Annotated in this window: 54 protein-coding genes, 2 tRNA genes and 2 pseudogenes; 22 read left to right on the top strand and 36 right to left on the bottom strand. The window is 68.9% G+C overall.

Annotated elements, in window-relative coordinates; translation table 11 throughout:
• Window positions 1–171: 171 nt before the first annotated feature.
• From QM638_RS15315 to QM638_RS15200, 24 genes are all read right to left on the bottom strand, one after another.
• Window positions 172–1,743 (bottom strand): bifunctional DNA primase/polymerase, encoded by a 1,572-nt coding sequence (locus QM638_RS15315; RefSeq protein ID WP_415143169.1) that lies wholly within the window; start codon window positions 1,741–1,743, stop codon window positions 172–174.
• Between the two features lie 129 nt (window positions 1,744–1,872).
• Window positions 1,873–4,950 carry a LysM peptidoglycan-binding domain-containing protein gene (locus QM638_RS15310; RefSeq protein WP_415143167.1) on the bottom strand — a complete coding sequence of 1,026 codons (3,078 nt, stop codon included), beginning with the start codon at window positions 4,948–4,950 and terminating at the stop codon, window positions 1,873–1,875.
• Window positions 4,951–5,012: 62 nt separating this feature from the next.
• The gene (locus QM638_RS15305) at window positions 5,013–5,450 is read right to left on the bottom strand and encodes a pilus assembly protein TadG-related protein (RefSeq protein ID WP_415143165.1); all 438 of its coding nucleotides are present in this window, start codon (window positions 5,448–5,450) and stop codon (window positions 5,013–5,015) included.
• Window positions 5,447–5,875: a TadE/TadG family type IV pilus assembly protein gene (locus QM638_RS15300; protein ID WP_415143164.1), complete on the bottom strand. Its 429-nt coding sequence runs from the start codon at window positions 5,873–5,875 to the stop codon at window positions 5,447–5,449. Before QM638_RS15300 ends, QM638_RS15305 begins: the two co-directional genes overlap by 4 nt.
• Window positions 5,872–6,309 carry a TadE family protein gene (locus QM638_RS15295; protein ID WP_415143162.1) on the bottom strand — a complete coding sequence of 146 codons (438 nt, stop codon included), beginning with the start codon at window positions 6,307–6,309 and terminating at the stop codon, window positions 5,872–5,874. The genes QM638_RS15300 and QM638_RS15295 overlap by 4 nt, the downstream gene beginning before the upstream one ends.
• Window positions 6,278–6,469 (bottom strand): hypothetical protein, encoded by a 192-nt coding sequence (locus QM638_RS15290; RefSeq protein ID WP_415143160.1) that lies wholly within the window; start codon window positions 6,467–6,469, stop codon window positions 6,278–6,280. Before QM638_RS15290 ends, QM638_RS15295 begins: the two co-directional genes overlap by 32 nt.
• Before the next feature lie 62 nt (window positions 6,470–6,531).
• A complete protein-coding gene (locus QM638_RS15285) occupies window positions 6,532–7,437 on the bottom strand; it encodes a type II secretion system F family protein (protein ID WP_415143158.1) in 906 nt (301 codons plus the stop codon).
• On the bottom strand, window positions 7,434–8,297 hold the full coding sequence (locus tag QM638_RS15280; RefSeq protein WP_415143156.1) for a type II secretion system F family protein: 864 nt from the start codon (window positions 8,295–8,297) through the stop codon (window positions 7,434–7,436). The genes QM638_RS15285 and QM638_RS15280 overlap by 4 nt, the downstream gene beginning before the upstream one ends.
• Complete coding sequence (locus tag QM638_RS15275) at window positions 8,294–9,778, bottom strand: CpaF family protein (protein WP_415143155.1); 1,485 nt, start codon at window positions 9,776–9,778, stop codon at window positions 8,294–8,296. Before QM638_RS15275 ends, QM638_RS15280 begins: the two co-directional genes overlap by 4 nt.
• Window positions 9,775–10,539 (bottom strand): hypothetical protein, encoded by a 765-nt coding sequence (locus tag QM638_RS15270; protein WP_415143153.1) that lies wholly within the window; start codon window positions 10,537–10,539, stop codon window positions 9,775–9,777. Before QM638_RS15270 ends, QM638_RS15275 begins: the two co-directional genes overlap by 4 nt.
• A 1-nt stretch (window position 10,540) precedes the next feature.
• Window positions 10,541–11,146, bottom strand: a complete 606-nt coding sequence (locus tag QM638_RS15265) for an SAF domain-containing protein (protein ID WP_415143152.1) — start codon at window positions 11,144–11,146, stop codon at window positions 10,541–10,543.
• Window positions 11,147–11,242: 96 nt separating this feature from the next.
• A complete protein-coding gene (locus QM638_RS15260) occupies window positions 11,243–12,202 on the bottom strand; it encodes a hypothetical protein (protein WP_415143150.1) in 960 nt (319 codons plus the stop codon).
• Entirely contained in the window at window positions 12,187–12,810 is a 624-nt protein-coding gene (locus tag QM638_RS15255) for a hypothetical protein (RefSeq protein WP_415143148.1), read from the bottom strand. Before QM638_RS15255 ends, QM638_RS15260 begins: the two co-directional genes overlap by 16 nt.
• Before the next feature lie 413 nt (window positions 12,811–13,223).
• Window positions 13,224–14,321: a pyridoxal phosphate-dependent aminotransferase gene (locus tag QM638_RS15250; RefSeq protein WP_415143146.1), complete on the bottom strand. Its 1,098-nt coding sequence runs from the start codon at window positions 14,319–14,321 to the stop codon at window positions 13,224–13,226.
• A complete protein-coding gene (locus QM638_RS15245; RefSeq protein ID WP_415143144.1) occupies window positions 14,288–15,112 on the bottom strand; it encodes a TauD/TfdA family dioxygenase in 825 nt (274 codons plus the stop codon). The genes QM638_RS15250 and QM638_RS15245 overlap by 34 nt, the downstream gene beginning before the upstream one ends.
• 24 nt (window positions 15,113–15,136) lie before the next feature.
• Window positions 15,137–16,504, bottom strand: a complete 1,368-nt coding sequence (locus tag QM638_RS15240; RefSeq protein WP_415143142.1) for an MFS transporter — start codon at window positions 16,502–16,504, stop codon at window positions 15,137–15,139.
• Window positions 16,501–17,703 carry a GNAT family N-acetyltransferase gene (locus QM638_RS15235; RefSeq protein ID WP_415143140.1) on the bottom strand — a complete coding sequence of 401 codons (1,203 nt, stop codon included), beginning with the start codon at window positions 17,701–17,703 and terminating at the stop codon, window positions 16,501–16,503. Before QM638_RS15235 ends, QM638_RS15240 begins: the two co-directional genes overlap by 4 nt.
• Window positions 17,703–18,803, bottom strand: a complete 1,101-nt coding sequence (locus QM638_RS15230; RefSeq protein WP_415143138.1) for a GNAT family N-acetyltransferase — start codon at window positions 18,801–18,803, stop codon at window positions 17,703–17,705. Before QM638_RS15230 ends, QM638_RS15235 begins: the two co-directional genes overlap by 1 nt.
• Entirely contained in the window at window positions 18,800–20,602 is a 1,803-nt protein-coding gene (locus QM638_RS15225) for a GNAT family N-acetyltransferase (protein WP_415143137.1), read from the bottom strand. The genes QM638_RS15230 and QM638_RS15225 overlap by 4 nt, the downstream gene beginning before the upstream one ends.
• Window positions 20,602–21,477: a hypothetical protein gene (locus QM638_RS15220; RefSeq protein ID WP_415143135.1), complete on the bottom strand. Its 876-nt coding sequence runs from the start codon at window positions 21,475–21,477 to the stop codon at window positions 20,602–20,604. The genes QM638_RS15225 and QM638_RS15220 overlap by 1 nt, the downstream gene beginning before the upstream one ends.
• On the bottom strand, window positions 21,474–22,397 hold the full coding sequence (locus QM638_RS15215; protein WP_415143133.1) for a nucleoside-diphosphate kinase: 924 nt from the start codon (window positions 22,395–22,397) through the stop codon (window positions 21,474–21,476). The genes QM638_RS15220 and QM638_RS15215 overlap by 4 nt, the downstream gene beginning before the upstream one ends.
• Window positions 22,394–23,149 (bottom strand): class I SAM-dependent methyltransferase, encoded by a 756-nt coding sequence (locus QM638_RS15210; RefSeq protein ID WP_415143130.1) that lies wholly within the window; start codon window positions 23,147–23,149, stop codon window positions 22,394–22,396. Before QM638_RS15210 ends, QM638_RS15215 begins: the two co-directional genes overlap by 4 nt.
• A complete protein-coding gene (locus QM638_RS15205; RefSeq protein WP_415143128.1) occupies window positions 23,146–23,871 on the bottom strand; it encodes a class I SAM-dependent methyltransferase in 726 nt (241 codons plus the stop codon). Before QM638_RS15205 ends, QM638_RS15210 begins: the two co-directional genes overlap by 4 nt.
• The gene (locus tag QM638_RS15200) at window positions 23,868–24,650 is read right to left on the bottom strand and encodes an isocitrate lyase/phosphoenolpyruvate mutase family protein (protein ID WP_415143126.1); all 783 of its coding nucleotides are present in this window, start codon (window positions 24,648–24,650) and stop codon (window positions 23,868–23,870) included. Before QM638_RS15200 ends, QM638_RS15205 begins: the two co-directional genes overlap by 4 nt.
• A gap of 169 nt (window positions 24,651–24,819) precedes the next feature.
• Here QM638_RS15200 and QM638_RS15195 point away from each other — a divergent pair, with 169 nt between their 5' ends.
• From QM638_RS15195 to QM638_RS15175, 5 genes and pseudogenes are all read left to right on the top strand, one after another.
• Window positions 24,820–25,359, top strand: a complete 540-nt coding sequence (locus QM638_RS15195; RefSeq protein WP_415143124.1) for a thiamine pyrophosphate-binding protein — start codon at window positions 24,820–24,822, stop codon at window positions 25,357–25,359.
• Window positions 25,360–25,361: 2 nt separating this feature from the next.
• Window positions 25,362–25,967 carry a thiamine pyrophosphate-dependent enzyme gene (locus QM638_RS15190; protein ID WP_415143122.1) on the top strand — a complete coding sequence of 202 codons (606 nt, stop codon included), beginning with the start codon at window positions 25,362–25,364 and terminating at the stop codon, window positions 25,965–25,967.
• A gap of 867 nt (window positions 25,968–26,834) precedes the next feature.
• Window positions 26,835–27,026, top strand: coding sequence for a hypothetical protein (locus tag QM638_RS15185; RefSeq protein WP_415143120.1), 192 nt, complete (start codon window positions 26,835–26,837; stop codon window positions 27,024–27,026).
• A 115-nt stretch (window positions 27,027–27,141) separates the two neighbouring features.
• Window positions 27,142–28,373 (top strand): annotated as a pseudogene (locus QM638_RS15180) (IS256 family transposase).
• Window positions 28,307–29,227, top strand: a complete 921-nt coding sequence (locus QM638_RS15175) for an IS5 family transposase (RefSeq protein WP_415143357.1) — start codon at window positions 28,307–28,309, stop codon at window positions 29,225–29,227. The pseudogene QM638_RS15180 and the gene QM638_RS15175 overlap by 67 nt, the downstream one beginning before the upstream one ends.
• 129 nt (window positions 29,228–29,356) lie before the next feature.
• Here the strand turns inward: QM638_RS15175 and QM638_RS15170 are convergent, their stop codons facing one another.
• Window positions 29,357–29,518, bottom strand: coding sequence for a hypothetical protein (locus QM638_RS15170; RefSeq protein ID WP_415143117.1), 162 nt, complete (start codon window positions 29,516–29,518; stop codon window positions 29,357–29,359).
• Between the two features lie 336 nt (window positions 29,519–29,854).
• Between QM638_RS15170 and mobF the strand changes: the two genes are divergently transcribed.
• The 5 genes from mobF to QM638_RS15145 all read left to right on the top strand — a co-directional run bounded on the left by mobF (window position 29,855) and on the right by QM638_RS15145 (window position 36,841).
• Entirely contained in the window at window positions 29,855–33,559 is a 3,705-nt protein-coding gene (gene mobF / locus QM638_RS15165; RefSeq protein ID WP_415143115.1) for a MobF family relaxase, read from the top strand.
• A 168-nt stretch (window positions 33,560–33,727) separates the two neighbouring features.
• Window positions 33,728–34,123 (top strand): recombinase family protein, encoded by a 396-nt coding sequence (locus QM638_RS15160; protein ID WP_415143113.1) that lies wholly within the window; start codon window positions 33,728–33,730, stop codon window positions 34,121–34,123.
• 5 nt (window positions 34,124–34,128) lie between these two features.
• On the top strand, window positions 34,129–34,512 hold the full coding sequence (locus QM638_RS15155; RefSeq protein ID WP_415143111.1) for a sulfate permease: 384 nt from the start codon (window positions 34,129–34,131) through the stop codon (window positions 34,510–34,512).
• 107 nt (window positions 34,513–34,619) lie between these two features.
• A complete protein-coding gene (locus QM638_RS15150) occupies window positions 34,620–35,159 on the top strand; it encodes a hypothetical protein (RefSeq protein WP_415143109.1) in 540 nt (179 codons plus the stop codon).
• A gap of 14 nt (window positions 35,160–35,173) precedes the next feature.
• Window positions 35,174–36,841: a hypothetical protein gene (locus QM638_RS15145; protein WP_415143107.1), complete on the top strand. Its 1,668-nt coding sequence runs from the start codon at window positions 35,174–35,176 to the stop codon at window positions 36,839–36,841.
• Window positions 36,842–37,192: 351 nt separating this feature from the next.
• Here QM638_RS15145 and QM638_RS15140 read toward each other — a convergent pair whose 3' ends face one another.
• Both QM638_RS15140 and QM638_RS15135 read right to left on the bottom strand, forming a co-directional pair.
• Window positions 37,193–38,251, bottom strand: coding sequence for a hypothetical protein (locus QM638_RS15140; protein ID WP_415143105.1), 1,059 nt, complete (start codon window positions 38,249–38,251; stop codon window positions 37,193–37,195).
• Between the two features lie 471 nt (window positions 38,252–38,722).
• Window positions 38,723–39,055, bottom strand: coding sequence for a hypothetical protein (locus QM638_RS15135; protein ID WP_415143103.1), 333 nt, complete (start codon window positions 39,053–39,055; stop codon window positions 38,723–38,725).
• Between the two features lie 247 nt (window positions 39,056–39,302).
• On the opposite strand from QM638_RS15135, the gene QM638_RS15130 reads away from it, so the two are divergent.
• The 3 genes from QM638_RS15130 to QM638_RS15120 all read left to right on the top strand — a co-directional run bounded on the left by QM638_RS15130 (window position 39,303) and on the right by QM638_RS15120 (window position 41,736).
• Window positions 39,303–40,916 carry an alpha/beta hydrolase gene (locus QM638_RS15130; protein WP_415143101.1) on the top strand — a complete coding sequence of 538 codons (1,614 nt, stop codon included), beginning with the start codon at window positions 39,303–39,305 and terminating at the stop codon, window positions 40,914–40,916.
• Between the two features lie 120 nt (window positions 40,917–41,036).
• Window positions 41,037–41,113, top strand: a tRNA-Asp gene (locus QM638_RS15125).
• Between the two features lie 266 nt (window positions 41,114–41,379).
• Window positions 41,380–41,736, top strand: coding sequence for a metallopeptidase family protein (locus QM638_RS15120; protein ID WP_415143099.1), 357 nt, complete (start codon window positions 41,380–41,382; stop codon window positions 41,734–41,736).
• Window positions 41,737–41,764: 28 nt separating this feature from the next.
• Here the strand turns inward: QM638_RS15120 and crcB (QM638_RS15115) are convergent, their stop codons facing one another.
• From crcB (QM638_RS15115) to QM638_RS15100, 4 genes are all read right to left on the bottom strand, one after another.
• Entirely contained in the window at window positions 41,765–42,133 is a 369-nt protein-coding gene (gene crcB / locus QM638_RS15115) for a fluoride efflux transporter CrcB (RefSeq protein ID WP_415143097.1), read from the bottom strand.
• Window positions 42,130–42,477 carry a DUF190 domain-containing protein gene (locus QM638_RS15110; protein WP_415143095.1) on the bottom strand — a complete coding sequence of 116 codons (348 nt, stop codon included), beginning with the start codon at window positions 42,475–42,477 and terminating at the stop codon, window positions 42,130–42,132. The genes crcB (QM638_RS15115) and QM638_RS15110 overlap by 4 nt, the downstream gene beginning before the upstream one ends.
• Complete coding sequence (gene crcB, locus QM638_RS15105; protein WP_415143094.1) at window positions 42,474–42,977, bottom strand: fluoride efflux transporter CrcB; 504 nt, start codon at window positions 42,975–42,977, stop codon at window positions 42,474–42,476. Before crcB (QM638_RS15105) ends, QM638_RS15110 begins: the two co-directional genes overlap by 4 nt.
• A 202-nt stretch (window positions 42,978–43,179) precedes the next feature.
• A complete protein-coding gene (locus QM638_RS15100) occupies window positions 43,180–44,103 on the bottom strand; it encodes an ATP-binding protein (protein ID WP_415143092.1) in 924 nt (307 codons plus the stop codon).
• A 360-nt stretch (window positions 44,104–44,463) separates the two neighbouring features.
• Between QM638_RS15100 and QM638_RS15095 the strand changes: the two genes are divergently transcribed.
• Together QM638_RS15095 and QM638_RS15090 are read left to right on the top strand one after the other, a co-directional pair.
• Complete coding sequence (locus QM638_RS15095; RefSeq protein ID WP_415143090.1) at window positions 44,464–45,921, top strand: NAD(P)/FAD-dependent oxidoreductase; 1,458 nt, start codon at window positions 44,464–44,466, stop codon at window positions 45,919–45,921.
• Between the two features lie 64 nt (window positions 45,922–45,985).
• Window positions 45,986–46,528: a GNAT family N-acetyltransferase gene (locus QM638_RS15090; protein ID WP_415143088.1), complete on the top strand. Its 543-nt coding sequence runs from the start codon at window positions 45,986–45,988 to the stop codon at window positions 46,526–46,528.
• On the opposite strand, the gene QM638_RS15085 is transcribed toward QM638_RS15090, so the two are convergent.
• A complete protein-coding gene (locus QM638_RS15085) occupies window positions 46,518–47,684 on the bottom strand; it encodes an acyl-CoA dehydrogenase family protein (protein WP_415143086.1) in 1,167 nt (388 codons plus the stop codon). The two genes, QM638_RS15090 and QM638_RS15085, sit on opposite strands and share 11 nt — an antisense overlap.
• A 165-nt stretch (window positions 47,685–47,849) precedes the next feature.
• On the opposite strand from QM638_RS15085, the gene QM638_RS15080 reads away from it, so the two are divergent.
• Both QM638_RS15080 and QM638_RS15075 read left to right on the top strand, forming a co-directional pair.
• On the top strand, window positions 47,850–48,371 hold the full coding sequence (locus QM638_RS15080; protein WP_415143085.1) for a LacI family DNA-binding transcriptional regulator: 522 nt from the start codon (window positions 47,850–47,852) through the stop codon (window positions 48,369–48,371).
• Window positions 48,372–48,461: 90 nt separating this feature from the next.
• Window positions 48,462–49,895, top strand: a complete 1,434-nt coding sequence (locus QM638_RS15075) for a GntP family permease (RefSeq protein ID WP_415143083.1) — start codon at window positions 48,462–48,464, stop codon at window positions 49,893–49,895.
• A gap of 102 nt (window positions 49,896–49,997) precedes the next feature.
• Here QM638_RS15075 and QM638_RS15070 read toward each other — a convergent pair.
• Window positions 49,998–50,071 (bottom strand) — tRNA-Lys (locus QM638_RS15070).
• Between the two features lie 91 nt (window positions 50,072–50,162).
• Window positions 50,163–51,653, bottom strand: coding sequence for an MFS transporter (locus tag QM638_RS15065; protein ID WP_415143081.1), 1,491 nt, complete (start codon window positions 51,651–51,653; stop codon window positions 50,163–50,165).
• Window positions 51,654–51,744: 91 nt separating this feature from the next.
• Between QM638_RS15065 and QM638_RS15060 the strand changes: the two genes are divergently transcribed.
• The 4 genes from QM638_RS15060 (at window position 51,745) to QM638_RS15045 (ending at window position 54,885) form a co-directional block, all read left to right on the top strand.
• Window positions 51,745–52,338 (top strand): TetR family transcriptional regulator, encoded by a 594-nt coding sequence (locus tag QM638_RS15060; RefSeq protein WP_415143079.1) that lies wholly within the window; start codon window positions 51,745–51,747, stop codon window positions 52,336–52,338.
• Window positions 52,339–52,565: 227 nt separating this feature from the next.
• Window positions 52,566–53,765 (top strand): sensor histidine kinase, encoded by a 1,200-nt coding sequence (locus QM638_RS15055; RefSeq protein WP_415143077.1) that lies wholly within the window; start codon window positions 52,566–52,568, stop codon window positions 53,763–53,765.
• On the top strand, window positions 53,762–54,445 hold the full coding sequence (locus tag QM638_RS15050) for a response regulator (RefSeq protein WP_415143075.1): 684 nt from the start codon (window positions 53,762–53,764) through the stop codon (window positions 54,443–54,445). The genes QM638_RS15055 and QM638_RS15050 overlap by 4 nt, the downstream gene beginning before the upstream one ends.
• A 104-nt stretch (window positions 54,446–54,549) precedes the next feature.
• Window positions 54,550–54,885 (top strand): hypothetical protein, encoded by a 336-nt coding sequence (locus QM638_RS15045; protein ID WP_415143073.1) that lies wholly within the window; start codon window positions 54,550–54,552, stop codon window positions 54,883–54,885.
• An 18-nt stretch (window positions 54,886–54,903) separates the two neighbouring features.
• Here QM638_RS15045 and QM638_RS15040 read toward each other — a convergent pair whose 3' ends face one another.
• Window positions 54,904–55,455, bottom strand: coding sequence for an Lrp/AsnC family transcriptional regulator (locus QM638_RS15040; RefSeq protein ID WP_415143071.1), 552 nt, complete (start codon window positions 55,453–55,455; stop codon window positions 54,904–54,906).
• Between the two features lie 128 nt (window positions 55,456–55,583).
• Between QM638_RS15040 and ald the strand changes: the two genes are divergently transcribed.
• Window positions 55,584–56,699 (top strand): alanine dehydrogenase, encoded by a 1,116-nt coding sequence (ald, locus tag QM638_RS15035; RefSeq protein WP_415143069.1) that lies wholly within the window; start codon window positions 55,584–55,586, stop codon window positions 56,697–56,699.
• A 37-nt stretch (window positions 56,700–56,736) separates the two neighbouring features.
• Here ald and QM638_RS15030 read toward each other — a convergent pair.
• A pseudogene (locus QM638_RS15030) lies at window positions 56,737–56,969 on the bottom strand (cation:proton antiporter); the annotation flags it as partial.

The following is a 56,969-nucleotide window of genomic DNA, read 5'->3' as shown; positions in this document are numbered from 1 at the left end:
TGCTCCGTTGTCCCTTCTGGGCGGTCTCACCTCGGCTCACCTCGGCTCGCGCGGCTGCTCGTGAGGGGTCGCGGTGAGTGGCGAGCGCTGAGTGCTCGGGTGACGTTGTCTCCGGCGGGTTCTGCTCGTCGAGCGTTCGATCGGCCCGACGTTCGTAGGCGTGGTGCTGGTTCATCTCTGCTCCTTGCTCGGGATGGCTGCGGTTGCCGCGGTGCTCGCGTCGATGGGTGCCAGCCAGCGGCCGACGGTCGAGGGATGTACGCCCAGGTGGCGGGCAATGGCGCGGTTGCTCATCCCGTCCAGTCGCAGTTGCTCCGCCTCGGCGCGTTGGTCGACTGGACTTGTCTCGGCTGGGGTGGCATCTGACGGGGGATGTGAATCGCTCACGCCGGGTTCATGTCCAACCTCGGCGTTGCGCGTCAGATGCACCGTTAGATGGGTGATGGCCAGCAGCACCACGGGTGGGACGGATGCAACAGCGGCTGCAACAAGTCCGGGCACGTCTGCGTCGGCGGCGATCACCGCGTGCAGCGCATTGGCTGCGACCGAGACGGCCGCGCCAGACGCGAGCAGCAGCCACGGATACCACGTCGCGCGCGGGTCAGCTGCCGAGGACAGCGCCACGACCGCGACAGTGGCGACCACGATGATGCCGTCCACGATGAGGGGCCATACCCATGCCCGACTTGGTGCGATGCCGGATCGTCGGGCCAGATCGGTCAGCGAGGTGAACGACAACCAGAACGCACCTGTTGCGATCACGACCGTCCCGGCGACAGCGGTGGCAACGACCGGACTCATCGACATCGTTCTCACGGTCCTGTCACCTCCATCGGCGTAGTCCCAGAAGTTCGGGACTCGCTGGAGGTGCGGAGTGGTGGTTCGGTAGGCCGACCGGATCGTGGTCTCTGCTTCACGCTCGGAGAGTCCGGCGGCACGAGCGGCGTCCCCGAGCACGTCCAGTGAGGCGCCGAGATCGTGGCCGGCCTCGACCATGCGGCACGCGGCCCAGAAGAGGCCCTGGTTGCGGGCTCCCTCGGGGCGAGTGGACACCCAGGCAGCCAGCCGGTCCGGTGTGGAGTTCGCCGTAGTCGGGGGCAGTTGCCGGGGCGACGAGGCGGGGCGCGGAGGGTCGAGGAACCGGCGCAGTGCCGTGGTGTCGATGGGAGCGGGCTGACGCTCGGTAATGGAGACGACTCGGTACTCGCCAACGGCCCCACCCGACAGCGAGACCCGCGATGGCGGCAGTACGACGTAGCCGCCGTCGCCCCGGCAGTCGACGTGCCGGCGAGGAATCTGCCAGCAGCGTTGCGAGACACCGGGCCTCGAGGGATAGCAGGCATGGAGGCCGCCTGACGGCGTGCGAACCATCCAAGCCCAGCCGTCTACGAGTCCGGCCGATTGGGCGCGCTCGAAGGCGTTGAACCCGTTGCCTGTGGCGTGAACATCCACGTCCACCACGACGATGCCCGACGGTGCGCCAGTGGGCATCGCCAGGTTGGCCTGTGGCCAGCGTCGCCACCAGTGCGTCACCCGGCTGGGGTCAGCCGAGGCGTCGAGGAAGCCACGCCGAGTCAGGGGCTCCTTGCCCAGCGGAACGCACGGAAAGACCGGCACCCCAGCCTGCGCAAGCCTCAGCGCGGCGGCGCCCGGATCGGGTGCCGTGGTGAGGTCTGCGAGTAGGCCCGGTGACCACGCCGGAAGTTCTCGCGTCGAGCTGTTCATGTGCTCGACGTTCGCCACAGGGGGTTACCGGATGGGCTCCCCCCGAGGGGGTTCCCCCAGCGTTCCCCTGAAGGGGAACCCCTACCGGGATTGTGCGTTTCCGCAGGTCAGCCGGGGGTTCCCCAAGAAGTTGAAGAAAGTTTCGAGCTACCCCTTGCGAGAGGTCGAAGCGGGGCGGTTTCCGCTCGGTTGGGAGCCGTTCTGGGCGCGTTTGTTGGTCATGTCTTGGGTTCGTGGGGGCAGTTCGACGGGTCCAAGGTCGTCGTCGCTGCGGTTGTAGATTCGGTCGTTTAGGAGTTGCTCGGCCAGTTCCTCATGGCCTTCGGCGGAGGCGACGGCCACGAGGTCGAGGCTGGTGATCTCGTCGTACGGTGCGGCATGGTGGGCGATCTCGACGGCTTCGTGGGCCATCGCTAGGTCTCCCTCGGCGAGGGCGTGGGTCGTCACAATGTGGGCGACGTCCACGATGGCGCAGGTGAGGATGTGGTCAAGCCGGTCGCCCTCCAGGACCCAGGACCAGCCGTTGTTGCGGAGTTGCCCGAATGGCTGGCCGGTGACCAGTCTCAGGGCTGTCGCGAGGTCACTGATGCCTGCCGCGCCACGCGCCTGACCCCGAGCCCGGAGACGCCGGAACAGGTCGGCGTCCAGCAGTACGTCGTCGACTTGATAGAAGTACCCGCCCCGCTGCCTCGCGGCCCGGGACTCGTCCGCCTTCGGGAGATGCGGTCCGCTGGTGTGAGGGTTCGTGCCGAGCCAGGAGCGGAGCGCGTTCATGTCGACTCGGGCTCGCTTGGGCGTGATGGCGAAGGCGTCGGCGACCTGCCCGGAGGTCACCCCGCCGGGGTGGAGGGCGAGGAAGGCCAGCATCTCGGTGTAGAAAGGCTTGCGGCCGGCTATGTCCGTCGCGTCCCCGTAAGCACGCCCATGCACCGGTCCCAAGACGCTGATGCGTGGGAGGCGACAGGTGGGGTCGAACCACCACGCGACTTCCTGGTCCAAGGTCGGGTCGGCGTCCTCGACAGCGGTGCGAGTCGTCTCGGGTACGATCGGTGCCAGTGTCTCGAGGTCTTCGGGCGTGGTCGCCGCGATGTCGGCGTACTCACTGGTCGGCCGAGGGAGAAGCGCTGTGCCGCCTGCCGGTCCCATTGGCCGGGACTCCACGAGTTGGTCACGCAGCGCGCCGGCCTTGTCGACCAGCTTGTCGCGGCCGGTCGCCGCCTCGTCCACAGGAACCGCGGCGAGAGTGGCGTCTCGGGTGACTGCGAGGATCGCCGCGCACGCCGATGCCTCCTCGTCGCTCAGGCCCGCTGCCGCGATGGTGATGCCGAGAAGGGGAATGGTGAGTCGGGCGGACTCGTCGATGTCCAGTGCCAGCGACTCGTCGGTGCGGTGCTCGCCGACGGTGACCACGGTGATGCCGCGAGCCGCATGAGTGGTGTTGGCCGAAGTGATTGCGTGCGCCGCATCGGTGTCCGCGTACGTGTGCTCCAGAAGCAGGGTGCGGCGTCGTTCTGGGGCAAGGCCGGGGATGCCGGGTTGGGTAAGGTCTGCCGTGAGCTTGTCGAGCAGGCGAGTGTCGGCGTGGTGGTGAAGCCGGTGCGGGTCAATGCCCACAAGCGTGGGTGCGAGGCCGAAGGTGTCGATGTCGACCTCGGCGGACCACGAGTTGAGTGCCAGCTCGGCAGCGAGGTGGCGAAGGAAGTCCTCGCCTACGTTGGCCTCGCCCGTGACGGCGACGTGCGCCGCGTGGCCGAGGTTGAGGAACCAGATCGCGCCGGCGTCGTCTTGTCCGACGGCGACCAGGAGTGGGTACGGCGGTGGGCTCTGCTCAAGTGGCTTGGCACTGCCGCTTTGGAGTGGGGCTATGCGGGTTCGGCCAGCTCCGCTCCACGGCTCCGGGAGCATCGCATCGGCATTGGCCTCGGCCAGATGGAGCGTTGCTTCGTCAGCGGAGAGTGCGACCGCGATCACCTCGGGCAGACCGCGAGGGCTGCCGCTGATCTGCCGGAGAACGTGGTCCAGCGCCTCGACCTGCGTGGTCCTAGAAGAGCCTTCGATGTGAAGGGTCTTCTCCAGGCCGTTCAGTGGCGTAGGCGGTGGCACGACGATGTGCCCGGGTCGCCTGTAGCGCAGTTGGGTGCGCTGGCGCCGGCGCAGCGCGGCGAGGAGTCCGGCGGCAAGGACCGCGCCCGCGCCGGTGAGTCCGGGCACCAGCCAGCTGGGAGTCGACGACTCGGCTTCGTTATCGGTCGCGGCGTGGGTGCTAGTGGGCTCTCGATCGGCGGTCGAGGTCGAGCTCGACGTTGCCTCGCTTGTAGGGGTCGGTGTCTCGGTGGGTGTCTGTGTCGGCGGATCGACGGAGGCTGGTGGCGTCACCTCGTGCGTCGGCTTTTCGGGAGTCTCCGCCTTGTGTTTGGCCTGGCCGGGGATGGTGATGTCCCAGCCGGGGCGGATCAGGTTTGGGTTGGTCAGGTGCTCGCCGTCGGGCTGGACGGTGCGGCGCGACGCGGCGAAGAGTTCTGGGTAGAGCTTTGGGTCGCCGAGCTTGGCTTCGGCGATCTCGGAGAGCGTGTCGCCGGGCTGGACGACGTACTCCTCGGTCGGCCGGTCGGAGGTGGGCTCGGCCGCCTCGTATGGCACCTTGAGCACTGTGCCGGGGGTGATGAAGTCGGGCCGGTCGAGCACGCTGCGGTTGACGTCGACGATCTCGCGGAATCGTGAGCCGTCTCCGAGCAGGTGGTCGGCGATCTTCCACAGGCTGTCGCCGCGTCTGACGGTGTAGTCGATGGTCGTCTTGTGCTTCGTCTCCGATTCGACGTGGGCCTGGACGGGCGCAGCTTCCGGGAGGACGGGCGCAGCCTGAACCTGGGGAGTGTCGAGGACGGACGCGGCCGCTGCGGCGTGGGCGGGCGGGGTCGGGAACGCAACCATCACGGTGGGGGCTGCGACGAAGAGCAGGGCTGCGACGGTCACGAGCTGACCTACGGCGCGTTGAGGCACGCCGAATCCCGGAAGAGTCGGCGCCGGTAGCCCGCGGACACGCGAGACCGCTTCGACGAGGAACGAGACGGCGATGAGGAGCCAGGCGATCCACGCTGCGGCGGCGATGACGACCATCGCCAGGGTGCCGTCGTCGGGGCTGGTGAGCAGGGTGCGGGTCTGGTCGAGCTGGGCGTTCCACGGGGCGGCGCCAATGGCGACGAGCACGACCGGGATGCCGACCACCAAGAGCAGGAGCGCGAGTGCTGCTCCGAGTCCTTGGAGTCGTTGCGCGAAGCTGGGCTGGGTCATCGTTCGCTCCCTCCGAGGCTGCGGATCAGTCGTGCCGCGGCGCTGCTGGTGACGGTCAGGTTGCCGACGCCGATGATGCTGAGGAACTTCGGGTCGTAGACGTCGGTGACGTCGGCCATGATCGTGTTCCCGCCGGTAATGGTCACGGTGCCGGTGACGCCCGAGGCGGCAAGGTAGTCCTCGGCAGCCTTCTTGGCGGCGGTGGTGTCGACAGCGAGGTACTGGCCTTCGATGGCGGGTGCGGCCTGCACTTGCTCCCCGCCGGTACGGGCGGCTTCGGCGGCGATGTCGTGGGCGCGCTCCTTGGCCTGGACCTGTCCGCCGAGGTCGACGGCCAGTCCGACGAGGACGATCATCACGAAGCTCGCGGTGACCATCCAGATGCTGATGGAGCCGCGCTCGTCCCGTGTACGGCGCGTGCGGCGCGTGCTCACCGTTCCCTCCAGGTGTCCAGCGGCGAGCTGACGGTGGCCTTGATGAGGCGGCTGCCTGGCACGCCCGGCACAGACAGGTCCGAGAGGTCGAGGAGGCACTCCACGGTGGCGGTGACCGAGCCTGGCGTGCCGACGGGCAGGGAGAAGGCGGAGTCGTCGATGTTCACGGTGACGCTCAGGCAGTGGATGTGCTGGTTGGCGAGGCTGGCCTCGGCCGCGGTCTTCGCGTCGCTCGATGCCTCGGCGGGGTCGCGGGCGATCGAGGCGGAGCGGGCAGCGTCGGCGGCGGCTGATTCGACGGCTCCGTGGGTCATCGCCGTTCGTCCGCCGAAGATGATGAGCCCGACGAATAGGATGAAGGCGGGTACGCCGACGACGGCTTCGACAGCCGCCGAGCCCCGCTCGTCCCTCCGCTGGCCGGTCATGGTGCGGTGAGTCTCTCGACGGGCAACGTTGCCGACTGGACGATCGCCGGACTCCAGCCGGGGATCACACTGAGGCTGTGGCCGGTCACCGTGACGGTGACTGTGGTCGCGGTGCGGTTCGCGGTCGCGCTGGCGTCGGTCAGCACGTCGTCGCCGCCGGCATCGGCGACGAACGAGGACGCGGCTGTGACGCCGTCGGAGTCTTTGCCGTTCTCGGCTGCGGCGGCCTTCGCGCCTTCCTGTGCGGCGGCGATCGCCACTGTGCGGGCGTGGTAGAACAGCGCCGCCTGCCTGCCGAGGAACATCACGGCGAACAAGGCGGGCAGCAGAATGACCATCTCGATCGAGACCGAGCCGCGCTCGCCACGTCGGCGGCGGTGCAGCTGTCTTGGTCGACGATGGCTACTTGATGTTACCGGCCTGCGAGGTGACATACGCCTTGATCGCCGCGACGACGATTCCCACGAAGACAATGACGGCCACAGCCCACAAGACGTTCTCGATCGTGACGGAGCCGCGTTCTGAGCGCGCGCGGCGGAGCCTGGTATCGAGGCCCAGATGGACGGTGAGTAGGAGTGCGAGCAGTCGATTCATTCTGGTGTTTCCTTTCCTGAACGGGTGTCCCTTCCTCGGGGCTGAGTGGGGTTCTCTGGTGGTCAGGTGTTGCTGAACATCCGCAGCAACGACGGGGCGACGAGCAGCGCCAAGAAGATGACGCCGAGCAAGGAGCCGGGGATGGTCATGCGCTCACCGACCGCGTTGGCTTCGGCGATCTCGTCGTTGAGCATCGCCGTACGCATCGCGGCCGAGCGGGCACGCAGGTTCACGTACACGGAGGCGCCCTCCTCGCCCGAGAGGCGCATGATGTCGGCAAAGTCGTCCAGCTCGGACAGGCCGAGTTCCTCGGCGAGCGCGTGCAGCGCGTCCCACGGTGGCTGGCCCGACCAGCGTGACCGGGTCAGCTCCTCGGAGAGCCGGGTGAACACCCACGAGTCGCCGACCTCGGCCGCGGATTCCATCGCCTGACGGACGCCGGAGCCGTTGTTGCGCTCCAGGGCGACGAGGTCGATGTAGGCACCCAGCGCGCGGGCGAACTCCAGCCGGGCCTTCTTCGCGTCGTCGACGGCGTTGTAGTTGGGCAGGAAGAACATCACCACGGCCAGTCCTATGGAGGCGACGGCCGGAATGGCGAGGGGAAACCCGAGGCCGATCTGGTCGAAGAAGAACCCCAGCAGCGGCGGGATCACCAGGCCGAGGCCGGCCATGACAATCTTGTCGCCGTAGAACCTCGCCAACGGGATGCGCAGCAACGCCAGCTCGCGGGCCGGGGTCCTGATCCAGATGGCCGGCGGCAGGGCCTTGATCGCCCAGACCCCGATCCGCTCCTTGCCCTTCGCCGTCGTGACCGGACCAACAGCGTTGGCTCGTCCCCGGGTTGGGGTGAGCCGTGAGAGTGCTTCGGCCAGGTCCGGTTCGGCGGGCATGAGGCGGGCGATGAGCAGCACGATCCCCAGGCCGAGAAATCCGCCGCCGAGCAGCGCGATTTGGAGTCCGGTCGTCATGCCGCGCCGCCTTCCTTGGGTGAACCTGGGACGGGCGCGAGGAACCGCGGCATCGCCCGCCCAATCGCCATGCGCTTCATCCAGACCAGCGTGGCGACGTACGCCGCCAGCAGGCCGACGAGGACGACCTGGCCGAGCGGGCTCTGATAGGGCTTCACGTACGTCCCCGAGACGGCGAGGATCACGAGCACACCGACGCTGATGAGCGTCACCCACCGGGCAGTGGACCGGGGCTTGGCGCGGTCGGCTTCGACCTGACGCCGGGAGCGCACGTCGGCGGCAACGGACTCGGCCAGTCCCTCGAGGACGCTGGAGAGTCCTGCGCCCCTCCGGCGGGCACCAAGGATCAAGTTCGCGGCCACGAGGTCGCCGGTGGCGTCGTTCAGCTCGTCGGCGAACGCCCGCAACGCGTCCTCGGTGACCCACCGTGCCCGCAGCCGCGCGACCAGTCGGGTCACCTCGGGAGCAATGGCGGCAGGGGTGGAACGGAGCGTGGCGACCAGTGCCTGCTCCAGGCCGACGCCGACGGTCAGCACGCCGGAGAGCGAGCGGGTCCATTCCTCCATCGCTTCAAGACGCGCGATGCGCTGGGCGGCTGAGGAGGAGGAGAGTAGGAGGGGCAGTCCGACGAACGCGATGGGGACGACGAGAAGGGCGAGCACCCATCCGGTGATCAGGAACGCAACCATGCCGACGGCGACCCCGGCGAGCAGCAGTCGCCGAGCCTGCGCCGAGAGCTTCGGCAACCGTCGGGGTCGGGCGGGGCGCTGGATGACCGGGGAAGGGCGGAGCCCGAGCCCGAGCGCGATCAGGCCGCCGACAACGAGAGCGCCCGCAATAGCGGGGACCAGGAGGATCACGACCGCACCTCCTGCTGCGCCAGGTAGCCGTTGAGGTCGAACCCATAACGTGCCAGCGCTCGATACGAGTCGGGCAGCACGGCGGGCACGGCGGTGCCGTCGAGGTCTGGCGCGAAGACGTGGGTGGTGGCGTAGCCGGTCTCGCGCTCACCGGGGTCGAGGGCGATGATCTCGGCCACCCGGCGGTGTCGGACGCTGCGCCCGTCCTGGCTCGACGTCTGGAGGTCGAGGTGGACGATGACGTCGATTGTCGCGGCGAGTTTCGAGGTCGCCAGTGCGTGGGTGACGTGCGGTCCGGCCTCCATCGCGCAGGTCACGAGCTTGCGGATCGCCGCGACCGCGTCGGAGGCGTGAGTGGTGGAGATCGAGCCTGTCCCACTCTCCATCGCTTTGATCATCGCCCAGATCTCACGGCCCCTGACCTCGCCGACGATCTGACGGGAGAGGTTGAACCGGAAGGAGTCGACCAGCGCCTCATCGAGCGTGAACTCGCCCGCGGCCTTGCCGTCGAGTCCGCGTTCGCCGGACCCAGGTCGGGCTTCCCACGGGTGGACGATCCGGTGCCGGTCGCGCAGCTCGTGCAGGTGCAGCTCGTACTCGGTCTCGAAGGTCCCGATCGCCTCCAGCGGGTCGATCTCCGCACACAGTGCCCGCACCAGGGTCGTTTTGCCAGCGCCCTGTGACCCGGAGACGACGATGGACTTGCGCGCCCGCACCGCCGCACGCAGGAACGACGCGACAACGGGAGTGAGCATCTGGCGTTCGACGAGGTCATCGAGGGTGACCTCCATTAACCGGTGACGCCGGATCACGACCGACGGTCGCGGGGTCACCCACGCGGCAGCAGCCAGGCGCGAGCCGCCGTCTAGGCGCAGATGCAGGCGCGGTTGGGCTTCGGAGAAACCGCGGGCGTTGACCTCGGACCTGGAGGCGAGGAAGACCAGGAAGTCGATCAGCTCCTCATCGGAGTCAGCCACCGGCGGCCCGTCGGCTAGGGAGCCGTCGGTGAGTTCGAGCAGCACGTTGTCGTGTCCGGTGATGATGATGTTCTCTAGACGGTCGTCATCCACGAAAGGCTGAAGCCGCCCGAGCCGGAACAGCGAGTCGAAGACCGCCCGGGCGAGCGCGTCCTGGTTGGCTGGCGACATCGCGGTCGAGCCCGCGTTCACGCGGTCGGCGACTGTGGCCTCGATCAGGTCGAGCACGATCGTCCTGCCGAGCTCCTCTTGGGAGATCTTGTCGAGCCGGCCTCGCTCGGCGGCGACAGCTTGGCTGAGTTGCTCGGACGCTTGCGCCCGCAGGGCAGAGACAAGCGACCAGTCCACGTTGCTGCCGATAGGTCCACTGCTTACGGTCGTCAGTTCCGGCGCGGCCATAAGATGGGGACTGTTCCGCTGCTCGGTGGGCATTGGAGGCAGCTTGCTGAACAGCGGCAACCCCGCGAGCGGCGCCTTGCGCCCTTCGGAGCGCTCGGTTGTCATGACCGGGCTCCTTCGAGCAGCTCGGTACGGCGCCGGCTGATGGTCGAGTGGATCGACGCAACCGCTGCGTTCAGGCTGCGCACCAGCGGGCCGGACTCGAACCGCTTCGGCTGGTCGGCGCCCCGGTAGAAGACCTCGGCCGACGCTGGATCGGCGGCTAGCGTGGCGACCACTGGCAGTCCGGCGACGTCGGCGACGTCGCTCGCCTCATAGGGCTGCCCGGGGCCGACAACCAGGAGGCCCGACTGGTGCCAGTCGAGAGCCGGGCGTTGGAAGGCGTCGGCCCACGACCGCATCGCGGAGATCGCCGGAAGCGACGTACGGCTGACGAGAAGCGCCAGGTCGGCCGCATCGAGCAGAGGGGTCGGCGATCCGTTCAGTCCGAGCCGACCGGCGTCGACAATGACGTCCTGGCCGGTCGCCTCCAGCTCACCGAGGGTCTCGGCCAGCGGCGCCCATAGGTCCCGCAACGCGCTGGCCTGGGTGTGCGAGCGGGTACCAGGGACGAAGGAGACCGTCGTGCCGTCGACCTTCTGAACCACATCGGCGAGAGCATCGCTGAGGTTGCTCGCAGTCAGCGCCAGCTCGATCAGGCCAGGGTCGTCGCGCGTCCCGCGGAAGTAGCCCGCGAGCAGCCCGGAGCCGCCCGTCGGGTCGGCCTCGACCAGCAGCACCGGTCTCGGCCACAACAGCGCCAGTCCGAGGGCGGTCGTGGTGACGCCGGGCGAGCCGGAGGCGGAGGCGAGGACGATGATCGCCATGTCAGTTCTCCCGCGAGTCCAGGACGATGGCGATGTTCCCGGTCGCCACCCGCTCGGCGAGCACAGCCGCATCGGCATGATCGACGAGCAGATCCACCACGGTGTTGCCCGAGGTCTCGTCAGTGTGGACTCCGACCACGGTCGCCTCGTTGAACAGCGGCGCGCCAGCAGGGATGTCCGCGCCCTGCCCGGGCGTGACGACGACGCGGACGTGGTCACCGCTGTTCAGCGCCAGCCCCGGCGACTGTGCTGGTGTGAGTGAGACACCGACGACCGACTGGCCGTCGCCAGGAACGATGGTCGAGGTGAACGACTCTGGGGTCAGCATTCCGCCCGCCGCGATGTCCAGGGAGGCGCGCTTGCCAACGACCTCGTCGAACTCCGATCCCGGCACCGGGTGGAGAGCGGGATCGGCGCTGAGGCGTACCCGCTCCAGGTCGGAAGCCTTGATCACCGAGCCACGAGAGATGGTGTCGCGCGCGACCAGCACCTCCTGGGTGTCGGTCGTGGCCTTCCACGCCCATCCGGCGAGCAGCGCGCCAAGGCAGATCGCCGCGACCGCTGCCGCGATGAGCGCAGGCCGTCGGCGCAGCTTCGGTGGAGGCACGAGGGCGGTCGGCGCTGGACCCTCCTGATGAAGAGCCCTCTCGTCTCGGGTGGCTGTACTCATACCTGTGCCTCTCGCCCTCGTCCTAGGTGCCCGCTACTGCACGAGCACCTGCGCTTCCCCGACCGCGATCTGCACTGATCGCGACAGTCCGTTGAGCCGGATGACCCCGTTCTGCCCGGCCCCTTCCCAGGTGATCACCCAGTCCGATGTGGCGGTAACGGTGTACTTCCCGCCCGGCTCGTGCGAGCTGGACTTCGTGTAGACGTAGCCGCAGTCCGGGGACTTCTTGTTTCCGTACGACGCCTTGTACGGCGTGCCTGCGGTCGTGCAGGTCACGGTCGAGCCGTCGCCCATGTCCCAGGTGATCTTGTTGACCTTCGCGGTGGCGGTGATGGTGATGCCGCCCGCTGTCGCGGAAGCCGTTGCTGGTCCGAAGGTGTGCGCGTCGGGACCGGCGTCCCACAACCAGATCGGCATGCCGACCAGTCCGATGCTGTTGGTGCCCGGGTCCGGTGTGATGCCGATGTTGACGGCCTCGAGGTCCATTTGCTTGATGGCCAACTGGGCCACGTCGCGGGGTGTCGGGCCGGCGCCAGAGTTCGGTGGCGGGTCCTGAGCCCATATCTCGACGAGGAGGTCGGTCTGTGGTTGGTAGCAGTTGTAGACCGTGCCGTCGCCTGGAAGGTGCCCCTGCCAACTCGGGTCACCGGCCGGCGGCTGCGGATCGACGGCCGAGATGTAGCAGTTATGGTCATTGGACCAATAGCCCTCATCGCTCGAGCAGGGCACAGGCCCGGGAGGCGGCTTCGTGATGCCCTGCTTGGTGCCGTCCCAGTAGCAGGCAGTGCCGGACCCGGTATCGCTAGGACCGTCGCTGCTGCCACCGCCAGGAGTGGGGTTGCTGCCAGGGACTTCGACCCAGATGAGGCACTCGCCTGTTGCTGGGTTGGTCTGCTGGCAGACGGTGTCGGCGTACGCGACCGCATGGCCGAACACGACCAGGCCACCGGCCGCGACCAACATTGGAAGCAGCCGGATCACGAGGCTGCGCATGGCGCCTTCTCGAGATCTTGACCGGTCGCTACACGCCAACCGCGCGTCGGGTCAGTGGCGTAGTGGTAGTTCGCGACGATGAGACGGGTCCATCCGGTATCGGCACGGCTCTTGCTGACGATCGACTTGCCCGAGGCGTTCACGACGTCAACCTTGCTGACGTCCCAGCAGACGTCGAGTTCGACGGTCGGGACCTTGCCCGCCGAGGGGTCGGAGTTGTCGAGGTTAACCGACTGAACCTCCAGTCGCGCGACCCTCGTGTCGCCGATCTGCCTCTCCTTGGATCGTCGCTGCTCCTTCAGAAGCGTCCTCTCGGCGTTCAGCTGAACTCCCGCGGCAACCGCAGAGAGATCATCGAGCGGCGCGCTCAACTGTTGTCCGAGCTGGTCGACTGTCGCGTAGTACCTCGTTACGAGGTTGGAGGCGGCCCGCGATGCGGCCTCGCTCGCCGATGGCGGCGTCGCCACGCTGGTCGCTGTCGTCGGCGACGGGAGACTTCGAGTGCTGCTCGGGCTGGTGGTCGGTCTGAGGCTGGAGGCACAGGCAGTTACGGCGACCGCCAACAGTGCAGCGGACGCGAGCGCCGAGAGTCGCTGTGCGTTCGTCATGGCCGAGGACCTGTCGTGCCCACGAGATGGTCTCGCGAACAGCGCGCGCGACGCCTTGTCAGTTGAGGCCGACAAAGGCGCCGCTTTGGTATCCTACATCACAAGCCGATGGTCGGCCGATGCGAGTCTTAACGTCCCCCTACTCCCGACCCCGGCGTCAGAAATGCATGTGCGGACGCGACAACGTCATCCGGGCACGCAGCGCTGAACGCAGAGGCCGCCCCGGCCCGGTCGGGCGGCGTCGAACCAGCGCTGAGACGTGCACTCGCTTTCGACACGGCATCCTTCGACCGTCTACTCCAAGGCATCACACCTAGGCCAGCATGGTGACGGCCGCGGTGAATACAACCCGGTACAGGCTGCCGCCTCGCTCCCGCCGTCGTGCACGGCCGAGTGGAGGTACTGGGCGGGGATTACAGCTCCTCGATTTCGCGGGTCAGTACTCGCACTGCCGCCGCCATCTGCTCGGCGGTGCCGACCGTGATCCGCAACCAGCCGGGCACCTCGGACACTTTGACCAGGACGCCCGCCGCGCGCAGGGCGTCGACCGCGTCCCCTGTCGATCCGCCCGGCCGTACGTGCACGAAGTTGGCGTCCGATGGCATCCAGGCGAGGCCCGCGGCGTCAAGCAGCTCGTACACGCCCGCCCGGACTTCACGGACGGAGCGCAGTCTCCGGTCGACAGCCGCGTGGTCGGACAGCACGGCGCAGGCAGCGGCCTGATTGAGCGACGAGACCCGGTATGGCAACGCTGTTGCTTCCACCTGCTCCGTCGTCGCCGGGTCGGCCATCGCGTACCCCACCCGCAGGCCCGCCGCGGCGAAGGCCTTGCTGAGGGTTCGGGTCACGACGAGTCCAGGGCAGTCCCCCACGAGCGAGGGCGCGGCGAACGCATCGGGGCAGCGGAACTCGGCGTACGCCTCGTCGACCACAGTCACCGGGGCGAGTTCGGCCAGCGAGCGCAGCTGCGCCCCATCCGTGGCCGTGCCGGTGGGGTTGTTGGGCGTGGCGACAACGATCAGGTCCGGGGACCATCGGGACGCGGCGGCCCGGGCTGCACGCACATCCACCCGCATCGCCTCGTCCCGCGGCTCCTCGACAAGACGCGTGCCGGTGAGCCTGGCCAGCCGTCGGTACAGCGGATAGGTGGGTCCGAAGGTCATGGCAGTACGGCCCGGCCCGCCGAAGAACTGAAACAGGGTCTGCAGCACCTCACTGGACCCGTTGCCGACGAACACGTGCTCCGGGCCGAGCCGGGCTCCGGTGTCGTGGTGGACCCATCTGGCCAGCTCGCCGCGCAGCAACCGCGCCTCGGGATCGGGGTAGCGGTGGAGGGTCTCCACGGCGTCGGCGAGGTGCTCGACGATGTCACGCCGCCGAGGCGGGTCTGGCGGCGCCGGACTCTCGTTGCTGTCGAGCGCGATTGTGTCGCGCCCCACCGGGCGGCTGAACGATGCCTGCGACGAATCTGGCAAGGTCACGGCCGCTGCAGCCACAGCCGCATCAAGCATCGCGGCGGATCACCGGCCGCGTTCTCGAATGCGGTCCGCGAGTGCAGCACCTGCTCGTTGTCGATGACGGCCACGTCCCCCCGCCGCAACCGGGCACGTCGATGCAGATCGCCCCGGGAGAGGATGTCGTCGAGCTCGTCCAGAACGGACACGGCCGTTGCGGCAAGATCCGGCGCATCCGACAGCGCGTGGCCCATGTCAATGTATTCGCGCGCGTAGCGCACGTGGTGGCCGCCGTCGCGGCGGTCGTCGAGTACCGGATGGACGACCCATTCCCGGCCGTGCGGGTCGACGCCCTTTGTGTGGAAGTAGAAAGGCTCGCGCAGCGTGCGCACCGCGTGGTCCGGTTCGGTGAAGCCGTCGAGTACGTCGTCGATGTGCACGAAGGACAGGGCACCGCCGCGGCGAGCGCTGTTGAGGCACGTGAGCGAGAAGTAGCCAGGGGTGGGCTGGTCGGGCATGTGCATGCCGTCGGTGTGCATGGGCGCGGCCGCCGCCGTCTCGCTGAAGCGGGCAGGGCCAGACACCGCCCGCTCGATTACGTCGCGATCGAGGCTGCCTGCGCTGTCCTGGACCAGGAACGACCCGACGCCGCTTGACACGGCGCGGCCGAGGTCGCGGATGGCGTCGTCGGAGACGTCGTCGACCGAATGGACGATGAGCACCTCGGGGCGGTCAGGCGCGGCCGCCCGCATCGCCGCGAGTTCGGCGATGACGTTCTCAGCGGGTTCACCGGCGAGCAGAGCGGCTCGTTCGGCGGTACTGAGCTCTGTTTCGATGACACGCATCATTCGACTACCTCTCCGATCATCCGACTACCTCTCCCGCTTCTCGGGTACGGCACCGCCGTCCGCGGCATCGTCTGCGACATCGCCGGCGGCCGGGGGCGAGGCGGCGGCGAGCGAACGAACATCGTTCGACAGCAGCGGCAGCACCCCGAAGACTGCCATCACGACGCCGAACACGAGCATGGTGGTGCCCGGCCCCCAGGACGGCACGACTACGCCGCCGAGCAGCACCGCGAGCGGCATCAGCGAGTACGAGATCAAGTAGTCCGCGGCGCCGACCCGACCCAGGATGTGTTGCGGAACGTGCAGCTGGAACAGCGTCGTCCAGTGCACTCCGCTCGCTTCGACGGCGAACCCGTATAGCAGTGACGAGATCGCGAAGATGGCCACGACGGCTGCGGTCGAGTATCCCGTCACGGACAGTCCGATTAGTCCTAGTGTCACGCCGATGGCGACACCCGGGCGCGAGGCGCCCATCCGCCCAACGACGATCGCGCCGGCCACGGCGCCGCCGGCCTGGATCGCGTAGCTGATTCCGAGCATCACCGAGTTGACTCCGAAGTTCTCACGGACGAGGTAGGGAAGTGCGACGTCCATCGCCCCGGCCGCACCGGCGTTGACCACGGCCGCCGCGACGGTCAGCAGGCCGAGCCACCGCAGACGCCACAGGAAGCGGACCCCCTCGGTCGCCTCCCGCAAGAAACCCTGTGCGTCGTCGTCGGCGGCCGCGTCCGTCGTCCCGGGTTCGGCCGCGGCGTCGACCGGCACCCCGCGGCGGCCCCGCAGAACGGCCTCGAGCAGCAGCAGGGACACCACCGACACGGCGAACGACGATGTGTTGATCCAGAACGCGACAGCCGGGCCACCGGTCGCGATCACGAACGCGCTCAACACGGGGCCGAGGATTAGGCCGCTCCGGCGTCCGATCATGTCGATCGCGTTGGCGGGATAGAGCTGCTCAGGTGGGATCAGCTCGGGGATCGTTGCGCGGTACGCGGGCAGGAAGAACGCGTCGGCGACGCCGAAGAGCGCGTACAGAACGGCCACTAGCCCGACGGGCGGACTGTTCCCCACGCTGGCCAGGACCGCGAAGGCGCCCGCAGCGAGCATTCGGACGACGTCACTGGAGATCATCACCAATCGTTTGCGGAAACGGTCCACGATCAGTCCCGAGACCGAGAACAACAGCAGGTTCGGGATCATGAACGAGGCGGTGACGATGCCAAGGGCTCCCGGCGAGTCTGCGTAGTCCACTATGTACAGGATCAGGGCGACGCGGAAGGCCGCGTCGCCGATCTGGGACACGACCTGCCCGGACACCAGCAAATCGAACGCTGGGTCGCGCATCGGTTCGCGGAAGCTGTGCCGCATCGGCGTCGTGGTTGGTGAGGTCATGCCTGAGTTCCTCCGCTGTGCTCCGGACTGTGCGGCGTGTTGGCGGTTGCCCGCGGCACCCCCTCTGTCGTCGGGTCCGCCGTTCCTGTGCAGCGCGCGTCGAGGATCCGGCCCAGCAACTCCGGGCAACGGGGCCGGACGGGACGGACCCACCCGTCGAGCTCGCGCAGCACCGCCCCGCGGGCGACCTTTCCCTCGAGGTGACCGATTCCGAGGTCGATGCTCGACGACAGCGTCGCCCGTTCGCGGATGATCGCGTAGTAGGTAACCTCGAAGAACGTGAGCGGCGGTGCCACCCCGTGGTCCACCGCGCTGAGCACGACGTGTGTCGTCCGGCCGTACGTCAGCGTGACCGACGCCCCGACCGGGTTCCCGTCGTACTCGGTCAGCCTGATCTCGGAATCCGGGAAGCGCGCCTGCAGCCGCTCCAGTCGTTCCCGTTCGCGGGCACGGTCCGCGACCTGGCCCAGCTGCTCGAGATGCGCGACGCGAAGGTCGACCACGACGGCGCGGGCGCGGTCGCCGTCGGAGCGGTACGTGCGCAGGCCCAGCTCGCGGATCCGTCGCTGCTGTCGCGACATCTCGCGCCGACGTTTGCTCGACCCGAGGGATTCCAGCCAGGCCGCCATCCCCGGCTCCGGCGGCAGCGGCAGCTCCGCGCGCCGGGTGAGGGAGAACCGACGAAAACCGTGCGCCTCGAGCAGGGTGGTGACCTCGGCACGCTGTGGGACGTAGAGCAGTGCAAGCATCGCCACCTCGCGCTCCGTGGCGAAGTCGACCGTGGCGCTCAGCAGTCGCTCGCCATAGACCGGCTCGGTCGCGGCCTGCCCGAGCGGATCCCCGTAACCCGGAAGCGCGATGACTAGGCAAGATCCGAGCGCGGCCTCCGTCGCCGCTGTCGCCCCCGGTCCCACCACATCGCGCACCGCGCCGTCGATCGCCCCCTCGACCGGGAACACCGGTGGAGTACGAGCCAACAGAGCAGCCAGGTTGAAGGCTTCGTAGCGATCTGGGTCCGGTTCGTGGAGGTAGCCGAGCAGACTGGCCCCGCCCTCGCCGTCGGACACCGTGACGCTGTACGGCAGGTCGCCGACCCGGCTCCCCATGCTCTCGATCCAGGGGACGGACCGGTAGAGCGACCCGTCGTCGTTCCAGTGGGTCGAGTCGAATCCGGGCGCCACAGATACGTGGGTAGTCATCACCCGCGCTCCTTCCAGGCCCGGGCCACCTGTGCTCGTCGTTCCGCGTCGCCGCTGCCGGACAGCCATGCGGTGACCCCCACCATGTCGCAACCTCGGCGACGCTTGGCCTCGACGGTGCCGTGGCCATAGCAGATGCGTCGCGCGCCGGCCGCCGCGGCGTGGTCGGTCGCGGCGTAGAAGAGCACCTCGAAGTACGCGCGGTTGGCCCGTTCGTCGGTGTAGTCCGTACCGGTCGCCATCGCGTGCCAGTCCGCGCCCAGAACGCTGAACAGGACGAAGGAGAGCGGGGAGCCGTCCTGCCCGGCACGCGCGACGACGACGACATGGTCTGCCAGGCGACGCAGTCGATCGAGCTGTGCCCGCTCCTGGTCGAGGGTCGTCAGGCGGCCGTACTTCGTTCGCTGCTGAACCAACAGGCGTGCGCAGGCATCGAGTTCGTCGGGGCGGGCCAGACCCGTGACCACGCCCGCCTCGGCAAGGTGACGACGCTCGCGTCGGAGCTGCTTGCGCCGGTGCTGGGGAAGGGTGGCCAGGTGCTCGGCCCACCCGCCGGCTGGCACCACCAGCCACGCCTCCTCGGTCAACGGCACGTCGATCCACCCGGCACCGGCGAGGGCAGAACTCAGCGCTGTGTCCTGGGCCGACGTGTAGGGCGCAATCACCGTCGCGAAGCCCTGGCTCGCAGCCCAGCGCTCGATGGCGTCCACCAGTCGGGCACCGGTCGCCGGATCGGCCGCACCCGGTCCGATCGTGAACGTGGTGAGCCCGGGCATGACGAGCCACAGGCAGGGCAGCTCCAGCCCGGGTGAAGTCACGGGGTCCGCCGGACCGGCCTGGTCGAGGAAGGGAGAGGTGACCGGGTTCAGCAAGTCGACGTCGAGAAGCGGGTAGCCGCTCGGTTCTCGCTGGACGTGGCCGGGCATGCCAGCCACCAGGACCCCGTTGCGACGCAGCGCGAACCAAACCCGCTCCGCCGAGGTGCGCCCGTCGAACAGAGTCAACCAGGCCGCCTTGGCGAAGGCCTGCTCCGGCTCGATAGTGTCGTCCCAGTCTGGCGGCGGCTCCGCGGCGACCGTGACCGTCAGGTCGGTGATCACTGCGCCACATCCGCCAGGCAGGTGACGAGTTGCACCGGCGACATGCCGTGTCGCGCCTTGTAGTCGTCGTTGCTCCGACCACATTCGACCCGACCGGCCCCCAGCTGCAACCCGAGTTCGATCTCCGCGGCCAGCAGGACCGCGTTCGGGCTCCAGTTCAGCTCCCGCGGGTACTGCGCGCCGCCGGCCCAGGTGTGCAGGACCCCGCTGACAAGGAAGCAGATCGACGCCGCCAACACCTCGTCGCCCAGCATGATCCGGACGACGTGCACGTCACCACGCAGTCGGAGGAATTCGGCGAGTGCGGTCGACGGGTAGTACCGGGACCGGTGTCGGTCCGCCGAACTGCGGCACTGTTCGACCGCGTCGTCGAGCGCACGACGGTGCTCGTCGCCGTCCGCGGACGTGGTGACCGTCGTCCGCACCTGCAGATCGCGCGCGCGGCGGCGAGCAGCGCGCAGAGTCCGTCGCGTGGCGCGGCCCAGCCGGGCCGTGTACTCGTCGATGTCGGAGAGGCCGGTCAGGTCGAGATACCAGCGCCGGCTGGACGTTCTGGTGACGATAGAGGGCAACGCGGCGAGCGCCTGGTGGGTCGGTGAACCGGACACGACGTTCATGAAGCCGCACACCGACGCGCCCTCCCGCGCGGCCACCTCGACGACGCCGTCCATCAACCGGCCCACGACCTCTGCCGGCACCGTGTCGATCCCGGGAATGATCGAGTCGTAACAGTGCGGGAAGTGCCCCAGCAAGGCTGTCTGGCCCACGTGGGCGAGCTCAGGCAGCCCGAGGACCGACCCCACCTCCTGCGCCTGGAGCAGGTACAGGGCCGTTCCGGCCACGAGACGGCCGTCGCGCTCCACGAGCAGGTACCGGTGTGCCCGCTGATTACCGAGCCGGCTCCGCTCGTACGCCGTGAGGGTGTCGTGGGTGTAGAACGGGTTGGCCCGCACGCCGCTGAGGCTGTGCCACGCGTCGCGGTCGATGTCGACGGAGGACCGAACCTCGTGCACCACGTAGGTGGGCGGCGACCAGGCGCGACCGATCGGGTTCGAGCCGACCTCCGGCAGACCGTCGACGGCTGGGAAGTACTGCTTCCACTTGTGTTCGGTGGGTCCCGTCGCAGTGCCCGCGTCCGCGAGCAGCGGAACGCGGTCGTAGTCGAGCAGGCGTTGCCGGATCCGGAGCTTGGCTGCGCGCCCCAGCGGCGTCCCGCCCGTCATGTCGGCAAAGATCGTCATGGGCTGAAAGGCCAAGACGAGGCAGGGCCCCAGGTCGCGGCTGCGGCGTTGTCCGAAACCCGGGCTCGCCCCGAAGCTGAACAGGCGTTCGCCGGCGAACTCGAAATTCCACGACGCCGCGTCGGGATCGGTCTCCGTAGGCGTCGAAGTATCGGTCGCGCTGAGGCGGCGCAGGATGTCCCAGTAGGTCGCCCGATCGGCGGCATGCCGACCTCCGGTGTCGCTCCTCGAGGACGAGGGCGCAGGTCCGACCACGCACAACAGCGACAGCCGCTGGAGCGGTGGCGTTCGGTCCAGCGCCAGGAAGGCCCGGAGCGTGGCGGCCAGCTCGGCGATCTCCGCCTGCGGCACACGACCCCCGACGTCGAGGGTGCAGTACGTGTAATAGGTGCTACCTAGCGTCTCGCCCTGCCGGGCGAAGTGGCACGGGTAGCCGACCTCGTCGTCGGTGAACAGCGAGTGCAAGGCCCGGCGCCGCTCGTCGAACCACTCCGGGCCTTCGGTAGCGCCGGCGCCGGGGCAGGTGCCGGGGCCCGGCCCCACGAGCCGGGGCGTCATCACGGCGCCACCGGGGCTTGCAGGGCAGCGTGCACCTCGGCCCACACGCCGGGTCCGAGCGCTGCACGGGACGCGATGCGATCCCGGACGGCGGCCAACGCCTGACGGGCCCGGGACACGTGGGCTGCTGGATTCGCACTGGTCAGCATCGCGGTCACCTCGGTGAGGTCGAGCGTAGGGTCCAGACGGTCGTCGGCAGCCCGCCGCAGCACCGCGGAGATCTTCTTCAGGTCGTACAGGACGCGCCCGTCCAGGGCGAGCGAACTCAGCAGAATGCCCTCGACGACGCTCGACAGCGCGATGTGGCACCCCAGAGGATCGTCGATCCGCCCCTCGGCCAGGCGCAGGTAGCTCTCGCCGCCGACGACGTTGACGAGGGCCACGAAGGCGCCGAGGCGGTCCAGGTGCAGCGCGTCCCGCAGTCGATCCAGTTCGGTGTGCGCGTCGTCCGGCGCGAGCGGCAGGGCTGTCCGGAGCCGCGACAGGGTGCGCACCTCGAGGGCCTGCAGTAACGGAGCACGATGCGGACCGAACTCGGGGGCAAGCTGTTCGCCCATTCGGTGCAGCGCTTCGACCGACAGGCATTCGACGTTGACCTCGCGCCGTCCCGCGGTCGTGTCGAACCACCCGATCCAGTTCGGGCCCAGCAGCGTACGCATGTCGACGACACCCGCAGCCGGGACGGACTGTGGTGGGGGTCCGCCGAACACGGCGAGGACGTCGATGTCCGAGGACGGATCGGCAGTTTGTTCCAGCTGCGAGCCGACTGCGAGGATCATCCGTGCTGCACCCAGGTCGTAGTCCTGCACGAAGCGCGGAGACAGCTGGGTGCCCGGCCCGCTCAGCAACGGGTGCACGAACGTCTCGGCGGTCATCGGGCGGCCTCGGGCTCCGGTTCGGGACGCCGGCTCTGCGAACGGGGTGCGAAGGCCGCCGACGTCGTGAGGACGAGCTGCTCCCACGGATCGACGGTCAGTTCGACGCCGATGAGCGCGGCCCGCAGCGCTCGCGCGTCGAGACCCGGCAGGCCCGGACGCCACTCCGCCCGAAGCAGAGCGGCAGTAGGGCCGGCGGGGAGATCCCGCGCGATCCGCGCTCCGGTACCGATGTCGGCGAGCGTACCTGCGACGAGGGCATCCCGCGCTACGAGTCGCGCGTCGTCCGGCAGCAGGTGCCAGGACGTGACCAGAACCCGGCTGCGGAGACCGAGCAGTACGGCGTCGAAATCCCTGATTTCCTGGTGGCCGGTGTCGCACAGTGCCGCCTGCGTGCGCCAGTCGCCCTCCGGCACCGGCGTTACCTCGGCGGAAAGGCCGAGTTCCGGCGCCAGGGTCGTCGCCTCCCACGCCGAGCGGGCCGGCGTGTCGGCGGTGTGGAGCAGACCCAGCAGAACGTTGACTCCACCGAAGTCCCAGCGGACCGTGCCGACGCGCGACGCGGCCGGGTCGGTCGCCCCCTTGAGCCGACGCAACCGCTCGTGGGTGCCTAGTTCCGAGTGTCCCAACTGGTCGTCGCGCACGACGAGGGCGACACTCGGCCCGAGGTCGAACAGGGAGTCGAGCAGACGGAAACGATACGGATCGCCGCGCTCCATGACGTCGATACCGAACGCCTCGTCGCTGCGGCCCGGAGTGACGTGGACGGCGTTACAGCGTACAATCGTGAAACCGGCATCGACGAAACGGGTGATGATGGCGGTGACCGCACGCTTGACCACCGCGTCCGGGCAGATGAGCGCGAAGGCGTACCCGTCCCAGGGGTGCCCCTGCGGATCCAAGGACATCGGCTCACTCACCGCGCCTTCGTGAAGACGAAAACGGCGGTCGCAGAACCCGCGTGCAGCGGCGTCCCGTCGAAGTCGGCCGCCGACGACTGCACGTTCCAGCCCGCCTCCTCGGCCCAGCCCCGCACCTCGTCGACCGACAGGAAGACGAAAGAGACGGCCGGGAAGTAGCGCCGATTCGTGACGGTGCCTGCTTCGTCGACCGTGTCGAGGATGCCGAGGATCTCTGCGCAGCGATACTGCGCGTCACGGGCCCGGGTCACGTCCCACACAACGCTCGTCCCACTGAAGGCCCGCAGCACGGGGAGTCGGTCGCGACTCCGCAGCCGCGGCTCGACGCGAATCGCGGTCTCCACCACCAGTAGGCCGCCGGGACGTGAGTTGGCGGCGGCATTCCGGAACACCGCCGCCTGATCACCGTCGGCCACGTGGTTCAGCGTGTTCTGGGCGCAGAACTGGACTGCCACCGGTTCGGGCAACTGGACGGCCGTGATGTCGCCGTGGATCAGCTCGGTGCGCCGCGCGACCCGCCCCGCTGCAGCGAGCATCTCCGCGGAGATGTCCACTCCGAACTCCGGTTCGAGCACGGCAGCGAGCCGACCGGTGCCCACGCCGAGCTCGGCTACCGGGCCTCCACCCGCGTCGGCGACCACCCGCCGGATGAACGCCACGTCGGACCCGTCGACCGTCGGTTGCTCTGCGGCGAGGAGGTCCAGCCATCGGCCATAGAATGGCGCCCAAACATCGAAGTCCGCCTTCGTCATGCGTTGTCGCTCCCAGCTGTCGTCGTTAACCGGCGCTCGAACACGCAGTACCAATGGTTGGTTCCCTCGCCGCTCTGCGCCAGGTCCTGCAGCGAGGTCGCCGCGAGGCCCGCATGCAGCGCGACGAGGTCGGCCGCGTCGCAGTACAGATGAGGATGGGCCTTGTCGTCGGGCATGCCCGGTACATGCCGACCGGAGGTGTCCACAAAGGTGTCCGGCGAGACCTCGACGCCGCGCCCGAAGTTGCGGTGCCGCTTCGACAGCATCGTCGAGAGGTAGACCCCGCCCGGACGCAGGACGCGCGCGACCTCGGCGATGGCGCGCCGCGCGTCTCCGCGGTCGCCGTGGTACACCACGTTGAAGGCAACCACGACGTCGATCGATGCGTCCGGCACGGGCAGCTCGGTCATGGTCGCCTCGATGGTCTCTACGGTCAGGTCCTCGGACGCGACGCGCTCGCCCAGCAACATCAACGCCGTCGGGCTCGCATCGACGGCCAGCGCATGCAGCCCGGCCGCAGCCATGGCCACGGCGTGCCGGCCGGGTCCGCACCCGAGGTCGAGCCCCCGGACCGCACCGCGGGCGACGAGATCCGGGAGCCGCTCGGCGACGAACGGATCGGGATCGGACCACCGTTGCCGTCCGTCGGCAGTGCTCCACGCGCGGTCCCAGTAGACGTGAGCGGTCGCGTTCCCGGCCGGCACTGGCGCGCTGCCGGTCACAGCGCCAGCCACTCGTCGGTCGCGGTGATATCGAACAGGCGCTCCACGCTCTGCAACTCCTCGTTCACCGCCGCGAGGCACGGCTCCGCCTGCAGTCGAGCCAATACGCGCTGCAGGCTTTTCGTGATCGTCCGGACGACGACGTTCGCAAACAGCATCGTTACATCGCCGAAGCGCGCCAGATCTTCCGGTCGCAGATTCACGAGGGCGGTGGGGGCCAGGACGAAGGGAAGTCGACCCGCGACCTGCTCCAGTACCGGGAACAGCAGGTGTGCGTTGGCCTTGTTCACCTGCACGAAGAGCGACGACGCGCCGGCGTCGGCGTACATCGACAGCCGGCGCACCGCCTCGTCGACACCCAGACCGGCGACGACGGCCTCCGTGCGGGCGATGATCGGCAACTCGTCGGCGACCGCCAACTTCTCCACCCGCCGAGCGAAGGTGACCGCATCCTCGAGGTCACGATGCCCGTCAGGGTCGTGCAGCGAGTTCCGTTTCGGGAAGAGGTTGTCCTCGACGCACATGGACGTTGCGCCGGCGGCAGCGAACGAGTGCAGAGCGTAGAGCGCGGAGCGATCGCTGCCGTACCCGTTGTCGGCATCGATCAGCAGCGGGAGGTCGCTGACGGACCGGACCCGCGTCACGATGTCGGCGACCTCAGCGCTCGTGATTAGGTTGAGGTCGGGTATGCCCAGGCTGCTGGTCATCTCGAGACTGCCGAGCCACAACGCCTCGAAACCCGCAGATTCGGCCAGACGCGCGGTGAGCGCGCTGTGCACGCCTACTCCGATGGTGACGGTTGGCGATGTCAAAGGTACCCCCCGGTGGGCCTGCTTGTGCCTGCGAAACGTCGTACCCCAATCCGACGCCTGTTCGGCTACGGTTGTTGGAAAGCGAACATAGCGCGGTACGCAAACTTTGCGGCGTGGGCGCACGACAGGGGGCGTGATGAGTGCTACGACGACCTGTACCGGGCGGGACGCCGAAGACCCCCTCGTGGCGATCGCGGCGCGAGTCGGGTTCACCCTGGTCACCGGGGTCCCGGACAGTCCGCTGTCCGAATTCGCCAGTGCGCTGTCCGCGCTCGCCCCGGCGCGGCCGGGAGGTCTCGACTACGTTCCCGGCACCCGAGAGGACAGTTGCCTGGCGGTGGCCGCGGGCGAGGCGCTGGCTGGGGGCCGTCCCCTCGTGTTCATGAAGAGCGCGGGCTTCGGCAACTGCCTCGACGTGCTGACCAGTCTGGTCCAAGTGTACTCGATCCCGGTCGTGCTGCTCGTGTCCTGGGCCGGTCACGCCGGACGCGACGTTCCGCACCACAACGTGATTGGCGAGCCGCTGCAGGCGCTCTGCGATGCTGTGGGGCTGCCCACCCGTGTGGCGGCTCTGGACGACGCGGCCGACCTGGAGCTACAGCTCATGGCAGCCGCGGAGGCGGCAGCGCGGACGTCGGGTCCGGTCGCCGTGCTCGGCATCCCGGCGGGGTTGTGACCGTGCGCGCGCCGGCTCTCGACCGCGACGACGTCATCGCAGCAGTGCTGGCTTCCGCACGACGCGCGGGCGCCGCGGTGTTCACGAGCAACGGGAACAATTCCCGGGCCGCGTACCACCTCGGCGACCACCCGTCGGTGTTCTACGCGATGGGCAGCATGGGCCAAGTGTCGCTTCTCGCCGCCGGCTTCGCGCGCAGAACCGGCGTGCCGGTGGTGGCCATAGACGGTGACGGCGCCGTGGCCATGGGTGCGGCCGGTCTGCCGACCGCCGCGCGGATCGCCACGAATTCCTTCGTGCACGTGGCCATCGACAACTCCGTCTACGGCACGACGGGCGGCCAGCCCGTACCGGTTCCCCCGGGCTGGATCGAGCACCTCGCCCGAGGGGCCGGCTACGCGCGAGTCCTGGCGGTGCACGACGCCGACGAGCTGGCCTCGGCAATGCAGACCGGGTTCGCAAGCGGCGGCGCCACCTTCGTGCATGCCGTGGTGTCCACGGCGGCCGCCAACCACTATCCGCGGGTGGCGATGGACCCAGCGGATGTGACACGCCGATTCCGCGTCCACTGGGGCCACGACCCGGCCGGCTCCGGCGTCCGACTCTGAGGGCCGCGGGTCCCGCCGGGCGAACGAGCAAGCTCGTCGCCGCTCGGCTCGGTCGGGGCGGCGGGATTCGCCGACCGAGGTGCTCCACGAGCTGCGGCACGGTCACCGAGCGGGTCTTCCGGTCCGGGTGCCTATGTCCACACCTCGGACCCGCTCGTGGGCCGAGGCGAGCCAACTGACCCGTGAGGACCGCCTGGCCCAGGCGAACGCCGTCGCCGGCGTTCTGCGACCGGAGGCGCCGTATGTCGGACGCCGCCAAGGCGAACGTCCGACCGCCCACATCGTGGCCTGGGTCGACCACCGGCCACCCTCGCGGCGGTCGAGGAGCCGCTGGCCAGGGCCGCCCCGCCCGTGACCGGCCAGCGCTGCGGCCAGCCGCAGCAGCATCCACACCACCACCAGGGCGCAGACGACGCTGGCGGTCAAGAAGAACATCCACGCCCTCGCGGTTCGCCAGGCTTGGCTGCTTATTGGGCCGGTTCCCGAGTTGTTGAGCCGATTCCCGAGCACGACTGCTCCTCCTTCTCCTCGAATGCCTTCTGGCCTCAGTAGGGCTCGTTCTCGACTGTGCGAGCCCGGCACCCGAGCGGCGACGCATCGCCGCCGCGGTGTCGACCCACGCACGGTTCGTGTCGTGCATACTCAGCTCGACATCGACCAGGTCGACCATGAACGGGATGCCGGCCCTTCCAGCCGACCTTGAGCAGGAACTTCCCGCGGCCTCGCGGGATGCCCATCTCGCCGGGGTTGAGACCGCCGAGGTAGACCAGCTCCGAGCGCGCCACGACACCTAGGGAAGCGCTGATCTTTTCGGGAGTCCGGCCCGTCGTCTGGCCCGGCGGGCGCGACTGCGAAATCATGGGTCTCGTGGACCGTGAGCAGCCCTCCTTCACTGACATCGAGTACGGCAACCGTCGGCGGATATCGAGGCGTGAGCGGTTCTTGGAGCAGATGGACGCCACGATCCCGTGGCAGGTGTGGGTCGGGCTGATCGAGCCGCACTACTACCCGGATCGACCGGGCAAGTCTCGCCGTGGCCGTAAGGCCAAGCCGGTGTGAGCGTCCCGTGGAGTGGTGGGCTTTAGGGTCGGACGGCGGGGCTCCGAACGTGAGGGGGCCATCGGCGAGATCTTCGGTGTGAACGGTCAAGCACACATCGAAGAGGAGTCCACCGATGGCCCTATCCCAGTCTGCCCTGTCGGATTTGCTCGAAGCGTTCCGCGCCGGTGACGGCGTGGATCTGATTCGTGAGTCGGTTCGGGTCGCGTTGCAGGAGATGATCGAGCTCGAAGCAAACCGAACGGATCGGCGCAGCACCCTATGAGCGCACCGAGTCTCGCCTCACCGAACGCAACGGTCATCGCCCGCGGATGCTGACTACCAAGGCCGGCGACGTCGACCTGCGAATTCCCAAGCTGCGCAAGGGCTCGTTTCCTGCCAGTCATCCTTGAGCCTCGCCGTCGCATCGACCAGGCGCTGTATGCGGTCGTGATGGAGGGCTACGTCCACGGCGTCTCGACCCGAGCGGTCGATGACCTGGTCGAAGCGATGGGCGCCGACGCCGGGATCAGCAAGTCCGAGGTCTCCCGGATCTGTGCCGGCATCGACGAGCAGGTCGGCGCGTTCCGCACCCGCGTGCTGGACCACACCGAGTTCCCCTACGTCTACCTCGACGCGACCTACCTCAACGTTCGCAATGCCACCGGCCAGGTCACCTCGATGGCGGTCGTGGTGGCCACCGGGATCGCTGCGGACGGCTCCCGAGAGGTCCTCCGCGTCGATGTCGGAGACAGCGAGGACGAGACCTTCTGGCGCGGCTTCCTAACCGCGCTGAAGCAACGCGGCCTGCACGGCGTGCGGCTCGTGATCAGCGACCAGCACTCCGGGCTCGTCCAAGCGCTGAGGCGGTCCTTCCAAGGTGCCGGGCACCAGCGCTGCCGCGTCCACTTCGCCCGCAACCTGCTGGCCCACGTGCCCAAGTCCCACGGCGACATGGTCGCCGCGGTCTTCCGCACGATCTTCGCCCAGCCTGACGCTGAGGCGGTCAGCGCCGCCTGGGACGAGGTTCGTGACCAGCTCGCCAAGTCGTTCCCCAAGATCGGACCGCTGATGGACGAGGCGAAGGCCGAGGTCACCGCCTTCACCGTCTTCCCCCGAGCGCACTGGCAGAAGATCTGGTCGACCGACCCGCTCGAGCGCGTCAACAAGGAGATCAAGCGCCGCTCGCGCGTGGTCGGGATCTTCCCCAACCCCGCCGCCGTCATCCGCCTGGTCGGGGCCGTGTTGGCCGACATGCACGACGAGTGGCAAGCCGGTGACCGCCGCTACCTGTCCGAGGTATCCATGGCGCTGCTCTACCCCGACAGCGATGCTGGTCCCATCGCCGCGATCGACAGCGGCGAGTAGGCACCGAGGATCAACCTCAAAGCCCACCACTCAGCGGGGGCTCTGCCAAGCCGGTCGAGACGATGCTGCGGATGTACCTGCTCCAGGTCTGGTTCAACCTGTCCGACGAAGGTGTCGAAGACGCGATCTACGACTCCTATGCCATGCGCAGGTTCATGGGTGTGGACTTCACCGTCGAGCAGGTCCCCGACGCGACCACGCTGCTCCACTTCCGGCATCTGCTCGAAGAGCACAAGCTCGGCGAGAAGTTGTTCGCGGCGCAGAACGAGATCTTCGAAGCCGAGGGCTGGATCATGCGTGGTGGTTCGATCGTGGACGCCACGATCATCGCGGCTCCGTCCTCGACGAAGAACTCGACTGGGACCCGTGACCCGGAGATGAAGCAGACGAAGAAGGGCAACCAGTGGTACTTCGGGATGAAGGCCCACACCGGTGTCGACGCCGGCACCGGGTACGTCCACCCGGTGAGCGTGACCGCCGCGAGCGTGCATGATCTCGACGAGATCGCTCACCTGGTTCGTGGTGATGACGAGGTCGTCTATGCCGACGCGGGCTGTCAGGGTGCCCAGAAGCGGCCCGAGATCGCCGGCGATGAACATCTGGTAGGAGTGGAGTTCCTGATCGCTGCGCGCAAGACCAGGTTGAAGTCGATGCCCGGACCGGACCGGGTCGCGGCCTCGCGTCAGGCGTCGGTGCGGGCGAAGGTCGAGCACCCCTACCCGGTCGTGAAGCGGGACTTCGGGTTCATCAAGACCCGCTACCGCGGCATCGGCAAGAACCTCAACCATCACAACATGCTGTTCGCCTCCGCGAACTGGCTGATGCGGGCCCGGGCCGTCGCCCTGATGGGGTGACGGCCGGGCGTCAGCCTGCCTGAAACCGGTCCGCAGGCCCCGAACCAGGGCCCGCGAGACCAGGAGAGACGCCCCGAGGCCGTCCCAGAAGGCCCTGGCCCCGCAACTGGCCTGTAGATCAGCGTTTCCCTAGGCCTTGGCGGTGGCCTCCTCGGGGTGGACCTTGAGGTCGTCCATGCAGTGGGTGATGAGCAGCTGCCCGAGGTTCAGCGTGCGGTCCAGGCGGGTGATGTCATCGCCGCGGTCGACGAACGCCGCGGCCCGCAACGCGCGCCTCAGCTCGTCGATCACCGGTAGGTACGACCAGGCCCGCTTCGGCTAGCGCCTCCGCATCCGAGATCGTGGTCGAGCCGTAGGCCCAGCACACCGGCTGGACGCCGGCCGCCAGGGGGCGTCCATGCCGTCGAACTCCGAGGGGTCGAAGACCACGAGCCGGTCGAGCCGGAGCTCGGTGGTCGTCGGTTCGGCGAAGACCCGGCCGAAGGTCTCCGGGCCGCCGTCCAGCGCCATCAGCGCGTCGACGAGACGCTGGGTTCGCTCGGTAGATGTGCTTCTCGCCGCGGTCCTGGGCGTACTGGCGCAGCTTCTCGGGGCGAGACACGATCAGCTCGAGCACGTCGTGGATCAGTGGCACCTGTCGAGGTGCTCGGAGTCCACAGCTCCATCGCCTTTGATAGTTGGGACGCCTTTCTTGGCGTGCGCCGCCCGCAGCGAGTCCAACGAGTGTCGACGGAGCCCGCCGGTGCCACGCCGATCAAACGTCTGGCAGATCGAGGGGGGTTCAGTGCGCACCTGAGCTTCGTGACGGTTTCGATGCGCGTGATGAGCGCCGGAGATGGCTATGAGTACCTGCTGCGCTCGGTCGTGGCCGGGGACGGGAACCGTTCGCTATCGACGCCGTTGACGCGCTACTACGAGGAGGCGGGAACCCCTCCGGGCTACTGGCTCGGGAGCGGGGTTCACGCCTTCGGTGACGGCCAACTGATGCCCGGCGCGACGGTTGAGGAGGACCAGCTCGCGCTTCTGCTGGGCCAGGGGCGCGACCCGCTGACTGGGGACCAGTTGGGTCGGGCTTTCCCGAAGTACCAGTCCGTCGCCGACCGGATCGCCAGCCGGGTCGCTGAGCTCGATGCCGGGCTCACCGGGGAGGAACGCGACATCGAGGTCGCCCGGATCGAAGCTGAGGAGACCGAGAAGGGCAAGAACCGCGCCGTGGCGGGGTATGACTTCACGTTCTCCGTCCCGAAGTCGGTCTCGGTGCTGTGGGGCGTCGCAGACGCGGGCACCCAGGAGATGCTGGTCGAGGCCCATCATGCCGCTGTTGCGGAGGTCGTTGCGCTGCTGGAGCGCGAGGTTGCTGCCACCCGCACCGGTGTTGCAGCCCACGACGGGGCGGTTGCACAGGTCGACGTGGCAGGCGTCGCGGCGACGGCGTACGACCATTGGGATTCCCGCTGTGGCGACCCGCAACTGCACACCCATGTCGTCATCAGCAACAAGGTGAAGACGCTGTTGGACGGCAAGTGGCGCAGCCTGGACAGCCGCCCGATGCACGCCGCCGTCGTTGCTCTCTCGGAGCACTACAACGCGGTGCTGGCCGACCGGCTCACTGGCACGTTCGGGCTCGGCTGGGAGCAGCGCGCCCGTGGCGAAGACCGCAACCCGTCGTGGGAGATCGTCGGGGTTCCTGACCGGCTCTTGACCGAGTTCTCCGCACGCGGCCGGGCTATCGAGATCGAGAAGGAACGCCGCATCGCCGAGTACGTGACCCGATACGGACGGCAACCCTCACGCACCACCGTCATCAAGCTCCGTGCCCAAGCCACGCTTGCCACCCGTCCCGAGAAGCACGTCCATTCGCTCGCCGATCTGACGGCGGCGTGGCGCACCCGCGCCGCCCGGTTGCTCGATGAGGAGCCGACGCAATGGGCACGCAACCTCACCACCGGCCCTCCGGCCCAGGTGTTGCGTGCCAGCGAAGTACCGCTCGACCTAGTCGGCGACGTCGGTGAACGAGTGGTCGCCAACGTCAGCGAGAAGCGAGCCACTTGGCGGCACTGGAATCTCTGGGCAGAGGCTGGCCGGCAGACGATGGGCTGGCGGCTTGCCACGATTGAGGACCGCGAGGCGATCACCGCGATGATCGTGGAGGCTGCTGAGGGACGCTCTATCGCTCTGACCCCGGGCGAGCTGGCGCTTAGCCCGGCCGAGTTCCGGCGGGACGATGGCACGAGCGTTTTCCGGCCCCGGCACTCGGTCGTCTACTCCTCACTGGAAACCCTCGCTGCCGAGGACCGGCTGCTCGACCTGGCCGGCGACCGTACGGCTGCTGTGGTGCCGGCCGAGGTCGTCCGTGCGGTCGCTGACCGTCCTGTCCGCGGTCAACAGCTCAGTGACCAGCAAGCCGCCGCCCTGACCGCCATCGTCACCTCTGGGCGTCGGATCGACCTGCTCGTCGGCCCGGCGGGAGCGGGCAAGACCACCGCCATGCGAGCGCTGCGGTCGGCGTGGAGCGTGGAGCACGGCACCAACAGCGTCGTCGGACTGGCGCCGTCTGCCGCCGCTGCGCAGGTGCTCGCCGACGACATCGGCATCGCGGGTGAGAACACCGCCAAGTGGCTGCACGAGTACGACCGGGGACGCGCCGGGTTCGCCAAGGACCAGCTCGTCATCGTGGACGAAGCCAGCCTCGCCAGCACCCGGACCCTTGACCGACTTGCAGCCATCGCAACCACAGCAGGAGCGAAGCTGCTGCTGGTCGGCGATTGGGCTCAGTTGCAGTCCGTGGACGCCGGAGGAGCATTCGCTTTGCTCGCGTCCGCCCGAGACGACACGCCCGAGTTGCGCGACATTCACCGCTTCACCCACGAGTGGGAGAAGACTGCGTCCCTCGACCTGCGCGACGGCAACGTCGAGGCGATCGGCGTCTACTCCCGCGAGAAGCGCCTGCGCGAAGGCACCACCGACGAGATGATTGACGCCGCCTACCTCGCCTGGCGCGCCGACGCCCAAGCTGGACTCGCCAGCGTGCTCGTCACCGAGTCCAGCGAAGCCGTCGCAGCGCTCAACGCTCGCGCCCGCGCCGAGCGCATCCTCGACGGTGACACCGACGCCACCCGCGAAGCGGTCCTTGCCGACGGTGCGCGAGCCTCCGTCGGCGATCTGGTCATCACGCGGCACAACGAGCGCCGACTCCGTTCCATGCGGGGTGGCTGGGTTCGCAACGGCGACCGCTGGAAGGTCACCGATGTTCGAGGCGACGGCACCCTCGTCGTACGCCGCCAAGGACTCCGCTGGGCAGCCACCGTCGCCCTACCGGCCGACTATGCGGCCGAGCACGTCGACCTCGGCTACGCCATCACCGCCCACCGGGCTCAGGGAATCACGGTCGAAACCGCCCATGTTGTCGTCTCGGCCTCTACGACGCGGGAGAACCTGTACGTCTCCATGACTCGTGGCCGCGAGTCGAACACCGCCTACGTCGCGCTCGACAAGCCCGACGACAGCCACGCCGCGCCGCACCCCGACGACGTGAACGCCCGCACCGTTCTCTACGGCGTCCTCCAACATTCCGGCGTCGAGCTCTCGGCACACCAGATGATCGAGGCCGAGCAAGAGCGCTGGACCTCCATCTCCCAGATCGCAGCCGAGTACGAGACCATCGCCGCGACCGCGCAGCGTGATCGCTGGGCCACTCTCCTGAATGCCAGCGCACTCACGCCGGAACAAGTTGTGAAAGTGCTCGCCTCAGATGCGTTCGGGCCACTCACCGCCGCCTTGCGGCGAGCCGAAGCCATCGGGTACGACGTCGACCAACTCCTCCCACGACTCGTCAGCCGCCGCAGCCTCGACGGTGCCGTCGACCTGGCCGCCGTGCTCCAGCACCGCGTCGAGGCCAGCGCGAAGCAGCCGCCCGGCGGCCGACGTCGCAAGACGCCGAGACTGATCGCGGGACTGGTTCCCGAAGCCCAAGGAGACCTGGCTGCCGAGATGCGCACCGCGCTCGACGAGCGGCGCGACCTCATCGAGACCCGCGCCACCGAACTCGCTGAGACCGCTATCGCGGAGCGAGCGCCGTGGCTCAGAAAGGTCGGCCAGCCGCCGAGCGGGGCACGCGAACGCCAGCGTTGGCTCCAGCAGATCGCCGCTATCGCCGCCTACCGCGACCGCTACGGCATCACCGGGACCTCGATGCTCGGCGCACAGCCGGAGAACGAGGCACAGCGCAACGACGCCAACCGCGCCCGCGCGGCCGCCGAACGCGCCAACCAGATCGCTCGCAGCGCCTCCCCGGAAACAGCACGTACCAGCGCCCGCCGCGTCGGCTTGTAGCGGCGACTCGCAGTCGCCCGTCGCTCTTTGTCGGCGGGGTGGTCTATCGTCATAGACGAGGCAGCCTTCAAACGGCGCCGACGCTCACATAGCGACGGCATTGACCCTCCGAAGTCGGGACGGTCCTTCAAGGTTCTTGCTGCCGGACCCTTACGAGAGGACCGTCCAATGACCACCGCGATCTACACCCGCACCGCGCGCGCCAACGACGCCGGGCTCCAAGCCCAACGCGCTGCCTGCGCCGACCTAGCCAACAGGATCGGCGCCGCTGCTACCCAGGCCCGCGCCGCCACCGGCAGCCCGCGCCTCGCCCTCGACGGGCTCCGGGACTACGCCGCTGCTGCCGGTCGATTCGACTCGCTGGTCGTCGCCAGCCACGACCGACTCGCGCGCACCGCGGGCGACTTGGCCGACCTGCTGGATGACCTCGATTCCGCAGGCATTGCCGTCTACGTCGCAACGGCCGGAGACGAGCCGGTCGGTCCGGCCTCGCAGAATTCGTTTCTCCTGAGGCTCATGGCCGTAGTGGACGAGGCCGCCGACCGGCTGACCGAGGAGGGCTGAGCGCGATGATCCGCTTCGCCATCATCGCCACCGCACGAGCTGGGTGGTTTCTGCGCTGCTACGCACCCAGCAACATCATGCTCGACGCCATTCGTTCCCGGCGCGGCCTTAAGTGGGGCATCCCAGCCGCACTCGTTCTCGTGCCTGCCTACCTCTACGGGGGCAGCATCGCCATTACGCTGATCGAGCGTGGCGGCCCTGGGTGGCTGAACCTCGTCGTGCTGATCCTGATCTGGGACGCGCTGAAGTTCGCTGTAATGGCCCCGGTCAGCATCGCCTTGCTCGTGCGGACAAGGCTCGCCGAGCGGTCGCGCCGTACCTGCCGGCGGTTCGTCCCGATGGGTTGTGCGCCCGGCCGGGGAGTCGGTCCCTGGACGACCTCGGCGTAGCTCGATCTAAGTGAGGCGGCCCGGCATCAGCCGGCCGCCCCATGTGTGTTCAGGCCCCAGGGGGGAAACCGTGACCCGGCGCTGTCATCCGACGCTAGCCTTCACGCGTGACCGCCAGTTTTCCTGAGATCCCCGACCTCAAGGCCCTTGCAGCGCTTCTCGGGGTCGAGATTGATCCCGAGACGAAGCAGGAGGCGGTGCTCAACCTGCTTCTGAGCGCGCCCGGTGCCGATGAGTACCTGCGAACGAAGTACGAGGTGCCGTCGAGTCCTCCCGGCACGTTGGGGATGCTGGTCGGCAAGACGCGCATCTTCTTCAACCTGGAACGCTGCAAGCAGCTCAAGGGCGACGCAATGACCGCCCTCGCGGTCTATGCCACGACCCAGTCCGCACCGGTCGCGTTCTTCGCTGCCTCCGCTCGCAAGCTCTACGACAACCTCCTGCTGTTGACCGAGGATGAGGTCGAGGTTGTCCGCAGCTTCTTCTCCCTCAGCAATGGGAAGCCATACGACAACCCGGTCGCCGAACAAGCCCTGCGAGCCAAGTTTGCCGGCACCGCGATAGCTCTGGACGACCTACTCGACGGACTGGAGCGCAAGGGTGTCGTTTCTAAGCGCCGTGGTGGTTCGCTCATCCTCGTCTACTGATCCGGCGCTCAGGCGTGTCCCTCTCGTTCGTTTGCTCCCGTAGCCTCACCAATGCGCTGGGCGGCCGGCTTCTCGGCGCCTACGACGGCTCCGGCGCATGGCAGATCTATCTGTCGGAACTTGGCAATAGTGAAGAGCAGTTGTACGTCGAGATGCACGAGGGCATGCATCATGAGCTCCAAGCATCGACGGGTTGGGGCCTTGTGTCGGCGATGGCTTCGGAACTGGCGAGACGCGGGTTTCGACGGGAGCCGCTTGAGGCCGTGTTCCATCGCATGGTTGAGCACAGTCGAAGCGCGCACGAGATGTTCGCAACTGCTATCTCTAGCTTCGTCGTCGGGAAAGACCGTGCGCGTGAACTGCTCGTCGACAACATCTTGTACTCCGATTACCTGCGCCAAGCAGAAGGTCTTGTCCCGCGCTCCCAGGCACCTTCGGACCGCTTTCACCAGGCCGCGGTTGCTGCGGTCCTGCGAGCCGTGATGAGTCCTCAGAGCACCTTGCGCCTTCTCGCGGTCGGCTATGACCGCCTCCAGCTTGAGGACCTCGCCGACGACGTGAACACGCCTGAGGTTCGTATTGAGGCGTACTTAAGAGCAGCCACAGCAGACGGGTGGCTAGATCTCTTCGAGACCTTGACGACCGGCCACCCCGAACAGGTTCAAGGTCCCTGGGACGACAAGGGCACGACTTCCTGGCCGGACGAGGACTCTCAGGAATTTCAGGCCAGACGGACCTTCGAGGAGGAGATCCTCCTTCCCGCCTGTTATCGCCACGTCGAGCAGATTCTCGATAATGCCGGCTACCCGACTGTTCGTTTCGGTGCCCAGAGCGAGCTGGCCAACGGCGTCAAGGCTGCGGTCGACGCCGTCGACCCAGTTCTCGCCGCGCGCCTCCGGCTCGTCACCGAACGTCGACCCGTCGCCGATGACGGTCTGGAGTATGACCGCCAGCAGATCGTTCTCCGCAAGGCGCTCCCCGCTGTCGTACATCCATACACGAACGGGGCCTCTGACCGTGAGTTCTTGACATGGGAGGGGGCGAACGGGTCGACCATGCTTGGCATCTGGCTGAGCGCCCCCGCCCTGCGAAAGCAGTGGGCACTTGAGCCGGAGGACGCCGACTCGCTTCCCGGCACTGTGCGGGCACTCCTGCAGGTTGGCACCAATCGCGAGTCGGGCACTCCCATTGCAGTGATCGCCACTCTGCCGCAGACAGGACCCCGTGAGGCCCAGACCCTCATCGGTGAGTCCGTTCCGCTCGTGGTCGTGACCTCGCACTCATCGCTGGTAGACACAGACCTCGCCAACGAGCTCAAATCTGTCGAGCCCGTCTTCGTCCTAATGGATCTCCCGGTCGCACACCAGATAGCGGCCTGGATCGCACAGGGACTAGACGTCCGAATGGCTGCTTCGCCACTCGACGGAACAGCTACCGGACTTTGGCTCCTTGCCTTCGCCATCACCGAGATGCCCGCGTTCGTCTTTCTCAGCCTCGGAGGTAGCACGGGAGTTTCTATGCTGATCGAGCGACTGCGTCGCGCGCACGATGACGCGCTCCGTATCGACGCCGACGTACTCGTACTCCACGCGGCAGGCATCAATCTGGCTGTGGCCAAGATCCTGGCCTCGTGGCACGTGCTCGATCAAGACGGCATCGAGAGCACGAGCGCTGGAGGCTGAGCTGAATCCGCTACCCGCGCCCCGTGCCGCGCTTTGCATGCCCGTGGGCCTGGAGCGTGTCGCGCGACGCCGGCCGCTGAGATCGCACGCCCGATGGTGCGTTGGCTGACGCCGAACTTGTCGCCGATCTCCTCCAGCGTCCGGTTCTGCTCGACGTAAAGGGCGACGGCCTCAGCAGTCTGTTGTTCGCTCAGGCCCCGAGGTCGCCGAGCGCCGTGGCGGCGGAGGTGGGCTGTGACGGTGTTGCGATGAGTCTGGAACGCCGATGGGGGTCTGGTGGTTCGCGTCCTTGACGTCGAGCAACACATGCCGCCCAACGCGAGGATGCACCTCCGTCGCGGCGGAGCCCGATCACGACTCGGTGCTCGATGACGTCGGCGGAGACGCCTTCCTCGTCAGCGTCCTCTTGGGCTTCGCCGACTTCTTCGCGCTCGCTTTCGTCGACTTCGCGGCGCGCTCGCGCTCCTGGTACTCGCGGAGCATGCGCTTCAGTTCGCTCTCGCCGCCTTGCTCTGCTTCGGCCGCAGCTGTCTTGCGAGCCGCCTCCCGGTCGCGGTTCATCTGCTCGATCATCACCTCGGGGCGGGCATGACGGCGCAGCTTGTAGGTGTGGCGAACTCGTTGCCGCGTAAACGTCGGTGCGGGCGTATTGGTCACCAGCTGCTTCTTTACCGATATCAAGCCGCGGTCTTCAAGCTCGGCGGTTCCCTGCGAGCGGACGCTGGGGGAGAGGTTGAAGAGTCGCGGGAACCGCTCCGTGCTCCACCAGGTCCGTCGACCGTCCACGTTCCGCTCGGCGCTGAACACCAGCAGCATCGCGAAAGCTGCGGCCGACATCAGCTGGATGTCTCCGTTCGTCCACAGTTGCGGGGGCACTTTGAAGTAGCGGTGAAGCGCCTTCTCCTCCGGGGTCTCGGCGAGTGCGTACGCCGTGGAAGGCAGCGTGTACGGGGCGCCGCTCCCGGATTCCTCGAGCAACCGCACGATCGTGGATTCGCCGCGGCGCTTGGTGAGCTTCACCAGGTCGAGCTTTGCGAGCAGGTCAAGCGCACGGGTCACCCGGCGGGCGCCGAGGGTGGCGGGCTCCTCAAGGCCGAGCAGCTCGGCCCAGTGGCGAGCCAGGATGTCGGTCTCGAACGGCTCGGCCGAACACCGCCAGATCAGTGCCAGATAGAGCTTCAAGGGCACCGCACCGCCGCGGCCGCCCGCGATGATCAGACGCGCGAGCGGCGGCTTCGTGTCCGGATCGTCGTTGCGCACGAACGCCATCCGCATCGGGATCTCGATGCGCCGCCCCGCCTCCTCTGCCAGCAGTTTGGCGGCGTCAAGCGACGACTGCGGCGCCGTCGGCTCGACGACTTTCGCGCTAGCCTCGGAGACGATTCCTGAATCGTCCTTGACGACCTTCATGGAGTCCTCCATACCTCTCCGGTCTACGACGGTGTGTATCTGTGGCAACGACATAAGCGTACCGCATTGCAACGCCACCAGCGTCTAATGTGACTACGACTATCCAGTTTCGCGCGTCGCCGTCCTAACGAACATCATTGCACTTCAGCACGCCGCCGGTGCGGCCGTGAGAGGTATGCTTCTGCCAGGAACCTCAGCAAGGCGTCTTCGGCGCAGCGGTCAGCCCGGCAGCCAGTCGGGACAGTGGTGGCCGCGGCACCGATCCGGGTGCGGAAGTGGCCTATCTGACAGCCAGTCGGAAGCCGCGGTAGGCCGTCATGGAGCGCAACGAGAGGGACCAGCTGCCGCGTGACGATCGGTGACGACCTACGTCTTCACCGAGGCCATCAGTCAACCGTCTGGGTTGTCTCGTGGATCATCTCGGTGCCGGCGGCGGGGTGGGGTTGTCGGGTGGAACCGACAGCCCCACCTTCACTTCGGTGCGCGGCGGCCTGGCGGACGTCGCGGAACGCCCGCGCCCTCCAAGATCCTTCCAACAGTTCGCTGGCTGAGTTCGAGCTCACGGCCGACCTCCTCCATCGTGTATCCGTCGTCGACGTACAAGCCGATGACGCGCTCGGACCGTTCGTTGGTGACGCCACGCCGCCGGCCCTTCTGGCGCAGCAGGTGCTTGTTGACGGTCGCCGGGTGGATCCCGAAGCGCTTAGCCAGTTCATGCTTGCCTTCACCAGCCGCGTGCCGGCCAAGTAGGTCCTTCACCTGCGCAGGCGTCAGGCGGGTTTGAATTGTCGCGACTTCCCGCACAAGCCTCCCTGTCGGCGGGTTCGCAGGCGCGTCCGACGCCCTCGCCGCTGGTTGGGTCGCACGCGTCCCCCCGCGTGATCTGCGGGTATGCACGGATCTGAGCGCTTCAGGAGGGTTTGAGAACTGTCGCGTCAGGCGTACTCGGTAGGTCTCGGACTCGTCCGGGCCGAGACCTGTGCTGGGGGTCCACAGCGGGTGTGGAAGCAGATAGGGTGCGAGACTCATGCTTTCACAGGAGGGGCACAGCATGCGAGGTTGGACGCTCACCGGACTCGTCGCGGCGACAGGCCTGATGACGACCGCACTGGCGGTCGTGCCGGCCGACGCGGCCACCGGCGCCGAGCCGGTCGCCGTACGCACCGCCACGGAGGTGAGCGCGCCGGTGCCGACGTTGAACTGGACGAAGTGTCCGGAGTACGGGCGGCGGATGCGGTGCGCCACCGCGTCGGTGCCGCTGGACTACGACCATCCGTCCGGCCCGGCCATCAAGTTGTCGCTGTCCAAGCTCCCGGCGAAGAACCAGGCCGCGAAGCTCGGCTCGCTGTTCGTGAACCCCGGTGGCCCCGGGGGCACCGCGACGGACTTCACTCCGTTCGCGGCGCAGCTGTTGGGCCGCACCGTCCGGCAGAAGTACGACGTCATCGGGATCGATCCCCGTGGCGTGGGTGCACACAGCCAGGTCGTCTGCCGCGGGACGCGGCCGATACCCACCGGCCTGGCGTTCCCGATCACCGTCAAGCAGTCACGTCAAGCATGGGCGGCTGCGCAGTGGGAGCGCCGGGCCTGTCAGAAGGACGGCAACGCCATCGTGGCGCACATGTCGACGGCGGACACCGCCCGCGACATGGACCTGATCCGGCAGGCGGTCGGCGATCAGGTGCTCAACTACTACGGGATCTCCTACGGCACCTACCTCGGCGCCACCTATGCGGCGATGTTCCCCGACCGGGTCGGCCGACTCGTCGTCGACGGGGTGCTCGATCCGGTGAAGTGGGCCACCGGCAGTGCGAGCACCCGCAATCGGCCGTTCAGCACCCGGGTCAACAGTGCCCGGGGCGCCTACGAGGCGCTGGTCAGCGCACTCGACGAGTGCGATCGGGTCGGGACGAAGCGGTGCGCCTTCGCCGGCGGCGCGACCGCCAAGTGGCGGACGCTGGCGCGGCGGGCCAAGCACGGACGGCTGCGCTACGGCGGCGACCGGCTGAGCTACCAGGATCTGGTCGGAGGCACGTTGTCGATGATGTACGACGGCCGCAGCTACCGCTTCCTCGCACGCTTCCTGAACCAGCTCTGGCGAGCCTCCCAGCAGCCTGGCAAACACCGCACGGCGCGGGGACTCACCGCTGCCCGCATCCGGAAGATGGCGCAGCAGGTGATCGCCGCGCCCTACGCCCCGACCGCGGCGCGGAGGACCGTGCCCTTCAGCGACGGGTTCGCCGGGGTGGCGTGCGCCGACACCGTCAATCCGAAGAAGCGGGCCGCCTGGTGGCACGCCGGGCGGAGCCAGGACCGGCGTTCGCCGTGGTTCGGCTCGCTGTGGACCTGGGTCTCCAGCGCGTGCGCGAACTGGCCGGCGAGATACTCCGCCGATGCCTATCGAGGGCCGTTCAAGGCGACCACCGCGAACCCGGTGCTGATCGTCGGCAACGCCCACGACCCGGCTACCCCGGTCTCCGGCGCTCGTCGGCTCGCCACCCTGCTCGACGGATCCCGGTTCCTGTTGATGAACGGCTGGGGTCACGGCGCCCTCGGCAACTCCTGCGTGACCGCCGCCTACAACAGGTACTACGCGACCGGCACCCTGCCCGCGGAGGGCAAGGTCTGTGCCGCGGACAGGCCGCTGTTCCCCAAGCGAAGCTGACGCCAGGCGGGATCTTCCGGGCCGGTCGGGCCGGTCTGTCCCCGATTGGATGCGGCGTGGCCCGATGGGTTATGGTTCCACCGCTCCTGCAAACGAGACGTCGGCTGCAGGGAGCGCCAAGGCCCCGTAGCGCAGTTGGTTAGCGCGCCGCCCTGTCACGGCGGAGGCCGCGGGTTCAAGTCCCGTCGGGGTCGCCACCTGATGCAGTCAGGGTCAAGGCCCTCCGGCAAGTGCCGGAGGGCCTTGAGCGTTTCCGGGGCTCTTCGACGTTGTGGCGATCTCCGCTGACGGACGGACGTCGAGATCGCCGCGTGCATCCTCGAAGAGGACCACCCCTCGGACTGGTGGGAGAGGAGCGCCCCGACAAAGGCCCTGAGCTCCCGACGTACGCTCGCCGCCTGACCTCCTGTCGGGGCCACCTGCGTCGCGCGAGCGTTCACCGATGCTCCGGCACACTGGCCGTATGCCCATCGAGATGGACGCCGAGCGTTTCGACGAACTGGTCGACCAGGCGCTGGACTCGATCCCGGCCGAGCTGGCGGCGCAGGTGCACAACCTCGCCGTACTCGTCGAGGAGTGGCCGCCACCGGGGGAGCCGCGGAGCCTGCTGGGGTTGTACGACGGTGTGGCGATGACCGAGCGCAACGACCTGTGGGCGGGCGGCCTGCCGGATCGGATCCTGATCTTCCGCCAGCCGCTGCTGGCGATGTGTGCGACCGAGGAGCAGCTCGTCGAGGAGGTCCGGATCACCGTCGTCCACGAGATCGGACACCACTTCGGCCTCGACGAGGAGCGGCTGCACGAGCTCGGCTGGGGCTGACCGCGGCTGGTCCGCTCGCCCGGGTCGGCTACAGCGCCGTGCCGATCACCCAGCCGAGCGCGCTCGCGGCGAGTCCGGCGGCGAGCGACGTCACGACGTTGAACGTCGCGGCCCGATAGTTGCCCGTCTCGATCAGCCGCCAGGTCTCGTAGCCGAAGGTGGAGAACGTGGTGAGCGCGCCGCAGAAGCCGGTGCCCACCAGGGTGAGCGCCCACGACGGCAGCCCGGCGCCGTACGCCGCCCCCGCGACCAGCCCCAGGATGAACGATCCCGTCACGTTCACCACGAACGTGCCCCACGGCACGATCGAGTCTCGCCGGGTCTGCACCCACTGGTCGGTCAGATAGCGTGTCGGAGCGCCCACCAGCCCACCGAGGACGACCAGGAGCGCGGTCACGAGTCTGCCCGGGGCGGTCGACCGGTGTCGATCACCTCGACGCCGGTCAGGGTCATCAGCCGGCCTTCGACGAGCTCCGCGACATCGGCGGCGAACTCCCGCAGCCGCGCAGGGGTGTCGACCAGGATCACCAGGCTGGGCAGGTCGTCGCTGAGCGAGAGGATCCGCTCGGTGTGGATCCGCTGGGACAGGCCGAAGCCGGCGGTCCCGTCCAGCACCGTCGCCCCGGCGAGCCCGGCCTGGTGCGCCCGACGGAGGAGCTCGACGGTGAGCGGGCGGTGATTGACGCGGTCGTTGGCCCGGGCGTAGACGGTCAGCTGAGCCGGGCCGGCGGCGATGGTCATCGGTTCTCCAAGCGGTTGCGGTAGGTGTTGGCACGGATCAGCAGTCGCCCGAGGCTCAGGCCAGCGAAGACCGCCACCAGCCCGAGCGCCACCGAGCCGAACAGGTAGAGGGCGGCGGTGCCGACCTCGCCGGCGGCGAGCAGGCCACGGGTCTCCAGCTGGTAGGTGGAGAAGGTGGTGTAGCCCCCGAGTACGCCGACCCCGAGGAACGGGCGCAGATAGCGGGTGTGCGAGAGCGGTCCGAGCATCAGTGCCATCAACATGCCCAGCAGCAGCGCCCCGGAGAGGTTGGTGACGAAGGTCGCGAACGGGAATCCACTGCGATGCGGCCAGGCCTCGGCGAGACCCCAGCGCGCCAGGCTGCCGAGCGCGCCGCCCACGGCGATCACCGGCAGCAGATCGGCGTGGGCCCGGCCGAGCTCCGCCAACGTCGGCCGGGCCGGCCTGGGCGGCCGGTCGGGCGACGGGTCGGCCCGCCGGTCCGACATGGATCGGGACATGCTGCACCTGCCTGGCAACGAGATCGGCTCGAGTAGGGACTGTTGGTGCCGAAGCACGGTTCTCGGCGAGCCCCACCGCCATCGCGGCCGAGTTTAGATGATCCGCCGGGACGTCTCGCCCGTCGCGCGACCCGTCGGCTCATCCGCGTCCGGCTCGGTGGCCGAGCCCCGAGGATGTCGCCAGGCCGCGCGACCGCGCGGTTCAGTGCACCGCGTGCCCGTTGTCGCTCGGCCATGGGCGGGGCGATGCCCCCGCCGCCTGACCGAGGAACTCCCCGAGGAACCAGCGCTGGAAGCGCACCTGCTCCGGGGTGCGTGCCAGCGCCAGCAGTCGCTCCTGCCGACAGAACTCGTCGGCCACCTCGAGCAGCTCGAGGAATCGACCCAGGGTGCCCGCCGCCGACGGTGGGATCCGAACGTCCACGTCGGCCCGGCTGGCACCGACCGCCAGCGCCTCGGCCAGCTGCTCCTGCCCGATGCCGTCTCGCAGCTGCCGCTCGAGCGCGGTGAACAGGTCCGAGAGCGTGGCCGCCAGCGGGTAGTTCTCGGCGTGCGCGACCGCCAGCAGCCGCACCTCGCGACGCAGCTCGCGGAAGTGATTGGCGAAGCCCCGGAAGAGATCCAGCGGTACGTCGAGGACCCTGATCTCGACCAGGTCGCCTCGGTCCGTCCGCGGCTCGGGCACCTCGACGTGCCCGGTGAACCGTCCCTCGACTCCCGGCCCCTCGGAGAGCTCCGCGGCCGGGCAGAACCAGACCACCTTGCCGTCCTGCTCGATGTCCGCACCCCAGGCCACACTGGCCCGCGAGACCAGGGAGAGGCCACGCCCGAAGGTGAGCATCAGGTCGTCATCGGTGGCGGCACCGATCGGCGGTGGCACCGGGCGCTGTGCCGAGCCGTCGCGGACCTCGACCCGGGGATGCACCCGGGTGCCGCGCACCCGCACCTCGATCGGGTCCCGCCCGTGCATCACCGCGTTGCTGACCAGCTCGGAGACCCCCAGCTCGGCGCTCTCTCGCAGCTCGGGTCGGCCGATCGCCACACACACCGAGGAGACGAGGTCACGCGCGCGCTTCGCCCCGTCGTCTCCGGGCCCCAGGGTGAGGGCCGGCCGGTTGAGCGACACCGATGCTCCTCTGCTCTCCCGCGGGCTGTCCTCCGGTGCCGGCCTGCGCCTCGCCGACATCATGGTCCACCGATGATGGTTCCATCGGCATTGTGCGCCACCTTGCTGTGCGTAGACCATGGATGTGACCAGATGAACGACGCTCCGGGAGCCGATCACCGGGGCGCAGCCTCGCCGCCGGAGCGCCGAGCCGTCCGGCGGCACCGTTCCCCCGACGCCTGGTATTCCCGGCGGAGGTGTGAGAAGACAGATGAGGGCCTGGTTACCCGCTCACGGCCTCGACGGGACACAATGGTCAATGGAACGATCTAATTCAGGCACGGCATCGCGACACCAAGCTCAACGGAAGGGTTGAGGGGCATGACAGCGCAGGCAGGCAAGCACCGGGTCGTCATCATCGGCTCCGGGTTCGGCGGCCTCTTCGCAGCCAAGGAGTTCAAGCGCGCCGACGTCGAGGTGACGGTGATCGCGAAGACCACCCACCATCTCTTCCAGCCGCTCCTCTACCAGGTCGCGACCGGCATCCTGTCGCAGGGGGAGATCGCGCCGCCGACCCGGGAGATCCTCGCGAAGCAGAAGAACGCGACGGTCCTGCTCGGCGAGGTCACCGCCATCGACATGACCGCCAAGCAGGTCACCTCCGAGCTGCTGGGCCGCACCACCGTCACGCCGTACGACTCCCTCATCGTCGCCGCCGGTGCCGGTCAGTCCTACTTCGGCAACGACCAGTTCGCCGAGTTCGCCCCCGGCATGAAGAGCATCGACGACGCGCTGGAGCTTCGCGGCCGCGTCTTCGGCGCGTTCGAGCTCGCCGAGATCGGTGCGGCCCGCGGGGAGAACGTCGACCACCTGCTCACCTTCGTGGTCGTCGGTGCCGGCCCGACCGGCGTCGAGATGGCCGGGCAGATCGCCGAGCTCGCGCGCCGTACGCTCAAGCGGGACTTCCGCCACATCAACACCAAGCGGGCCCGGGTGGTGCTGGTCGACGCCGCACCGCAGGTGCTGCCGCCGTTCGGCGAGAAGCTCGGCGAGAAGTCCAAGGCGGCGCTGGAGAAGACCGGCGTCGAGGTGATCCTCGGAGCCATGGTCACCGCCGTGGACGAGCGCGGCCTGGAGATGAAGTTCAAGGACGGCAAGGTCCAGCGGATCGAGTCGGTCGCGAAGATCTGGGCCGCGGGCGTGCAGGCATCCGAGCTCGGCAGGACGCTCTCGGAGCAGACCGGCGCCGAGCTCGACCGGGCGGGCCGGATCGCCGTCAACGCCGACCTCACCCTGCCGGGACACCCGGAGGTCTTCGTGGTCGGCGACATGATCGACCTGAACCATCTGCCGGGCGTCGCCCAGGTGGCGATCCAGGGCGCCAAGCACTCCGCCAAGACGATCAAGAACCGGCTCGTCGGCAAGCCCGAGCCCGGCGACTTCAAGTACTTCGACAAGGGCTCGATGGCCACCATCAGCCGCTTCCGCGCGGTGGTGAGCGTCGGGAAGATCCAGATGTCGGGCTTCCTGGCCTGGCTGATGTGGCTGGTCGTCCACCTCGCCTACATGACCGGCTTCCGCAACCGGTTGACCGCGACCCTGCACTGGCTCATGTCCTTCATCGGCCGTGACCGCTCCGAGCGCACCACCACCATGCAGCAGATCTTCGCGCGCTCCGCGCTGGAACGGATCGACGGCGGTGCCGCCGGACTCGTCTCCGACCCCGGCGAGATGGACCGTCAGCTCGATGCCCGGCGCAAGGAGCTGGAGGCACAGGCGGCCGAGGAGGCGCGCCTCACCGACGAGCACGAACGCGGGGTCGCCTCCTCCACCTCGTGAGTCGCCGGCGTCGGGCGCGAGAATCGGGTTGTCCGCGGTGGGCGGTCACTGGTCTGCTTGACCGGTGACCGCCCTCGTCGCTCCGACCACCGACCGTTACCCGGAATGGGCCGAGATGGTCGCCGAGTTCGAGCCCGGCCAGATGCACGGGTCCGGACTGGTCGAGGCCAGGTGCGACGCGCCGTCGGCCGCCGAGCTCGAGCGGTTGGTACGCCGGTTCGCGCGGTACGCCGACCCGGCCGCGACGCTGCCGTCCGGCAAGGTGCACTGTGACTACCGTTGGATCGCCGACGCGGGATTGATCGGCTTCATCGCGATCCGGCACACGCTGAACGACTTCCTTCTCGACGTCGGTGGCCACATCGGCTATTCGGTCCGGCCCTCGCGCCGTCGCCAGGGGCACGCCACCCGTGCCCTGGCTCTGGCGCTCGACCGGGCCGGTGAGCTTGGGCTCTCGCGCGTGCTCGTCACCTGCGACGTCGACAATGCCGCCTCGGCGGCGGTGATCGAGGCGAACGGCGGTCTGCTCGAGGACGTCCGGGACAACTCGGCCCTCGGGTCCGGGCTGGGCCTGACCCGCCGCTACTGGATAGCGGTCACCGGCTGACGATCTCGCCGCCGCGGCTGCGGTCCAGGGCGCGGGAGATGACCATCCGCTGGATCTGGTTGGTGCCCTCGAAGATCTGCGTCACCTTCGCCTCACGCATGTAGCGCTCCAGCGGGAAGTCCCGGGTGTAGCCGTAGCCGCCGAGCACCTGGACCGCGTCGGTGGTCACCCGCATCGCGTTGTCGGTGGAGACGAGCTTGGCCACCGAGGCCTCGGTGGAGAAGGCACATCCCAGGTCTCTCAGCCGGGCCGCCGACCGCAGCGTCGCGCGGCTGGCCACGACCGCGGCGGCCATGTCGGCGAGCAGGAAGGCGAGCCCCTGGTGATCGATGATCCGCTCGCCGAACGTCTCGCGTTGCTGGGCATAGGCGACCGCCTTGTCCAGTGCTCCCTGCGCCAGGCCGGTGGCGACGGCGGCGATCCCGAGGCGGCCGGAGTCGAGCGCCGCCAGCGCCAGCTTCAGCCCGTTGCCCTCGCCGCCGATCAGTCGATCGGCCTCGATCCGGACACCGTCGAAGCGCATGGTCGCGGTCGCCGATCCGGTCAGGCCCATCTTGTGCTCGGGCGGGTCGGCGTGCAGCCCGGCGACATCTCCCGGCACCAGGAAGCAGGAGATGTCGCCGCGCTCATCGCCGGTGCGCGCCATCACGGTGTAGTAGTCGGCTTGCCCGCCGTGGGTGGTCCAGGCCTTGGTGCCGGTGATCACCCACGCGTCGCCGTCCCGGACGGCGCGGGTGCGCATCGCCGCCGGATCGGAGCCGGCGTGCGGCTCGGAGAGGCAGTACGCGCCCAGCAGGTCGCCGCCGAGGATCTCCGGGAGCCAGCGCCGCTTCTGTTCCTCCGTGCCCGCGGTGACCAGCGGATAGGCGGACAGGGCGTGGACCGAGACGCCCACCCCGATCGACGCCCAGACCGCGGCGAGCTCCTCGAGGACCGCCAGATAGTTCACGTAGGAGAGACCACCGCCGCCGTACTCCTCGGGGTAGGGCAGCCCGAGCAATCCGGCCCGTCCCAGCATGGTGAAGATGTCGCGCGGGAACTTCTCCTCGGCCTCCGCCGTCGCCGAGCGCGGGGCGAGTTCCTCGGCGGCGATGGTGCGGACCAACCGCAACAGATCGGCGGCCTCCTCGGAGTCGACGACGTGGCGCGCGGGCATGGATCCCACGGTAATACCTGGATGTCCTACCAACCAGGCCGACCTCACCGGTCTCGAGGGTGCGAACGGCCGTTGCTGGCCGCGCTGGGCGGCGCGTGGGATCCTCGGGGAAGAGAAGCCTCCTCGTCGTACATCCGCCGGAGGCGTAGGTGGCCGGGAGGTGCAGTGGTCAAGCGGGTCTCACTCGCCGATGTCGCCCGTGCCGCGGGCGTCGCCAAGGCGACCGCGTCGCGGGCGCTGTCCGGTCGCGACGACGTCGGTGCTGCCACCCGCGCTCGGATCCTCGACATCGCCGCCGACATGGGCTACCACCCCCACCGGGTCGCGCAGGCGCTGCGCACCGGCCGGGTCGGGATCCTGGCGGTCTCCGTCCCGCTCGACGATCCCGCCACCGCGGGGGTGCTCCGCGTCGTCGCCCTGCGCGCCGCCGACCACGGCTATCAGGTGCTGATCGACACCGAACGTCGCGGTGCCGAGACCGTCGCGGCGGACCGGTTCCAGGCGACGACGGTCGACGGTGTGCTGCTGGTCGGTGCGGCGGCGGCGCTTCCGGTGCCGTGTGTGGTGGTGGAGTACGGCGACGACCTGGAGCAGGCGGTGATCGCCGGTGTCGACGACCTGGTGGCGCACATCGACGGCACCGGCGCGCGCGTCACCGACCGGCGTTCGGTGGTGCCCGCTTCTTGACCTGACGTGTGACGGCCGACATACTCGTCCGGAATCGGTTCCGGAACCGATTCCGGAGACGATCTCGCGCGTGAGGTCGGAGGAGGACTGATGACTGGCCACACCTGGTATCTGCTCGCGGTGTTGGTGGTGGCGATCGCCGTACTGATCGCGCTGATCAACTCCAAGGTCCGGATGCACCCGTTCGTGGCCCTGATCGTGGTCGCGGTGGCGACCGGGATCGCGGCCGGTGAGGCACCCGCCGACATCGCGGAGAGCATCGAGGACGGCGCCGGTGGCATCCTCGGCGACGTCGGTCTGACCCTCGCGCTCGGCACCATGCTCGGCCGGTTGATGGCGGACTCGGGCGCGACCGAGCGGATCGCCGGCGCGATCGTCGATCGCTCCACCAGCAGGACGCTGCCGCTGATGATGGCGCTCGCGGCGTTCGTCATCGGGATTCCGATGTTCTTCGAGGTCGGCCTCATCGTGCTGCTGCCACTGGTGTTCAGCGTCGCCGAACGGGTGCGGCGCGAGCGGCCCGAGGCTCCGTCGCCGTACGTCATGCTCGTCATCCCGACGGTCGCCGCGCTGGCCACGCTGCACGGCATGGTGCCGCCGCACCCGGGCCCGCTGGTCTCGGTCGACGGCCTGCACGCCGATCTCGGCAAGACGATCATCATCGGATTCATCTGCGCGATCCCCACCATCCTGCTGGCCGGCCCGGTCTTCGCCCGCTTCATGGAGTCGCGGGTCAGCGTCGAACCCGATGCCGCCCTGGTCGAGCAGTTCACCCACCGCGCCGACGCCCCGCACGGTGCCATCGCCGGTGCCGGTGTGCCGGCGGCCTCGAGCGGGCGCCCGGGCACCGCGACCCGGGGTGTGCCGGTGGCGCTTGCGCTGTGCGCCATCGCCGTACCCGTGGTGCTGATGCTCTTCCGCACGGTCGTCGAGGTGATCGCCGACGAGGGCAGCGGAATCTACAAGGTCGCCGAGCTGGTCGGCGCGCCGACCATCGCGATGCTCATCGGCTTCCTCTTCGCGCTCTACTTCCTCGCCTTCGCCCAGGGCCGGGAGGGCGAGGACATCAGGCGGTCGGTGTCGGAGAGCCTCAAGCCGATCGTCGGCATCCTGCTCATCATCGGCGGTGGCGGCGCCTTCAACGGTGTGCTCAAGGCCTCCGGGATCGGGGACGCGGTGGCCGACGCGGGATCCAGCCTGCACGTCAACACGATCGTGCTGGCCTGGCTGCTCGCGCTGCTGCTCTCGGCCTCGACCGGATCGGCCACCGTCGGCATCGTCTCCTCGACCGGCATCGTCGCACCGCTGGTCGCGACCGACGGCAGTTGGTATGTCTCGTTGGTGGTGGTGGCGATCGGTGCCGGCTCGGTCGGCCTCAACTACGTCAACCACGCCGGGTTCTGGCTGGTGAAGGAGTCCTTCGGGATGACGATGGGGCAGGCGGTGAAGATCCACACCTCGGTGCAGACCCTGGTGAGCGTCATCGGATTCGCGATGGTGCTCTTCTTGTCGATCTTCTTCTAGTGCCCGCGGCACGCGCGAGGACGTCTGCTCGGCCGCGATCGGTCGATCCGAGTTCAGCTCTCGAGCCCGTGCTCGGCGGCTGCGGCGTCGAGGGATGCGACGTGCCCCGTGAGGGGCTCGAACCCTCGACCCATGGATTAAAAGTCCACTGCTCTGACCAGCTGAGCTAACGGGGCAGGGACAGTCTGCCAGCCGTGGTGGACACGGTGGAATCGGCCTGTCGGGGTCGCTGGGACCCGGCGCGAGCCGGTCCCCGGGACGCCCGGCTCAGGTGTTGGCCAGCTCGGGCTCACCGGTCGGGGTGGGATCCTTGCGGTGCGGCACGGTGAGGACCAGCAGTGCCGCCAGCACCGAGGCGACGGCGCAGACCGCGAACAGCCAGCGGTACGCCGACAGGCTGGAGGTCGCATCGACGACCTGGCCGTCGACGACGCGATAGACCAGCGAGCTGGCCAGGATGCTGGTGCCGATCGCCGTCGCGAGCGTGCTGCCCAGGCTGCGGAACAGGGTGTTGAGCCCGTTCGCCGCGGCGATCTCGTGCGGGGGCGTGTGCGCGTTGATCAGGGCCGGCATGGCGGCGTACCCGATCCCGACGCCGATGCCGCTCACGGTGGCGCCGAGGATGACCTCCCACAACGAGCCGGTCAGGGTGATCCGCAGGATCCAGCTGACCGCCACGATGGCGGCGCCCAGCGCCAGCGTCTGTGGTGCGCCGCGCAGCGCGATGATGCGTGCGGCGACCGGCGAGAGCAGCAGCATCGCGACGCCGCTGGGCAGCATCGTCAGGCCGCCGACGAAGAGGCTCGACCCGAAGCCGTAGCCGGTCCAGGTGCCGGCCTCGACGAAGGTGGCGGTGCCGATGAACGAGGCGAACAGGGCGAAGCCGAAGCAGATCGAGGCGAGGTTCGTCATCACGATCGGGCGGCGCTTGAGCGCGCGCAGGTCCACCAGCGGGTCATCCCGCCTCAGCTCCGCCAGCGCCAGTACGACGAAGAGCACGGCCGCCGCGGCGAACAGGAGCCACACCCGCCCCGAGGACCAGCCCCAGTCGTGGCCCTGCTCCAGCGGCAGGATCAGGCAGACCAGTGCGCCCGAGAGCAGGACCGCGCCGATGAAGTCGACCCGGCCGCCGGTGCGGCTCTTGGACTCCGGGACGATCGCCAGGATGCCGACGAAGGCCGCCGCGCCGATCGCGGCGTTGATCCAGAACAGGGTGTGCCAGTCGGCGTTCTGGGCGACCAGGCCGGCCAGCGGCAGCCCGAGGGCGCCGCCCACGCCGAGCATGGCGCTGATCAGCGCCACCGCCGAGCCGACCCGTTCGCGGGGGAGCAGGGTGGCCAACAGGCTGATGCCGAGCGGGATCGCCGCCGACGAGGCCCCCTGGATGGCACGACCGACGATCAGCCAGGTGATGCTGTCGGAGAGCGCGGTGATCAACGAGCCGACGGTGAGCGCGCCGATCGCCACCAACAGCATGCGGCGCTTGCCGAACATGTCGCCGAGACGTCCCATGATCGGCACCGTGACCGCGGCGACCAGCAGGGTCGAGGTCAGCAGCCAGTTGGCGCTCTCGCCGTACTCGCTCTGGAGCTCGGCGAGGACCGGCACCAGCACCGACTGGCTCAGCGAGACGACCAGCGCACCGAGACCGACGAAGAGCAGCTCCAGATTGGCGCGCGAGGCCGAGGTGTGGCTGCGGCTGTCGGCGTCCGCCGCCTCGGCGCCGGGCGCGGTGGTGGGGGCAGTGGGCTCGGACATGGGTTCCCTTCGCACGAACGGTTCGTCGGCACTCTAGGCCAAGAGTGACACAGAGTGTCAACTCTGGCACGAGTGCTACTGTCGGACCGAGATGTCAGCCGGAACCGAGACCCTGCGAGACCTGGCCCGCAATGCGGTGCGGGAGGAGGTCTCCCGGCACGCCTGGGAGCTCTTCGCCAGCCAGGGGTTCGAGGCGACCACGGTCGATCAGATCGCGGAGGCGGCCGGCATGTCCCGCCGTACCTTCTTCCGCTACTTCTCCGGCAAGGACGAGCTGGTCTCCGAACGGCTCGTCGAATCCGGCGGCCGCGTGGCCGCCGCCCTGGCGGCACGTCCGGCGAGCGAGACGCCGTGGCAGGCCCTGCGGGCGGCCTTCGACGCGGTGGTGGTGCCCCAGGAGAACCTCGAGCAGGCCAGGAGGATCCAGCTGATGCTGCGCGACGAGCCGAGCGCTCGCCCGGGGCTGGAGGAATGGCGACGGCGATGGTCGGAGCTGCTCGCGCCGCAGCTGGTCGAACGGCTGGACGATGAGGCGACGGGGGAGTCCGAGCTGCGTGCCGGCGCGCTGGTGGCGTGTGCGATCTCCTGTCTGGAACAGGCCCAGCGCGCCTGGGCCACCGACGCGGACGCGAGTCTCGGCGAGGTGCTCGACGTCGCGATGTCGGCGATAGCGCCGCTGGATTGAGCCGTACGACGCCGTGGCCGGTCGTGCCGAGTCCTCAGACCCGAGGATGGCCGATCGGTACCTGAGGCGGAGGCGGTCGGCCGGTTCGGTGGGAAGGCTGGCGTCATGACCATTCAGATCACCGAGGCACATCAGATCACCGAGGCGCGCCAGTGCCGTGCCGCAGCGGTCTCCGTCCGAGCCGGTCGGGAGGGTGGGGCGTGAGCGCGGCGTGGGAAGGTGTGGCCGTGAAGCGGACCTCCTGGCTCGACTGGGTTCCCGAGGTCGTGCTGGCGATTCTCGTGCTCGCGATCGCGCTCTGGCAGGCGCCCTGGATAGGTTCGTGGCAACTCCAGACCGGCGACGCGCAGCGCCTGATCGTGATCACCTATCTACTCCCGGTCGCGGTCGGGCTCTGCCGGCACCTGCCCTCTCTCGGGTTGGTGATCGTGGCCGTCATCGGCTACCTGCACATCGGGTTCCACACGCCGTTCGTGCAGGTCGAGATCGCCGCCCTGCTGGTGGTCTTCGGCGCGGCCCGATGGGGTCGGTCGGCGACGGCCGGCGCGGGTCTGATGATCGGCCTGCTGGGGCTCTTCATGGTCGGTGACGACTTCGGCGTCTACCAGGACGACGACCGTGGCTTGATCGGGTCGGTTTCCGGCAGCGTGATCCTCCTGCTCTGCCTCGGCGCCTGGCTGATCGGCATCGCCCTGCGCTTCCTGGCCCGTTCCCAGTCCTCCGAGCGCTCGAAGGCACGGGCCGAGGATGACGCCGCCCGCGCGATGAGCGAGACCGCGCAGGCCCAGGAGATCGCCCGGCTCCAGGAGGAACAGGCCCGGCTGGCTCGCGACGTGCACGACGTGGTCGGGCACAGCCTGGCGGTGATCCTGGCGCAGGCCGAGTCCGCTCAGTTCGTCGATGACGCGACCAAGCTGAAGCAGACGATGGCCACCGTCGCCGACGCCGCGCGCAGCTCGCTGCAGGACGTCCGCCAGGTGCTGGCCGGCACCCGTCAGCCGTTCGCCACGACCGCTGGCCTGGACGAGCTGATCGCCGGCCTCCGGGCCGGCGGGCATCGGGTCGAGGTGAATGAGATCGGGAGGCCGCGCCCGCTGCCTCCCGAGATCGACACCGTCGCCTACCGGGTGCTGCAGGAGATGCTCACCAACGCGCTCAAGCACGGTCGCCGGGACCGGCCGGTGATGGTGGAGCGAGACTGGAACGGCTACGCCGGTGACCTCCGGCTCGAGGTCACCAATCTCGTCCCCGTCGCTGCCGACCAGGCCCAGCCGATGGCCTCCCAGGACCTGCCCGGCCACGGACTCGCCGGGATGCGCCGCCGGCTCGACGCGGTCGGCGGTCACCTCGACGTACGCCGGAAGGCCTCGCCGGAGGGCACGACCTTCGCCGCCACCGCGTGGATCCCGGCGGGTGGCAGCCGGTGAGCGAGGCGTCTCAGTGGCCGGCCGATGACATCACCGTCCTGTTGGTGGATGATCAGGACCTCTTTCGCGAGGGCGTCCGGATCATCGTCGACGCTCAAGACGGCATGCATGTGGTCGGCTCGGCCGGTGATGGCGTCGAGGCGGTCCGGATGGTCGAGGAGCTCTCGCCCGATGTCGTGCTGATGGACATCCGGATGCCGGAGATGGACGGCGTCGAGGCGACTCGGCAGATCTTCGCCGCCGAGCGGATCGCCCGACGGGGCGGACCCGTCAGGGTCATCGTGCTCACCACGTTCAACCTCGACGACCGGGCCGCCACCGCGATCAGGTACGGCGCCAGCGGATTCCTCCTCAAGGACACCACGCCGCGGCAGTTGCGCGACGCCATCCGCACCGTGCACGCCGGTAACGCGGTCCTCGCGCCGGCCGACCTCGCCCAGTTGCTCGACGAGCAGTTCCGTACGCCGGCGGAGCCACCGCCGGCGTACGTCGCGTTGACGGAGAAGGAGCGCGAGGTCTTCGGCGCGGTCGCGCGGGGTCTGTCCAACAGCGAGATCGCCGCCACGATCTTCGCCAGCGAATCGACCGTCAAGACCCACGTCGGTGCGCTGCTGCGCAAGCTCGGGCTGCGCGACCGCGTGCAGATCGTCGTCTTCGCCCACGAGCACGGGCTGGTCTGAGCGAGATCGGGGTGGGAGATGTCACGGCGCTGTCGAATGCCGTCGCCCACCCCGATGAGCCGATAATCGGGACCGCCCGGCCATCGCGACCCCAGGAGACCACCATGAGTGCGCCGACGAAGCGCCGCCGTCATCTGATGGACCCGAACAACCCGGTGCGCCCGGTCAACGACGCCTCGCTGACCAACGTGCAGCGGTGGGTCTTCTCGGTGTTGGCCGTGTTCACCATTGCGCACCTGGCCATCGGCCTGGTGGTGGCCGGCGTGATGATCGACCCCGACCAGCCGTCGGCCCGGATCGGGCTGTGCATCATCGCCGGCGCGTTCGGGGTGATCGGTGTCGCGGCCGGGTTCGCCATCCACCGCACGAACCCGTTCCGCCCGTGGCTGCTGCTGGGCCTGCTGCCCACCGTCGTCGGCCTGGCGCTGGTGCTGGGCTGACGATGTCGACCGGCCCGGTCAGCTGAACTGCGGGGATCGCGCGTGCTGGAAGATCAGGTTCGTCTCGGTCAGGGCGACATCGCGGTTGCTGGAGAGGTTCTCCACCACGAAGGCGTTCAGGGCGTCGCTGTCCGGTGCCGCGACGTGGACGAAGAAGTCGTGTGCGCCACCGAGCAGGAAGACGTTCAGGACGCCGGGCAGCTCGGCCAGCTGACGCAGATAGGCGCTGAGCCGACCACGGGCGTGCCCCTGCATGCGGACCGCGATGATGGCCTGCAGCGAGCGGCCGGCGAGAGCCTGGTCGACGTCGGCGTGGAAGCCGCGGATCACGCCGCTCTCGCGTAGCTGGCGCACCCGGGCGAGGCAGGTCGAGGGGGCGATGCCGGCCTTGGCCGCGAGCGCGTTGTTCGGCACTCGGGCGTCCAGCGAGAGCTCGCGCAGCAGGATGTGATCGATCTCGTCGAGCCGCACCGCGGTCTCGGTGCGGCGTTCGAGTCCGCTGCCGGACTGCCGAATCATGTTCGATGCGGTGGGTGTCTGACTGCGCACCGGTGACGATTGAGATGCCATTGCGGCATCCTAGAGAATTTTGTTCGCATCTGTGGTGCTCGGACGAACATCTGCGTCACCATGCCAGGGAGAGCTCAGCACTCCGCCGGCCCGATCGGTCCGGCGATCACCCTGCCACGGAGGCACACATGCGGGTCGGCGTACCCAAGGAAGTCAAGAACCACGAGTACCGGGTGGCGATCACCCCGATCGGGGTGCACGAGCTGGTCGCGCATGGGCACGAGGTGGTGGTGGAGACCGGCGCCGGCGTCGGCTCCGCGATCACCGACGAGGAGTACGTCGCCGCCGGCGCGCGGATCCTGCCGAACGCCGATGAGACCTGGGGTGCGGCGGAGTTGGTGCTCAAGGTGAAGGAGCCGATCGCGGAGGAGTACCACCGGCTGCGTGCGGACCTCACCCTGTTCACCTATCTGCACCTGGCCGCCGACAAGCCGCTCACCGAGGTGCTGCTGAGCTCGAAGACCACCGGCATCGCCTATGAGACGGTGCAGCTGGCCGACGGCGGACTGCCGCTGCTGTATCCGATGTCGGAGGTGGCCGGCTGTCTGGCGCCGCAGGTCGGGGCGCACTGCCTGATGAAGGCCGAGGGCGGTCGCGGGGTGCTGATGGGCGGCGTCGGCGGCGTGGCCAACGCCAAGGTCGTGATCATCGGCGCGGGTGTCTCCGGGCAGAACGCCGCCAACATCGCGCTCGGCATGGGCGCCGACGTGACCCTGCTGGACACCAACCTGGACAAGTTGCGGATGTCGTTCTGGCGCTACAACAACCAGGTCCACGGGCTGGCCTCCTCCAAGCTGGTGCTCGAGGAGCACGTGCGTCAGGCCGACCTGGTCATCGGCGCGGTGCTGATCCCCGGCGCCGCCGCGCCGAAGCTGGTCAGCAACGAGCTCGTCGCCCAGATGAAGCCGGGCTCGGTGCTCGTCGACATCGCGATCGACCAGGGCGGCTGCTTCGAGGACAGCCACGCCACCACGCACGCCGAGCCGACCTACCGGGTGCACAACTCGACGTTCTACTGCGTGGCCAACATGCCGGGCGCCGTACCGAACACCTCGACGTACGCGCTGACCAACGCGACCCTGCCCTACACCGTCGCGTTGGCCAACAAGGGCTGGCGGCAGGCGCTGCGCGACGACGCTGCGCTGGCCGGAGGCCTGAACACCTACGCCGGTCAGCTGACCAACCGGCCGGTCGGCGAGGCCGTCGGCATCGACGCGGTCGGCGTGGCCAGCGTGCTGGCCTGAGGGCGCACCTGCGCTGACGCGCCGTGCGCCGCGGGGCTCAAGCCCCGGCTCGTGGCCGGGCCAGCCGCTTGGCGAACGGCTCGGCCAACCGCGGCGCCAACGGGCCGACGATGGCGAGCACCAGCACGTACGCGGCGGCGGTCGGGGCCAGCTTTGCGGTCACCGAGCTGGCCACCAGGCCGGCGATGATGATCGAGAACTCGCCACGCGGCACCAGCGCGGCGCCGGCCCTGATCCGGCCGGGCCGGCCGACGCCGGCGCGGCGGCCGG

It is taken from the genome of Nocardioides sp. (assembly GCF_047606145.1).
Classification (GTDB): domain Bacteria; phylum Actinomycetota; class Actinomycetes; order Propionibacteriales; family Nocardioidaceae; genus Nocardioides.
Note: the sequence above shows the minus strand (reverse complement) of the source record. Positions and strands in the feature narration are given on the sequence as shown.

Bases quoted from the DNA above. Each gene is read 5' to 3' on its own strand.
- QM638_RS15085 (WP_415143086.1), bottom strand. From the start codon at position 47,684: ATGCCCGCGCGCCACGTCGTCGACTCCGAGGAGGCCGCCGATCTGTTG.
- QM638_RS15250 (WP_415143146.1), bottom strand. From the start codon at position 14,321: ATGCTTGATGCGGCTGTGGCTGCAGCGGCCGTGACCTTGCCAGATTCG.
- QM638_RS15260 (WP_415143150.1), bottom strand. From the start codon at position 12,202: ATGCGCAGCCTCGTGATCCGGCTGCTTCCAATGTTGGTCGCGGCCGGT.
- QM638_RS15075 (WP_415143083.1), top strand. From the start codon at position 48,462: ATGACTGGCCACACCTGGTATCTGCTCGCGGTGTTGGTGGTGGCGATC.
- QM638_RS15210 (WP_415143130.1), bottom strand. From the start codon at position 23,149: ATGACGAAGGCGGACTTCGATGTTTGGGCGCCATTCTATGGCCGATGG.
- QM638_RS15255 (WP_415143148.1), bottom strand. From the start codon at position 12,810: ATGACGAACGCACAGCGACTCTCGGCGCTCGCGTCCGCTGCACTGTTG.
- crcB (WP_415143094.1), bottom strand. From the start codon at position 42,977: ATGTCCCGATCCATGTCGGACCGGCGGGCCGACCCGTCGCCCGACCGG.
- QM638_RS15270 (WP_415143153.1), bottom strand. From the start codon at position 10,539: ATGGCGATCATCGTCCTCGCCTCCGCCTCCGGCTCGCCCGGCGTCACC.
- QM638_RS15220 (WP_415143135.1), bottom strand. From the start codon at position 21,477: ATGACCGCCGAGACGTTCGTGCACCCGTTGCTGAGCGGGCCGGGCACC.
- QM638_RS15195 (WP_415143124.1), top strand. From the start codon at position 24,820: ATGAGTGCTACGACGACCTGTACCGGGCGGGACGCCGAAGACCCCCTC.
- QM638_RS15295 (WP_415143162.1), bottom strand. From the start codon at position 6,309: ATGTCACCTCGCAGGCCGGTAACATCAAGTAGCCATCGTCGACCAAGA.
- QM638_RS15290 (WP_415143160.1), bottom strand. From the start codon at position 6,469: ATGAATCGACTGCTCGCACTCCTACTCACCGTCCATCTGGGCCTCGAT.
- QM638_RS15095 (WP_415143090.1), top strand. From the start codon at position 44,464: ATGACAGCGCAGGCAGGCAAGCACCGGGTCGTCATCATCGGCTCCGGG.
- QM638_RS15285 (WP_415143158.1), bottom strand. From the start codon at position 7,437: ATGACGACCGGACTCCAAATCGCGCTGCTCGGCGGCGGATTTCTCGGC.
- QM638_RS15140 (WP_415143105.1), bottom strand. From the start codon at position 38,251: ATGAAGGTCGTCAAGGACGATTCAGGAATCGTCTCCGAGGCTAGCGCG.
- QM638_RS15275 (WP_415143155.1), bottom strand. From the start codon at position 9,778: ATGACAACCGAGCGCTCCGAAGGGCGCAAGGCGCCGCTCGCGGGGTTG.
- QM638_RS15065 (WP_415143081.1), bottom strand. From the start codon at position 51,653: ATGTCCGAGCCCACTGCCCCCACCACCGCGCCCGGCGCCGAGGCGGCG.
- ald (WP_415143069.1), top strand. From the start codon at position 55,584: ATGCGGGTCGGCGTACCCAAGGAAGTCAAGAACCACGAGTACCGGGTG.
- QM638_RS15110 (WP_415143095.1), bottom strand. From the start codon at position 42,477: ATGACCATCGCCGCCGGCCCGGCTCAGCTGACCGTCTACGCCCGGGCC.
- QM638_RS15245 (WP_415143144.1), bottom strand. From the start codon at position 15,112: ATGATGCGTGTCATCGAAACAGAGCTCAGTACCGCCGAACGAGCCGCT.
- QM638_RS15235 (WP_415143140.1), bottom strand. From the start codon at position 17,703: ATGACTACCCACGTATCTGTGGCGCCCGGATTCGACTCGACCCACTGG.
- QM638_RS15240 (WP_415143142.1), bottom strand. From the start codon at position 16,504: ATGACCTCACCAACCACGACGCCGATGCGGCACAGCTTCCGCGAACCG.
- QM638_RS15160 (WP_415143113.1), top strand. From the start codon at position 33,728: ATGACCACCGCGATCTACACCCGCACCGCGCGCGCCAACGACGCCGGG.
- QM638_RS15040 (WP_415143071.1), bottom strand. From the start codon at position 55,455: ATGGCATCTCAATCGTCACCGGTGCGCAGTCAGACACCCACCGCATCG.
- QM638_RS15155 (WP_415143111.1), top strand. From the start codon at position 34,129: ATGATCCGCTTCGCCATCATCGCCACCGCACGAGCTGGGTGGTTTCTG.
- QM638_RS15045 (WP_415143073.1), top strand. From the start codon at position 54,550: ATGAGTGCGCCGACGAAGCGCCGCCGTCATCTGATGGACCCGAACAAC.
- QM638_RS15225 (WP_415143137.1), bottom strand. From the start codon at position 20,602: ATGACGCCCCGGCTCGTGGGGCCGGGCCCCGGCACCTGCCCCGGCGCC.
- QM638_RS15060 (WP_415143079.1), top strand. From the start codon at position 51,745: ATGTCAGCCGGAACCGAGACCCTGCGAGACCTGGCCCGCAATGCGGTG.
- QM638_RS15300 (WP_415143164.1), bottom strand. From the start codon at position 5,875: ATGACCGGCCAGCGGAGGGACGAGCGGGGCTCGGCGGCTGTCGAAGCC.
- QM638_RS15120 (WP_415143099.1), top strand. From the start codon at position 41,380: ATGCCCATCGAGATGGACGCCGAGCGTTTCGACGAACTGGTCGACCAG.
- QM638_RS15130 (WP_415143101.1), top strand. From the start codon at position 39,303: ATGCGAGGTTGGACGCTCACCGGACTCGTCGCGGCGACAGGCCTGATG.